This window comes from Streptomyces sp. NPDC094147, assembly GCF_044764265.1.
GTDB lineage: Bacteria > Actinomycetota > Actinomycetes > Streptomycetales > Streptomycetaceae > Streptomyces.
In genome coordinates, this window is the sequence record NZ_JBIWHT010000001.1 from 732,299 (window position 1) to 786,972 (window position 54,674).

The 54,674-nt window shown below is 71.4% G+C and carries 54 protein-coding genes and 1 pseudogene (1 of these 55 cut by a window edge); 19 read left to right on the plus strand and 36 right to left on the minus strand.

The window, feature by feature from the left end:
• Positions 1–2: 2 nt before the first annotated feature.
• Positions 3–1,463, plus strand: coding sequence for an MFS transporter (locus ACIQ8J_RS03355; RefSeq protein ID WP_403264259.1), 1,461 nt, complete (start codon positions 3–5; stop codon positions 1,461–1,463).
• On the opposite strand, the gene ACIQ8J_RS03360 is transcribed toward ACIQ8J_RS03355, so the two are convergent.
• Complete coding sequence (locus ACIQ8J_RS03360) at positions 1,436–2,311, minus strand: helix-turn-helix domain-containing protein (protein WP_403264260.1); 876 nt, start codon at positions 2,309–2,311, stop codon at positions 1,436–1,438. The two genes, ACIQ8J_RS03355 and ACIQ8J_RS03360, sit on opposite strands and share 28 nt — an antisense overlap.
• Before the next feature lie 111 nt (positions 2,312–2,422).
• On the opposite strand from ACIQ8J_RS03360, the gene ACIQ8J_RS03365 reads away from it, so the two are divergent.
• On the plus strand, positions 2,423–3,871 hold the full coding sequence (locus tag ACIQ8J_RS03365) for an MFS transporter (protein ID WP_403264262.1): 1,449 nt from the start codon (positions 2,423–2,425) through the stop codon (positions 3,869–3,871).
• 86 nt (positions 3,872–3,957) lie between these two features.
• Here ACIQ8J_RS03365 and ACIQ8J_RS03370 read toward each other — a convergent pair whose 3' ends face one another.
• A complete protein-coding gene (locus ACIQ8J_RS03370; RefSeq protein ID WP_403264264.1) occupies positions 3,958–4,140 on the minus strand; it encodes a DUF6243 family protein in 183 nt (60 codons plus the stop codon).
• A 151-nt stretch (positions 4,141–4,291) separates the two neighbouring features.
• Between ACIQ8J_RS03370 and ACIQ8J_RS03375 the strand changes: the two genes are divergently transcribed.
• Positions 4,292–5,293 (plus strand): aldo/keto reductase, encoded by a 1,002-nt coding sequence (locus tag ACIQ8J_RS03375; protein WP_403264266.1) that lies wholly within the window; start codon positions 4,292–4,294, stop codon positions 5,291–5,293.
• Positions 5,294–5,385: 92 nt separating this feature from the next.
• Positions 5,386–5,982, plus strand: coding sequence for a TetR/AcrR family transcriptional regulator (locus tag ACIQ8J_RS03380; RefSeq protein WP_403264268.1), 597 nt, complete (start codon positions 5,386–5,388; stop codon positions 5,980–5,982).
• Positions 5,983–6,015: 33 nt separating this feature from the next.
• Here ACIQ8J_RS03380 and ACIQ8J_RS03385 read toward each other — a convergent pair whose 3' ends face one another.
• From ACIQ8J_RS03385 to ACIQ8J_RS03395, 3 genes are read right to left on the minus strand one after another with little or no spacing between them, the layout of a single operon-like run.
• Positions 6,016–6,846 (minus strand): DUF4097 family beta strand repeat-containing protein, encoded by an 831-nt coding sequence (locus ACIQ8J_RS03385; RefSeq protein ID WP_403264270.1) that lies wholly within the window; start codon positions 6,844–6,846, stop codon positions 6,016–6,018.
• A complete protein-coding gene (locus ACIQ8J_RS03390) occupies positions 6,843–7,499 on the minus strand; it encodes a response regulator (RefSeq protein WP_403264272.1) in 657 nt (218 codons plus the stop codon). Before ACIQ8J_RS03390 ends, ACIQ8J_RS03385 begins: the two co-directional genes overlap by 4 nt.
• Entirely contained in the window at positions 7,487–8,734 is a 1,248-nt protein-coding gene (locus ACIQ8J_RS03395) for a histidine kinase (protein WP_403264273.1), read from the minus strand. The genes ACIQ8J_RS03390 and ACIQ8J_RS03395 overlap by 13 nt, the downstream gene beginning before the upstream one ends.
• Before the next feature lie 178 nt (positions 8,735–8,912).
• Here ACIQ8J_RS03395 and ACIQ8J_RS03400 point away from each other — a divergent pair, with 178 nt between their 5' ends.
• A complete protein-coding gene (locus ACIQ8J_RS03400; protein WP_403264275.1) occupies positions 8,913–9,344 on the plus strand; it encodes a hypothetical protein in 432 nt (143 codons plus the stop codon).
• 155 nt (positions 9,345–9,499) lie between these two features.
• On the opposite strand, the gene ACIQ8J_RS03405 is transcribed toward ACIQ8J_RS03400, so the two are convergent.
• Entirely contained in the window at positions 9,500–10,882 is a 1,383-nt protein-coding gene (locus ACIQ8J_RS03405) for a glycine--tRNA ligase (protein WP_403264277.1), read from the minus strand.
• 175 nt (positions 10,883–11,057) lie between these two features.
• Between ACIQ8J_RS03405 and ACIQ8J_RS03410 the strand changes: the two genes are divergently transcribed.
• From ACIQ8J_RS03410 to ACIQ8J_RS03425, 4 genes are read left to right on the plus strand one after another with little or no spacing between them, the layout of a single operon-like run.
• Positions 11,058–12,041, plus strand: coding sequence for a metal ABC transporter substrate-binding protein (locus tag ACIQ8J_RS03410; RefSeq protein ID WP_403264278.1), 984 nt, complete (start codon positions 11,058–11,060; stop codon positions 12,039–12,041).
• Positions 12,042–12,073: 32 nt separating this feature from the next.
• The gene (locus ACIQ8J_RS03415) at positions 12,074–12,871 is read left to right on the plus strand and encodes a metal ABC transporter ATP-binding protein (RefSeq protein ID WP_403264279.1); all 798 of its coding nucleotides are present in this window, start codon (positions 12,074–12,076) and stop codon (positions 12,869–12,871) included.
• A gap of 5 nt (positions 12,872–12,876) precedes the next feature.
• On the plus strand, positions 12,877–13,779 hold the full coding sequence (locus ACIQ8J_RS03420; RefSeq protein ID WP_403265210.1) for a metal ABC transporter permease: 903 nt from the start codon (positions 12,877–12,879) through the stop codon (positions 13,777–13,779).
• A 59-nt stretch (positions 13,780–13,838) separates the two neighbouring features.
• A complete protein-coding gene (locus ACIQ8J_RS03425) occupies positions 13,839–14,276 on the plus strand; it encodes a Fur family transcriptional regulator (protein WP_403264280.1) in 438 nt (145 codons plus the stop codon).
• A gap of 390 nt (positions 14,277–14,666) precedes the next feature.
• Here ACIQ8J_RS03425 and ACIQ8J_RS03430 read toward each other — a convergent pair whose 3' ends face one another.
• Both ACIQ8J_RS03430 and recO read right to left on the minus strand, forming a co-directional pair.
• The gene (locus ACIQ8J_RS03430) at positions 14,667–15,515 is read right to left on the minus strand and encodes an isoprenyl transferase (protein ID WP_403264282.1); all 849 of its coding nucleotides are present in this window, start codon (positions 15,513–15,515) and stop codon (positions 14,667–14,669) included.
• A gap of 22 nt (positions 15,516–15,537) precedes the next feature.
• On the minus strand, positions 15,538–16,287 hold the full coding sequence (gene recO / locus ACIQ8J_RS03435) for a DNA repair protein RecO (protein WP_403264284.1): 750 nt from the start codon (positions 16,285–16,287) through the stop codon (positions 15,538–15,540).
• A gap of 488 nt (positions 16,288–16,775) precedes the next feature.
• On the opposite strand from recO, the gene ACIQ8J_RS03440 reads away from it, so the two are divergent.
• Entirely contained in the window at positions 16,776–17,471 is a 696-nt protein-coding gene (locus ACIQ8J_RS03440) for a hypothetical protein (protein ID WP_403264285.1), read from the plus strand.
• 15 nt (positions 17,472–17,486) lie between these two features.
• On the opposite strand, the gene ACIQ8J_RS03445 is transcribed toward ACIQ8J_RS03440, so the two are convergent.
• Positions 17,487–17,708, minus strand: coding sequence for a hypothetical protein (locus ACIQ8J_RS03445; RefSeq protein WP_403264287.1), 222 nt, complete (start codon positions 17,706–17,708; stop codon positions 17,487–17,489).
• Positions 17,705–17,914 (minus strand): hypothetical protein, encoded by a 210-nt coding sequence (locus ACIQ8J_RS03450; RefSeq protein WP_403264289.1) that lies wholly within the window; start codon positions 17,912–17,914, stop codon positions 17,705–17,707. The genes ACIQ8J_RS03445 and ACIQ8J_RS03450 overlap by 4 nt, the downstream gene beginning before the upstream one ends.
• A gap of 107 nt (positions 17,915–18,021) precedes the next feature.
• Between ACIQ8J_RS03450 and ACIQ8J_RS03455 the strand changes: the two are divergent.
• A pseudogene (locus ACIQ8J_RS03455) lies at positions 18,022–18,249 on the plus strand (transcriptional regulator); the annotation flags it as partial.
• A 27-nt stretch (positions 18,250–18,276) separates the two neighbouring features.
• Here ACIQ8J_RS03455 and ACIQ8J_RS03460 read toward each other — a convergent pair.
• From ACIQ8J_RS03460 to ACIQ8J_RS03475, 4 genes are all read right to left on the minus strand, one after another.
• Positions 18,277–20,349, minus strand: coding sequence for an FG-GAP repeat domain-containing protein (locus tag ACIQ8J_RS03460; RefSeq protein WP_403264291.1), 2,073 nt, complete (start codon positions 20,347–20,349; stop codon positions 18,277–18,279).
• 146 nt (positions 20,350–20,495) lie between these two features.
• A complete protein-coding gene (locus tag ACIQ8J_RS03465; RefSeq protein ID WP_403264293.1) occupies positions 20,496–21,848 on the minus strand; it encodes an FG-GAP-like repeat-containing protein in 1,353 nt (450 codons plus the stop codon).
• Positions 21,849–21,977: 129 nt separating this feature from the next.
• The gene (locus ACIQ8J_RS03470; RefSeq protein WP_403264295.1) at positions 21,978–23,174 is read right to left on the minus strand and encodes an FG-GAP-like repeat-containing protein; all 1,197 of its coding nucleotides are present in this window, start codon (positions 23,172–23,174) and stop codon (positions 21,978–21,980) included.
• A 539-nt stretch (positions 23,175–23,713) separates the two neighbouring features.
• Positions 23,714–24,064, minus strand: coding sequence for a hypothetical protein (locus ACIQ8J_RS03475; protein ID WP_403264296.1), 351 nt, complete (start codon positions 24,062–24,064; stop codon positions 23,714–23,716).
• Between the two features lie 186 nt (positions 24,065–24,250).
• Here ACIQ8J_RS03475 and ACIQ8J_RS03480 point away from each other — a divergent pair, with 186 nt between their 5' ends.
• Entirely contained in the window at positions 24,251–25,249 is a 999-nt protein-coding gene (locus tag ACIQ8J_RS03480) for a LuxR C-terminal-related transcriptional regulator (RefSeq protein ID WP_403264297.1), read from the plus strand.
• A 29-nt stretch (positions 25,250–25,278) separates the two neighbouring features.
• On the opposite strand, the gene ACIQ8J_RS03485 is transcribed toward ACIQ8J_RS03480, so the two are convergent.
• Positions 25,279–25,992 carry a TerB family tellurite resistance protein gene (locus ACIQ8J_RS03485; RefSeq protein WP_403265213.1) on the minus strand — a complete coding sequence of 238 codons (714 nt, stop codon included), beginning with the start codon at positions 25,990–25,992 and terminating at the stop codon, positions 25,279–25,281.
• Positions 25,993–26,201: 209 nt separating this feature from the next.
• The gene (gene leuA, locus ACIQ8J_RS03490; RefSeq protein WP_403264298.1) at positions 26,202–27,962 is read right to left on the minus strand and encodes a 2-isopropylmalate synthase; all 1,761 of its coding nucleotides are present in this window, start codon (positions 27,960–27,962) and stop codon (positions 26,202–26,204) included.
• 313 nt (positions 27,963–28,275) lie between these two features.
• On the opposite strand from leuA, the gene ACIQ8J_RS03495 reads away from it, so the two are divergent.
• The 4 genes from ACIQ8J_RS03495 (at position 28,276) to ACIQ8J_RS03510 (ending at position 30,875) form a co-directional block, all read left to right on the plus strand.
• The gene (locus ACIQ8J_RS03495; RefSeq protein ID WP_403264300.1) at positions 28,276–29,331 is read left to right on the plus strand and encodes a M4 family metallopeptidase; all 1,056 of its coding nucleotides are present in this window, start codon (positions 28,276–28,278) and stop codon (positions 29,329–29,331) included.
• A gap of 72 nt (positions 29,332–29,403) precedes the next feature.
• A complete protein-coding gene (locus tag ACIQ8J_RS03500; RefSeq protein ID WP_403264302.1) occupies positions 29,404–29,670 on the plus strand; it encodes a protealysin inhibitor emfourin in 267 nt (88 codons plus the stop codon).
• A 62-nt stretch (positions 29,671–29,732) separates the two neighbouring features.
• Positions 29,733–30,551 carry a GNAT family N-acetyltransferase gene (locus tag ACIQ8J_RS03505; protein ID WP_403264304.1) on the plus strand — a complete coding sequence of 273 codons (819 nt, stop codon included), beginning with the start codon at positions 29,733–29,735 and terminating at the stop codon, positions 30,549–30,551.
• A gap of 21 nt (positions 30,552–30,572) precedes the next feature.
• The gene (locus tag ACIQ8J_RS03510) at positions 30,573–30,875 is read left to right on the plus strand and encodes a serine hydrolase (protein ID WP_403264306.1); all 303 of its coding nucleotides are present in this window, start codon (positions 30,573–30,575) and stop codon (positions 30,873–30,875) included.
• Here the strand turns inward: ACIQ8J_RS03510 and era are convergent.
• The 6 genes from era to ACIQ8J_RS03540 form a co-directional block, all read right to left on the minus strand.
• On the minus strand, positions 30,817–31,779 hold the full coding sequence (gene era, locus ACIQ8J_RS03515; protein ID WP_403264307.1) for a GTPase Era: 963 nt from the start codon (positions 31,777–31,779) through the stop codon (positions 30,817–30,819). The two genes, ACIQ8J_RS03510 and era, sit on opposite strands and share 59 nt — an antisense overlap.
• Before the next feature lie 69 nt (positions 31,780–31,848).
• Positions 31,849–32,859, minus strand: coding sequence for a WxL protein peptidoglycan domain-containing protein (locus ACIQ8J_RS03520; protein WP_403264308.1), 1,011 nt, complete (start codon positions 32,857–32,859; stop codon positions 31,849–31,851).
• A complete protein-coding gene (locus ACIQ8J_RS03525; protein ID WP_403264310.1) occupies positions 32,859–34,178 on the minus strand; it encodes a beta-xylosidase in 1,320 nt (439 codons plus the stop codon). Before ACIQ8J_RS03525 ends, ACIQ8J_RS03520 begins: the two co-directional genes overlap by 1 nt.
• Positions 34,179–34,417: 239 nt before the next feature.
• Positions 34,418–34,903: a hypothetical protein gene (locus ACIQ8J_RS03530; RefSeq protein ID WP_403264312.1), complete on the minus strand. Its 486-nt coding sequence runs from the start codon at positions 34,901–34,903 to the stop codon at positions 34,418–34,420.
• 364 nt (positions 34,904–35,267) lie between these two features.
• Positions 35,268–35,618 (minus strand): cytidine deaminase, encoded by a 351-nt coding sequence (locus ACIQ8J_RS03535; protein ID WP_403264313.1) that lies wholly within the window; start codon positions 35,616–35,618, stop codon positions 35,268–35,270.
• A 60-nt stretch (positions 35,619–35,678) separates the two neighbouring features.
• Positions 35,679–36,500: a helix-turn-helix transcriptional regulator gene (locus ACIQ8J_RS03540; RefSeq protein ID WP_403265216.1), complete on the minus strand. Its 822-nt coding sequence runs from the start codon at positions 36,498–36,500 to the stop codon at positions 35,679–35,681.
• 140 nt (positions 36,501–36,640) lie between these two features.
• On the opposite strand from ACIQ8J_RS03540, the gene ACIQ8J_RS03545 reads away from it, so the two are divergent.
• The gene (locus tag ACIQ8J_RS03545) at positions 36,641–38,071 is read left to right on the plus strand and encodes an MFS transporter (RefSeq protein WP_403264315.1); all 1,431 of its coding nucleotides are present in this window, start codon (positions 36,641–36,643) and stop codon (positions 38,069–38,071) included.
• Positions 38,072–38,079: 8 nt separating this feature from the next.
• Here the strand turns inward: ACIQ8J_RS03545 and ACIQ8J_RS03550 are convergent, their stop codons facing one another.
• The 6 genes from ACIQ8J_RS03550 to ACIQ8J_RS03575 form a co-directional block, all read right to left on the minus strand.
• Positions 38,080–38,433 carry an MmcQ/YjbR family DNA-binding protein gene (locus tag ACIQ8J_RS03550; protein ID WP_403264317.1) on the minus strand — a complete coding sequence of 118 codons (354 nt, stop codon included), beginning with the start codon at positions 38,431–38,433 and terminating at the stop codon, positions 38,080–38,082.
• Complete coding sequence (locus ACIQ8J_RS03555) at positions 38,430–39,725, minus strand: hemolysin family protein (RefSeq protein WP_403264319.1); 1,296 nt, start codon at positions 39,723–39,725, stop codon at positions 38,430–38,432. Before ACIQ8J_RS03555 ends, ACIQ8J_RS03550 begins: the two co-directional genes overlap by 4 nt.
• Positions 39,722–40,219 carry an rRNA maturation RNase YbeY gene (ybeY, locus tag ACIQ8J_RS03560; protein WP_403264321.1) on the minus strand — a complete coding sequence of 166 codons (498 nt, stop codon included), beginning with the start codon at positions 40,217–40,219 and terminating at the stop codon, positions 39,722–39,724. The genes ACIQ8J_RS03555 and ybeY overlap by 4 nt, the downstream gene beginning before the upstream one ends.
• Positions 40,220–40,231: 12 nt before the next feature.
• Positions 40,232–41,275 (minus strand): PhoH family protein, encoded by a 1,044-nt coding sequence (locus tag ACIQ8J_RS03565; RefSeq protein ID WP_403264323.1) that lies wholly within the window; start codon positions 41,273–41,275, stop codon positions 40,232–40,234.
• A gap of 256 nt (positions 41,276–41,531) precedes the next feature.
• A complete protein-coding gene (locus ACIQ8J_RS03570; protein ID WP_403265219.1) occupies positions 41,532–42,644 on the minus strand; it encodes a carbohydrate kinase family protein in 1,113 nt (370 codons plus the stop codon).
• Between the two features lie 172 nt (positions 42,645–42,816).
• The gene (locus ACIQ8J_RS03575; protein ID WP_403265222.1) at positions 42,817–44,097 is read right to left on the minus strand and encodes a glucarate dehydratase family protein; all 1,281 of its coding nucleotides are present in this window, start codon (positions 44,095–44,097) and stop codon (positions 42,817–42,819) included.
• A 338-nt stretch (positions 44,098–44,435) separates the two neighbouring features.
• Between ACIQ8J_RS03575 and ACIQ8J_RS03580 the strand changes: the two genes are divergently transcribed.
• Positions 44,436–45,734, plus strand: a complete 1,299-nt coding sequence (locus ACIQ8J_RS03580) for an MFS transporter (protein ID WP_403264325.1) — start codon at positions 44,436–44,438, stop codon at positions 45,732–45,734.
• 699 nt (positions 45,735–46,433) lie between these two features.
• Here the strand turns inward: ACIQ8J_RS03580 and ACIQ8J_RS03585 are convergent.
• The 8 genes from ACIQ8J_RS03585 to hrcA form a co-directional block, all read right to left on the minus strand.
• Complete coding sequence (locus tag ACIQ8J_RS03585; protein ID WP_403264327.1) at positions 46,434–47,438, minus strand: adenosine deaminase; 1,005 nt, start codon at positions 47,436–47,438, stop codon at positions 46,434–46,436.
• Between the two features lie 23 nt (positions 47,439–47,461).
• The gene (locus ACIQ8J_RS03590; protein ID WP_403264329.1) at positions 47,462–48,373 is read right to left on the minus strand and encodes a ribonuclease Z; all 912 of its coding nucleotides are present in this window, start codon (positions 48,371–48,373) and stop codon (positions 47,462–47,464) included.
• A 22-nt stretch (positions 48,374–48,395) separates the two neighbouring features.
• Complete coding sequence (locus ACIQ8J_RS03595) at positions 48,396–48,755, minus strand: histidine triad nucleotide-binding protein (RefSeq protein WP_403264331.1); 360 nt, start codon at positions 48,753–48,755, stop codon at positions 48,396–48,398.
• A gap of 272 nt (positions 48,756–49,027) precedes the next feature.
• Positions 49,028–49,546: a hypothetical protein gene (locus ACIQ8J_RS03600; protein WP_403264332.1), complete on the minus strand. Its 519-nt coding sequence runs from the start codon at positions 49,544–49,546 to the stop codon at positions 49,028–49,030.
• Between the two features lie 236 nt (positions 49,547–49,782).
• Positions 49,783–50,529 (minus strand): 16S rRNA (uracil(1498)-N(3))-methyltransferase, encoded by a 747-nt coding sequence (locus tag ACIQ8J_RS03605; protein ID WP_403264334.1) that lies wholly within the window; start codon positions 50,527–50,529, stop codon positions 49,783–49,785.
• Positions 50,526–51,617 (minus strand): nitronate monooxygenase, encoded by a 1,092-nt coding sequence (locus tag ACIQ8J_RS03610; protein WP_403264336.1) that lies wholly within the window; start codon positions 51,615–51,617, stop codon positions 50,526–50,528. The genes ACIQ8J_RS03605 and ACIQ8J_RS03610 overlap by 4 nt, the downstream gene beginning before the upstream one ends.
• A gap of 241 nt (positions 51,618–51,858) precedes the next feature.
• A complete protein-coding gene (gene dnaJ, locus ACIQ8J_RS03615; RefSeq protein ID WP_403264338.1) occupies positions 51,859–52,995 on the minus strand; it encodes a molecular chaperone DnaJ in 1,137 nt (378 codons plus the stop codon).
• The gene (gene hrcA / locus ACIQ8J_RS03620; RefSeq protein WP_403264340.1) at positions 52,996–54,015 is read right to left on the minus strand and encodes a heat-inducible transcriptional repressor HrcA; all 1,020 of its coding nucleotides are present in this window, start codon (positions 54,013–54,015) and stop codon (positions 52,996–52,998) included. It lies immediately after the preceding gene.
• 156 nt (positions 54,016–54,171) lie between these two features.
• On the opposite strand from hrcA, the gene ACIQ8J_RS03625 reads away from it, so the two are divergent.
• Positions 54,172–54,674: the 5' portion of an MBL fold metallo-hydrolase gene (locus ACIQ8J_RS03625; RefSeq protein ID WP_403264341.1), read on the plus strand. The gene runs 217 nt beyond the window's last position; 503 of the gene's 720 nt are visible here — the first part of the coding sequence; the start codon lies at positions 54,172–54,174; the stop codon falls past the right edge of the window.

The following is a 54,674-nucleotide window of genomic DNA, read 5'->3' on the forward strand; positions in this document are numbered from 1 at the left end:
CCATGTCCGATCCGACCCACCGCCGACGGATGCTCATCCTGGCGATCTGCTGCATGAGCCTGCTGATCGTCAGCCTCGACAACACCGTCCTCAACGTCGCCCTCCCCTCCATGCAGAGGGAGTTGCACGCCGGCGTCTCCGGCATGCAGTGGACGATCGACGCGTACACCCTCGTCCTCGCCTCGCTCCTCATGCTGTCGGGCTCGACCGCCGACCGGATCGGCCGCCGCAAGGTCTTCCAGGCCGGTCTCGTCCTGTTCACCATCGGCTCGGTGCTCTGCTCGCTGGCCCCCGATCTGGAGTCCCTGGTGGCCTTCCGGATGGTGCAGGCGGTCGGCGGCTCGATGCTCAACCCCGTCGCCATGTCGATCATCACCAACACCTTCACCGACCCGCGCGAACGCGCCCGCGCCATCGGCGTCTGGGGCGGTGTCGTCGGCATCTCGATGGCCGCGGGCCCGATCGTCGGCGGCGTCCTCGTCGAATCGGTGGGCTGGCGCTCGATCTTCTGGCTCAACCTGCCGGTCGGCCTGCTCGCCCTCTTCCTGACCTGGCGCTACGTTCCCGAGTCGCGCGCCCCCAAGCCGCGCCGCCCCGACCCGGTCGGCCAGCTCCTGGTCATCGCGCTGCTCGGCTCACTGACGTACGCGATCATCGAGGTGCCCAGCGCCGGATGGGACTCGCCGCTGATCCTGGCCTTCACCGCGATCGCGGCAGCCGCTCTCGCGGGCCTCCTGCTGTACGAGCCCCGGCGGGCCGAACCCCTCATCGATCTGCGCTTCTTCCGCAGCGCCCCGTTCAGCGGCGCCACCGTCATAGCGGTCTCGGCCTTCGCCGCGCTCAGCGGGTTCCTCTTCCTCAACACCCTCTACCTCCAGAACGCCCGCGGTCTGAGCGCCCTGAACGCCGGGCTCTACATGCTGCCGATGGCCGCCCTGACCTTCGTCTGCGCGCCGCTGTCGGGACGCCTGGTCGGCAGCCGGGGGCCGCGTCTGTCGCTGCTGATCGCAGGGATCGCGATGGCCGCCAGCGGGCTGCTGTTCGCGGCCCTCGACGCCCAGCACACCACGGCACTGCTCTTCACCGGGTACGTCCTGTTCGGCCTCGGCTTCGGCATGGTGAACGCGCCCATCACCAACACCGCGGTCTCCGGAATGCCCCGCTCCCAGGCGGGCGTGGCCGCCGCGGTCGCCTCCACCAGCCGCCAGATCGGCCAGACCCTGGGCGTCGCCGTGATCGGTGCGGTGCTCGCGGGCGGCATGGCGGGCGCGGCGTCCGGCGGGTACGCCGACGCCTTCACCGGGGCCGCCCGGCCCGCCTGGTGGATCATCACCGGCTGCGGTCTGAGCGTGCTGTGCGTGGGGCTCGCGACCAGCGGGCGGTGGGCGCGCGAGTCGGCGCGGCGGACCGCCGAACGCCTGGAGGCCCCGGCCGCTCAGACCCCGGCGGACGCCAACGCCTGACCGGATTGCGTCAACTCCTGGAGTTTCTCCAGGCGTTGGCGGCTCTCCTCGTCCAGCGGTACGTACGTCACCAGACGCGGACCCGCCGACGGGCCGAGCCACAGATTGCTGTGCTCCACGTACAGCAGGCCGACGTGCGCGTTGCGCAGGTACTTCAGCTTGCCGCTCTGGCCGACCACCTCGTGCCGGGCCCAGATCTCGCGGAACTCCGGCGAGGCGGACTCCAGCCGGGCCAGCAGCGCCTTCCAGGCCGGCTCGGCGAGGTGCTCGGCCATCGAGGCGCGGAACTTGGCCGCCATCACCCGGTTCGTCTCGGCGACGTCGACGACCGAGCCCCGCCACTCGGGGTTGGTGAAGGCCAGCCACATGCAGTTGCGGTCCTCGGGCGGCAGCGCGTCGAGATCGCAGAGCAGCCGTCCGTACGTCTTGTTGTACGCGAGGATGTCGTACCGGCTGTTCTGGACGCAGGCCGGGATCGGACCCAGTTGGTCGAGCATCGCGCGCAGCGCCGGGGTCACGCTCGGGCAGGCCGTGTTCGGCGCCGGGTCGAGGGCGGCGGCCAGCGCGAAGAGGTGGCTGCGCTCGCTGTGGTCGAGCAGCAGGGCTCGCGCCAGCGCGTCGAGGACCTGCGGGGAGACCTGGATGTCGCGGGCCTGCTCCAGCCAGGTGTACCAGGTCACACCGACCGCGGAGAGCTGCGCGACCTCCTCGCGGCGCAGCCCCGGGGTACGCCGGCGCCGGCCGCGCGGCAGGCCGACCTGCTCGGGGGTGATGCGCTCGCGGCGGCTGCGCAGGAATTCCGCCAGCTCATGGCGGCGGACGTCGCTCGCCGTGGCCACAGTGGTCATGACTTCAGAGTGCCCCACCCGCGAGCCGTTGTCAGCCGGTTGCCAGGTAGTGCTTCTACCAGGATAAGGAGACTCTGGTACCAGGCTGAGGAGTGGAGGATCGTCTTCTGCGTGAGCGAAACAACGGTACGGACGATCTCCAACCATTCCACAACTTCGGTCCCGGTCAACCGACATGGGGCAGTGATCGGCCCGCTCGGGCTGTTCACGGTGCTGCTCGGCGCGGCGCTGCCGCTGATCGACTTCTTCATCGTCAACGTCGCGCTGCCCTCCATGGACAGCGACCTCGCCGCGGGCCCGGCCATGCTGGAGCTGGTGGTCGCCGGATACGGCGTGGCCTACGCCGTCCTGCTCGTGCTCGGCGGGCGCCTCGGCGACATGGCGGGCCGGCGCAGGCTCTTCCTGATCGGCATGGCGGCCTTCGGCCTCACCTCGCTCGCCTGCGGCCTCGCGCCCAGCGCCTGGACGCTGGTCGGGGCGCGGGTGGCACAGGGTGCCGCGGCCGCGCTGATGATGCCGCAGGTCCTTGCCACCATCCAGGCCACCACCCAGGGCCCGCGCCGGGCCAGGGCGATGAGCCTGTACGGGGCGACCGCGGGGCTGTCCATGGTGGCCGGGCAGATACTCGGCGGTGTCCTGGTCGCGGCCGACGTGGCCGGGTCCGGATGGCGCGCGGTCTTCCTGGTGAACGTGCCGGTCGCCGTCCTCGGCCTGTTCCTCACGGTCCGCTCGGTGCCGGAGACCCGCTCGGACCGCCCGGCCACCATTGACGTACCCGGCACGCTGCTCCTCGCGGTGTCCCTGCTCTCGCTGCTGCTGCCGCTGACCGAGGGGCGGGCGGCGGGCTGGCCGCTGTGGACCTGGGTGTCACTGGGCGTCTTCCCCTTCGCGGCCATCGCGTTCTTCCTGGTGGAGCGGCGCGCCGACCGGCTCGGGCAGACTCCGCTGGTGCCGCCGAGCCTGCTCGAAATGGACTCGCTGCGGCGCGGTCTGGTGATGGTGCTGCCGTTCTCGGTCGGCTTCAGCGGCTTCATGTTCGTGATCGCGGTGGTGCTGCAGCAGGGCCTGCGGATGGGCCCGGTGGACGCCGGTCTCGCCCTCGTGCCGATGGCGCTCGCCTTCTTCGCCGCCTCGCTCGCCGGGCCCCGGCTCATCGGCCGGTTCGGCACCCGGATCGTGACCGCGGGCGGCGTCTTCCAGGCGGTGGGCGTGGCCCTGGTCGTGCTGACCGTGTGGCGCGACTGGTCGGGCCTGACGATCGCCGAACTCGCCCCCGGCGTCGCGATCGCCGGACTCGGCCAGGGCCTCCAACTGCCGGTCCTCATCCGGCTGATGCTCTCCGACGTACCGGCCGACCGGGCCGGGGTGGGCAGCGGAGTGGTGGTCACCACCCAGCAGTCGGCGCTCGCCCTCGGCGTCGCCACCCTGGGCAGCCTCTTCCTGGCACTCTCCCCCTCGGTGGGCATGCGCGACGCGCTCGTCGTCACGCTGCTCGTACAGCTCGGCATGATCGCCCTGACGGCGCTGCTGAGCCTGCGGCTGCCGCGCGTCATGCGGTGAGCCCGGGGAGGGGTGAGCGGCGGATACGGCGAAGGGCCCGGACCGGGTGCCAGATGGCACGGTCCGGGCCCTTCGGCGCATTCGGATCAGCTCTCGCTCGACTCCGCCGCGGGGTTGGCGCGCTCGCGCATCTTGCGCAGCAGCTCCTCCTTCTTGTCCACGGCCGCCTTGCGGTCGGCCGCACTCCCCTGGACCGAGCCCTGGTCTCCGTTGCGAGACACCTTCTTTCGCTGTCCACCGACACCGAGCAGGTTGTTCCTCTTAGCCATGAGGGCGACGGTACCCGGAGATCGGGGGGTGCTCGTACCAAATTTCCGGTGTGCCGGACAGGACCACCACGCATGACAGATGACAAATATTGAAATCTGTCAGCTGTCATGTCATGGTGGATGGGCCACACCCCACCACCAAGGAGCCCTCATGCGAACCCGCACCCTCGGCACCACCGGCCCCCGTACCTCCGCACTCGGCCTCGGCTGCATGGGCATGTCGGCCCTGTACGGCGAGGCGGACCGGGGCGAGTCCATCGCCACGATCCATGCTGCGCTCGACGCCGGCATCACGCTTCTCGACACCGGCGACTTCTACGCGATGGGCCACAACGAGATGCTGATCGGCGAGGCGCTGCGCACCGCCCCCGCGGCCCGGGAGCAGGCGCTGACCAGCGTGAAGTTCGGCGCCCTGCGCGACCCGCAGGGCGGCTGGTCCGGGTACGACGGCCGGCCTGCCGCGGTGAAGAACTTCGCCGCGTACTCCCTCCAGCGCCTCGGCGTCGACCACATCGACATCTACCGGATCGCCCGGATCGACCCGGATGTGCCGATCGAGGAGACCGTCGGCGCCATCGCCGAGCTCGTCGAGGCCGGACACGTACGGCACATCGGGCTCTCGGAGGTCGGCGCGGCCACGCTGCGCCGGGCCGCCGCCACGGCCCCGATCTCGGACCTCCAGATCGAGTACTCGCTGATCTCGCGCGGCATCGAGGACGAGATCCTGCCGGCCGCCCGCGAGCTGGGCATCGGCGTCACCGCGTACGGAGTGCTCTCGCGCGGTCTGATCAGCGGGCACTTCTCGCGGGACCGGCAGCTGGCCGCGGGCGACTTCCGCGGCATGAGCCCGCGCTTCCAGGGTGAGAACCTCCAGCACAACCTCGATCTGGTCGAGGCGCTGCGGAAGATCGCCGAGCGGAAGGGCGTCTCGGTGGCGCAGATCGCCATCGCCTGGGTGCTCGCGCGCGGCGAGGACATCGTGCCGCTGGTCGGCGCGCGCCGCCGGGACCGGCTGACCGAGGCGCTCGGCGCGCTGGACGTGGAGCTCGGCGCCGACGACCTCGCCGCGATCGAGGCCGCGGTCCCGCCCGGCGCGGCCGCCGGCGACCGCTACCCGCAGGCCCAGATGGCCCACCTGGACAGCGAGCACTGAGCCCGCGGGCACGGGCCGTTGACCGCTGCTCCCACCCCCGTCCGGGAGTTGTCCACAGGCTCGGCGGGCCGTCCTGAGGGGCAGGTAACGTCATGGTCATGAGTACGGAACCACTGACCGCCGAGCGCATCCTCGTCGCGACCGAGGAGGTGCTGCGCCGCCACGGCCCGGCGAAGGCCACGGTCGTCGACGTCGCGCGCCAGCTCGGGGTGAGCCACGGCAGTGTCTACCGCCACTTCCGTACCAAGGCCGCGTTGCGCGAGGCGGTCACCGAGCGCTGGCTGAACCGTTCGACGGACCTGCTGCGGGACATCGCGACCCGGCAGGACGTGGAGTCGGGCGTCGTGCTGCACCTCTGGCTGAGCGAGCTGTTCCAGGCCAAACTGCACAAGGCGGGCGACGACCCGGAGCTGTTCCAGACGTACGAGGTGCTGCTGCGGGAGAACAGCAGGGTCGTGGAGGAGCACATAGCGGAGCTGGTGGACCAGCTCCGCGTGATCATCCAACTCGGCGTCGCCCGGGGGGAGTTCTCCATCTCGCACGAGTCGCCCGCGGTCTCGGCGAGGGCGGTGTTCGACGCGACGGGCCGCTTCCACGACCCGGTGTACGCGGCGGAGTGGTCTCGCCCCTCCATCGGGGAGGAGTTCGGCGCGGTGGTGGACCTGCTGTTGCGGGGGCTGAAGAGCTAGCGGGTCCTTCCGAGCCGCGCCCCCGCCCGCAGATCACCAGCCCGGGTATCCGACGGTGACCGACCCGGAGCCGCTGCTGACGTCGAGGATCCGGTCCGAGTTCTCGTCGAGCAACTCCTTCTGGATGCTGCGGCCACCCGAGCCCTTCCCGCCCACCACCCGGTAGCGGTCGGGCTCCGGCACGGTGACCGAGACGGAGCCCGATCCGGCGGAGGCCTTCACCTGCCGTGGCGGGGCGGTGAAGTCGGCGTTCACGGTGCCGGATCCGGCCGACAGGACGGCCTCGGGGCCGGCGAGCTGCGTGGCTTCGAGTTCGCCGGAGCCGACCCGGGCCTTGACCGTGCCCTTCAGCCCGCGCAGTTTGATGCCGCCGGATCCGCCCTTGACGTCGACCGGGCCGGTCAGATCGCTGACCTTGATCTCGCCGGAGCCGCTGCTCACTTTGAGGTGGATGCCCGCGGGCACGGTCAGGTTGAGCTCGACCGAGCAGTTCTGGACGTACCGGTCCACGAAGCCGTCGCAGCGGGTGTGCACCTTGAGGGTGTCGCCGACCCACTGCTCCTCGACCTTCGGGCGCTTCACCGACCAGGTGAGCCGGCCGTCCATCTTCACCTCTCCGTCGGCGCCGGGCGTGACGGTGAGCTGGGCGGCCCCGGCATCCACCTCGACGGCCGAGACCGCGTGGCGCCGGCCGTTGCCGGGGCTCTCGTACGCGGCGGTCTCGCTGACCGCGTCGGCGAGCGCCAGGAAGGCGAACGGCGCCACGATGAACAGCGCGGAGAGGAACGCGGTGACGATCCAGGCCGTGCGGTGGCGCGGGCGCTCCGCGGCCCGGGGCTCCGCGCGCTGCTCGGTGGCGGTCACGAGGAGCCGCCGTCCAGGAACCGCAGGACGGCCAGGACCCGGCGGTGGTCGCCGTCGGCGACCGGCAGGTCCAGCTTGGCGAAGATGTTGTTGATGTGTTTGGCCACCGCGCTTTCGCTGACGACGAGTTCGGCGGCGATTCCGGCGTTGGAGCGGCCTTCCGCCATGAGCGCGAGGACCTCGCGTTCGCGCGGGGTGAGGCGTTCCAGCGGGTCGGGTCCGCCGCCGCGCCGGAGCAGCAGCTGGGCGACGACCTGCGGGTCGAGCGCGGTGCCGCCGGCCGCGACGCGCCGCAGGGCGTCCACGAACTCCTCGACATCGGCGACCCGTTGCTTGAGCAGATAGCCGATGCCGCCGGTCTGGGTGGCGAGCAGGTCGGCCGCGTACCGCTCCTCGACGTACTGCGAGAGCAGCAACACGGCGGTGCCCGGCCACTGCTGACGGATCATCAGGGCCGCCCGGACGCCCTCGTCGGTGAAGCCGGGCGGCATCCGGACATCGACCAGTGCCAGTTTCGGCCGGTGTTCCTCGACGGCCGTGAGCAGGCTCTCGGCGTCCCCGGCCTCGGCGGCGACCTCGAATCCGGCCATTTCCAGGACCTTGACGAGTCCTATCCGCAACAGCACCGAATCCTCGGCGATCACAGCCCGCACGGCAGCTCCACAGTGATGACGGTCGGGCCCCCGAGGGGGCTGTTGATCCTGATGGTCCCGTCGACCGACCCTACGCGTTTGCGCAGGCCCATCAGTCCGGTGCCGCCCGCCGGGTCGGCGCCGCCCACCCCGTTGTCGCTGACGGTGATCGTCAGGAACTCGGCGCGGCGGCGGACCTGGACGGAGCAGCGCGTCGCACGGGCGTGCTTGGCGACGTTGGCGAGGGCTTCGGAGACGACGAAGTAGGCGACGGCCTCGACGGTGGGCGAGGGCCGTTCGGCCATGTCCACGGTGAGTTCGACGGGGAACGGGGCGCGGGCCGCGATGCCGGAGATCGCGGCGTCCAGGCCGCGGTCCTCCAGGACGGCCGGGTGCAGTCCGCGTACCAGGTTGCTGAGTTCCTCGATGGCTTCCTTCGCCTCGCGGTGGGCCTCGTCGATGACTGCGCGGGCTTCGGGCGGCAGGTCGGTGAGGGTGGCGCGGGCGATGCCGAGGTTCATGGCGAGGGAGACGAGACGCTGCTGGGCGCCGTCGTGCAAGTCCCGCTCGATGCGCCGGCGTTCGAGGTCGGCGGCGTCCAGGATGCCGGCCCGGCTCTCGGCGAGGTCCTCGACCCGGCGCTCCAGCTCCTTGGCCCGGTTGGGGCCGAGCAGCACGGTGGCGGCACCGGAGTCGAGCCGGGCGACGAGGGCGGCGAACCAGGGCGTGGCGATCAGCAGCAGGACGCCGAGCACGGTCAGTACGTCATAGGCCTCGGTCCAGCCCGTGGGCCGGTACTTCACGGGCAGCGCCCACACCCAGGAGACGACGAGGGTGCAGGCGGCCCCCGAGGCCCAGCCGAGCACGACCAGGGCGCCGCCGATCGCGGCGAGCGGGGCGATGACCAGGTGGTAGCCGTACTGCCGCCAGGTCGACTCGGCTCGCAGCCGGGCGGCCAGTCCGCGCCAGCGGTACCAGCGGTCGGCCCAGTGGATCTCCGGGATGTCGAGGCCGACGAGCGACCAGAAGCGGCTGCGCTGGAGCACGGTGAGCAGCGGGCTCAGGACGAGCACGAACGCCATCGTGCGGAAGATGTGCTTGGGGCTGGAGAACGTGTACGCGAGGGCGACCGCGGCGGGCAGCGACAGGGGTACCGCCGCCACCACGAGGGCGGTGTTGCGCCAGGCCCACGCCGACCACGGTGCGTGCGCGGCGGTCCAGTCGTACGCGCGCCGCAGCGGGCCGGGAGTTGCCATGTCCACAGCGTAGTTGGCCTGGTCGGAGCGCTGCCATCACCCTGCTGCCCGGCCGGGGGTATAGCCAGCACCACCCCCGGTTCGGACAGCCGCGTTACTGACCGGAGCCGCTTGTGCGGCGAGTCTTGTTGCTGTGCTCGGACGGACGGACCGCCGGGCCGGAAGGAGACCCGCCGCCATGACTCTCGTCGCCCCGCAGATCCGTACGAGCCGTGTGACCCGTACCGTCGCGGGCGCTTCGGGAGTGCTGCGCCGCCGGCCGCGCCTCGCGACGGTCCTCACCGGCGCCGGGGTGGCGCTGGTGCCGTGGATGGTGGTGCTCGCCAAGACGCTGCCGCAGACCACCGAGGTCTCCAACTGGTCGACGGCGTGGATAGGTCTGGACGCGATGCTCGCGGTGGGCCTGACCGGTACGGGCGTGCTGCTCAAGCGGAACGACCCGCGGGTCGCGCAGCTGGCCGCGGCGACGGGGGCGCTCCTGGTGATGGACGCCTGGTTCGACGTGACGACGGCCGCGCCCGCCGAGCTCGCCACCGCCCTGACCCTGGCGCTGGCGGCCGAGCTGCCGCTGGCCGTGGCGTGCGCGGTCGTCGCGCTGCGCAAGCCGTAACTCCCGTACCGCACACGGCAGAAGCCCCGGATTCCTGGCGGAGGAACCCGGGGCTTCTCGGCGTGCGCCCTTGGGCGAGCGCCTCAGCGGCGCGGGGAACTGCGCGCCCGGCCACGGACGGCCCGCAGCCGATCACCGTACCTCCGGCGGAGCGCCTAGCAGCCCAGCAGCCTGCTGCCCAGGTACTGCTGGATCTGGTCCAGGGACACCCGCTCCTGGGCCATCGTGTCCCGCTCGCGCACGGTCACCGCGTTGTCGTCGAGCGTGTCGAAGTCCACGGTCACACAGAACGGCGTACCGATCTCGTCCTGGCGGCGGTAGCGGCGCCCGATCGCGCCGGCGTCGTCGAACTCGATGTTCCAGTTCTGCCGCAGGTCGGCGGCCAGGCCCTTGGCCTTCGGCGAGAGCTGCGGGTTGCGGGACAGCGGCAGGACGGCGACCTTGACCGGCGCCAGGCGCGGGTCGAGGCGCATCACGGCGCGCTTCTCCATGACGCCCTTGGCGTTCGGCGCCTCGTCCTCGCTGTACGCGTCGAGCAGGAACGCCAGCATCGCGCGGCCGACACCGGCCGCGGGCTCGATGACGTACGGCGTCCAGCGCTCGCCGGCCTCCTGGTCGAAGTAGGAGAGGTCGTGGCCGGAGGCCTTGGAGTGCGCGGAGAGGTCGTAGTCGGTGCGGTTGGCCACACCCTCCAGCTCGCCCCACTCGCTGCCGCCGAAGCTGAAGCGGTACTCGATGTCGGCGGTGCGCTTGGAGTAGTGCGAGAGCTTCTCCGCCGGGTGCTCGTACCAGCGCATGTTCTCTTCACGCAGGCCGAGACCGGTGTACCAGTTCCAGCGCTGCTCCATCCAGTATTCCTGCCACTGCTCGTCCTCGCCGGGCTTGACGAAGAACTCCATCTCCATCTGCTCGAACTCGCGGGTGCGGAAGATGAAGTTGCCCGGCGTGATCTCGTTGCGGAAGGACTTGCCCATCTGCGCGATGCCGAACGGCGGCTTCTTGCGGGAAGTCTGCTGCACCTGGCCGAAGTTGGTGAAGATGCCCTGCGCGGTCTCGGGACGCAGGTAGGCGACCGAGCCGGTGTCCTGGGTCGGGCCGAGGTGGGTGGAGAGCAGGCCCGAGAAGCTCTTGGGCTCGGTGAAGGTGCCCTTGTTGCCGCAGTTGGGGCAGTTCAGGTCGGCGAGGCCGTTCTCGGGGGCCTTGCCGTGCTTCTCCTCGTACGCCTCTTCGAGGTGGTCCGCGCGGAAGCGCTTGTGGCAGGAGGTGCACTCGGTGAGCGGGTCGGTGAAGGTGGCGACGTGGCCCGAGGCCTCCCAAACCTCGGAGGCCAGGATCACCGACGAGTCGATGCCGACGACGTCCTCGCGCGAGGTGACCATGTAGCGCCACCACTGGCGCTTCAGGTTCTCCTTCAGCTCGACACCCAGCGGCCCGTAGTCCCAGGCGGCCTTCTGGCCTCCGTAGATCTCGCTGCACGGGTAGACGAAGCCACGGCGCTTGCTCAGGTTGACGATGGTGTCGATCTTGTCGGCGGCCACGGTGCTCTCTTCATTACGACGACGACGAACAGGGGGACTAACCAGTAACGGCGAAGGCCTCAGATTAGCGGCGGCCGCACCCCCTCTATCAAATCGGTTCCCGCACGAGGCCCCTCGACGGGGCTCAGGCACCGATTATTGACAATCGTTTCCAGTTTTGTTGAAAATGGATGTCATGAACGTACGACGCCTCATACCCACGGCCGCCCTGTCCTCCGCCGTCCTCCTCGGCCTCACCGCCCTCACGGCCTGCGGATCGGGCTCGGCCGCCGCGGACAACAAGGACGGCAAGCTGAAGGTGGTGGCGTCGTTCTACCCGATGCAGTTCCTGACCCAGCAGATCGGCGGGAGCCACGTCTCGGTCTCCAACCTGACGAAGCCGGGCGTGGAGCCGCACGACCTGGAGATCAGCGCCAAGCAGACCGCGCAGCTCAACGACGCCGACGCGGTCGTCTACCTCAAGGGCCTCCAGCCCGCCGTGGACGCCGCGGTCAAGCAGGCCGAGGTCAAGACGAAGGTCGACGCCTCGGCGCTCACCAAGCTGGAGCAGCACGGCAACGAGGTGGGCGGGCACGCCGCCGAGCACGACCACGCCGCCGGCGAGCAGAGCCCCGACGGCCACAGCCACGCCGAGGCCGGCAGCGACCCGCACATCTGGCAGGACCCGGTGAAGTACGCCGAGGTCGCCCAGGGCATCGGCGCCGCCCTGGAGAAGGCCGACCCGGCCCACGCGGCGGACTACCGGAAGAACACCGACGACCTGGTGAAGAAGCTCGGCGACCTCGACAAGGAGTACGCGGCCGCGCTCAAGAACACCAGGACGAAGGTCTTCATCACCACCCACGCCGCCTTCGGCTACCTCGCCGAGCGCTACGGGCTGACCGAGGAGGCCATCAACGGCCTCGACCCCGAGTCCGAGCCGAGCCCGGCCCGGATCAAGGACCTCCAGAAGATGGCGAAGGCCGACGGCGTGACGACCGTCTTCTACGAGACGCTCGTCAGCGACAAGACCGCCAAGACGCTGGCTTCGGACGCCTCCCTCAAGACTGATGTACTCGACCCCATCGAAGGCATCACCGACAAGTCGAAGGGCACCGACTACTTCTCGGTGATGCGGTCCAACCTGACGGCCCTCACGACGGCGCTCGGCGCCAAGTGACCCCCCTTCCTTCCGCTTTGGAGGCCCCGGCCATGGAGCCCGTCATATCGCTCACCAAGGTGACGGCCGAGCTCGGCTCGCGCCCGGTCCTGCGCGGCATCGACCTGGCCGTGCAGCGCGGTGAGGTCGTCGCGCTGCTCGGCGCGAACGGCTCGGGCAAGTCCACCGCGATCCGGACGATCATCGGCCAGGTGCCGCTCAGCGGCGGCTCGGTCGAGATCTTCGGCACGCCGCGCCGGCGCTTCCGCGACTGGGGGCGGGTCGGCTACGTACCGCAGCGCACGACCGCGGCGGGCGGGGTGCCCGCCACGATCCGCGAGGTCGTCTCCTCCGGCCGCCTCTCGCGGACCCGCTTCGGGATCCTGCGCAGGGCGGACCGCGAGGCCGTCGACCGGGCGATCGCGGCGGTGGGCCTGGCCGACCGGGCGAAGGACTCCGTGGACGCCCTCTCGGGCGGCCAGCACCAGCGGGTCCTCATAGCCAGGGCCCTGGCGGCCGAACCGGAACTCCTGATCATGGACGAGCCCATGGCGGGCGTCGACATCGAGAGCCAGGAGATCCTCGCGGCGACGCTGCGGGAGCAGGTCGCCGCGGGCGCGTCCGTCCTGCTCGTACTGCACGAGCTGGGGCCCCTTGAGCCGCTGATCGACCGGGCGGTGGTGTTGCGCGACGGCTGCGTCGTGCACGACGGGCCGCCGCCGAGGGCCGTCGGCCAGCACGCTTCCCCAAGCTCTCAACAGAGTTCGAGCAGGGGATACCCCATTCCCGGCCACGACCACGTACATCCGCACACGGCCGCCGAGCCGGTACGCACGGGACTGCTGAGCTGACCATGATGGAACTCCTGAACTCCCCCTTCATGCAACGGGCGTTGATCGCCGCCGTCCTCGTCGGGATCACCGCGCCCGCCGTCGGGATCTACCTGGTCCAGCGCCGCCAGGCCCTGATGGGCGACGGCATCGGCCATGTGGCGATGACAGGCGTGGGCCTGGGCTTCCTGCTCTCGACCTCGCCGGTCTGGATGGCGACACTCGTCTCCGTCCTCGGCGCGGTCACGATGGAACTGATCCGCTGGTACGGCAAGACGCGCGGCGACATCGCGCTGGCGATGCTCTTCTACGGCGGCATGGCGGGCGGTGTCCTGTTCATCAACCTGGCGCCGGGCGGCTCGACGGCGAACCTCAACTCGTACCTCTTCGGCTCGCTGTCGACGGTGTCCCAGTCCGACGTCTGGGCCATCGGCTTCCTGGCGGCCTTCGTCCTGCTGGTGACCGTCGGCCTGCGGCGCCAGCTCTTCGCGGTGAGCCAGGACGAGGAGTTCGCGCGGGTGACGGGCCTGCCGGTGCGCGCCCTGAACCTCCTGACGGCGATCACGGCGGCGGTCACGGTGACCGTGGCCATGCGGGTGGTGGGCCTGCTCCTGGTGAGCGCGCTGATGGTGGTGCCGGTCGCGGCAGCCCAGCAGCTGTCCCGCAGCTTCGCGCTGACCTTCGCGATCGCGGTGGCGATCGGGGTGACGGTGACGCTGAGCGGCACGGTGGTGACGTACTACGAAGACGTGCCGCCCGGGGCCGTGATCGTTCTCTTCACCATCGCGATCTTCATCGTCCTGACGGCGCTCGCGACCCCGCTCGCCAAGCGGCGGGCGCGGGCCAGGGCGGCGGCTCAGGCCGAGGGCGAATGCGGCCTCGACGTGCCCGCACCGGCAAAGGCTCCGGTCGGCGAGGTCACGGCCTGAGCGGGAGCTGGCACAATGGCCCCAGGACAGTTTGTACGGGTCAAGGCTTGGAGGCACCTGTGACGACAGCGCCACTCGGCGGGTCGAATACCGCCCCCGTACGAGGCCGGTCGACCCGGCAGCGTGCCGCGGTGGCCGCGGCGCTGGACGAGGTGGACGAGTTCCGCAGCGCGCAGGAACTGCACGACATGCTCAAGCACCGGGGTGACTCGGTGGGCCTGACCACCGTCTACCGCACGCTCCAGTCCCTCGCGGACGCGGGCGAGGTGGATGTGCTGCGCACGAGCGACGGGGAGTCGGTGTACCGGCGCTGCTCGTCGGGCGACCACCACCATCACCTGGTGTGCCGGGTGTGCGGCAAGGCGGTGGAGGTCGAGGGGCCGGCGGTCGAGAAGTGGGCGGAGTCGATCGCTTCGCAGCACGGGTATGTGAACGTGGCCCACACGGTGGAGATCTTCGGCACGTGCGCGGAGTGCGCGAACCCCGCGGGGGCGTAGGGGGCCAACCCCGCACTGACCTGCGGCCCCCACCGGGGGCTCCGCCCCCGAACCCCCGCTCCTCAAACTCCCCCAAGGCCTTAAGGGCCAGGGGGGACCCCCACGAGGGGCTGATTTTCGCCCACCAGCCCGGAACCCACGAGCCAAGCCACCCACGCCGCAACCCCACGGGGGACGAGGAGCGCAGCCCCGGTGGGGGTTCGGGGGCGCAGCCCCCGTGGGGGTTCGGGGGCGCAGCCCCCGTGGGGGTTCGGGGGCGCAGCCCCCGTGGGGGTTCGGGGGCGCAGCCCCCGTGGGGGTTCGGGGGCGGAGCCCCCGAGCAAACCCCTCCCTCTTCCACCCCCACCCCCACCCCCGGAGGGTTTCGGGAAGGGGCGGGGTGGGGCCGCGTCACAGCCGGGGCAGGTCGCCGCTCTTGTCCAGCGCGGCCAGCGCCTCGTTCGGGATGGCACCGCCGAAGCGCCGGTCGCGGGAGGCGAACTCCAGGCAGGCCCGCCACAGGTCGCGCCGGTCGAAGTCGGGCCACAGCACGTCCTGGAACACCATCTCGGCGTAACTGCTCTGCCAGATCAGGTAGTTGGAGGTGCGCTGCTCGCCACTGGGGCGCAGGAACAGGTCGACGTCGGGCATGTCCGGGTAGTACAGGTACTTCGCGAAGGTCTTCTCGTTGACCTTCGACGGGTCGAGCTTTCCGGCCGCCACGTCGCGCGCGATGGCCTGCGCCGCGTCCGCGACCTCGGCTCGGCCGCCGTAGTTCACGCAGAAGTAGAGCGTCATGGCGTCGTTGCCGACGGTCTGCTCCTGGGCGATCTGGAGCTCCTGGACGACCGACTTCCACATCTTGGGCATCCGGCCGACCCAGCGGATCCGGATGCCGAGCTCGTCCATCTCGTCGCGGCGGCGCCGGATGACATCGCGGTTGAAGTTCATCAGGAAGCGGACCTCGTCGGGCGAGCGCTTCCAGTTCTCGGTCGAGAAGGCGTACAGGGAGAGGTTCTTGACGCCCATCTCGATACAGCCCTTGAGCACGTCGAGGACGACGCCCTCGCCGACCTTGTGGCCCTCGGTGCGGGGCAGGCCGCGCTCCTTGGCCCAGCGGCCGTTGCCGTCCATGACGCAGGCGACGTGGTTCGGCACCAGCTCGGCCGGGATCTTCGGCGGCACCGCGCCCGAGGGGTGCGGCTCGGGGGTCTTGTACTCGCGTCGGGACCGCCCGCCCAGGATTCCGCGTACTGCCATGTGGAGCTCTCTCCCTAGATGCTCAGGTTTTCTCTACGTACCTCAGGGAGCGCAGGCCGCGCTCCAAATGCCAGTGCAGATAGGCCGATACGAGCCCGCTCGCCTCCCGCACATGCCTCGGCTCGCTCGCGTCCGCGGTCTCCCAGTCCCCCGTGAGCAGCGCGCTGAGCAGTCCGACGGCCTCCGCAGAGGGTACGACGCTGCCGGGTACGCGGCAGTCACCGCACACCACACCGCCGCCGGCCACCGAGAAGAAGCGATTGGGACCGTGGATGCCGCATTTCGCGCAATCGTCGAAACTCGGGGCGTATCCGTTCACGGCGAGCGAGCGCAGCAGGAAGGCGTCCAGGATGAGGTGCGGGGCGTGCTCGCCGCGGGCGAGGGTGCGCAGGCCGCCCACCAGGAGCAGGTACTGCTGCACGGCCGGCTCGCCCTCGTTGTCGGTGAACCGTTCCGCCGTCTCCAGCATGGCCGTACCAGCGGTGTAGCGGGCGTAGTCGGTGACGATTCCACCACCGTACGGAGCGATGGTCTCACTCTGGGTGCACAACGGGAGCCCGCGGCCGACGAGTTCGCTGCCGCGCGCGAAGAACTGCACGTCGACGTGGGAGAACGGTTCGAGCCGCGCCCCGAACTTGGACTTGGTCCGCCGCACCCCCCGAGCCACCGCCCGCACCCGCCCGTGCCCCCGCGTGAGCAACGTGATGATGCGGTCGGCTTCGCCGAGCTTCTGCGTCCGCAGGACGATCCCGTCGTCCCGGAAGAGACTCATCGCACGCCCCCACGAGTGTCCGGCCGGGGGTCCGGGGGTTGCCCCCCGGGAGAGCACAGCATGATGCGGTCGGCCTCGCCGAGCTTCTGCCTGCGCAGGACGATCCCGTCGTCCCGGAAGAGACTCATCGCACGCCCCCACGGGTGTCCGGCCGGGCGCGTGGCGTGACGCGGTCGGCCGCACCCGGCTGCCGGGTGCGCGGCGCGATGCCGTCATCACGGAACAGACTCATGCGCCCATTGTCCTGCACGGGACACCCGACACGGCGTGCGGGCCCGGATCCGGGCAGGATCGGCGCCGGAGTGGCACGTATCACCCCGGACCGCGCCGCCCTTGCCGCTCAGGCACTCGCGGGGTGACGGTCGGGTCCGGGTGGTCCGGGGTCGGGGTGGTTCACGGGATTCGCATAGGGGGATGGGGCACCATTGCGCCAGCAGATCCCTCTTTCCCTGTGTACCGATGCCCGCACTCCACCTGGACGGACCGGAATGCCGCTGCCCACGACCGGCCGCCGCGCCCGCGCGACGGCCTGCGCGGTCGCCCTGCTGGCGCTCGCGGGGTGCTCGGCGGGCGAGGGCCTGCGGGACGACGGCCCGGCACCCACCCCCACCACGTCGGCGACCGCCTCGCCGCTCTGGCCCGACCACACCCCGGGCGTCGTGCCCGGCCGGCCCGGCCAGGGCTTCCACGCCCGCGAACCGGTGCCCGGGGTGACCGTGCCCGACGGGGACCTCACGAAGGTCGACGGGGTGCGGCTGCTGGCCGCCGACCCGGCCACCGACCGCGCGGTGGAGAGCGGCCTCAAGGAGTGCCCGGACGGCTCCTCGTGCCGGTTGCGTACGCCCGCGTACGCCGATCTCACGGGTGACGGAAAGCGCGAACTCGTCCTCGCCTACGACGACTTGGGCCGCACCATCCTCTGGGTCTACGCCGCCGCCGGCGAGCAGGCCCACGCCGTCCTCGAATACGCGGGCCGCCCCGGGCTCACCGCCGAGATCCTCGGCCGGGACCTGGTGATCACCGAGCCGACCGGCGGCCGGGACCGCCAGTCGACCACCACCCTGCGCTGGAACGGCACCGAGCTGGCCCCGCTGCCGCCCACCCCCGCCCCGTCCAAGGCCCCGCGCGGGCAGGAGACGGGGCCGGGCGGGGACTCCTTCATCCAGCCCACCGACAGCTCCTGAGGAACCGCGCGGCCCTCAGGGCACTTCGCCCCGGCTCCGCGCGTTGGCGTACGCCGTCGCCGCGCTCAGCCGTTCCGCCGTCGTCGCGGTGCGGGCCGCCTCCGGCGGGCAGTCCCACTCCCGCCCGCCCCCGAACGGCCGCAGCTGGAGGTACGGCCCCTCCCTCCCCATCACCTGACCCAGTCTCCCGTTCCCGGTGTCTACGACGTACGAACCCACGGCCGGGAGTGCGGTCATGGCTTTCCCTCCGGAAGTACGGAACACAGGCGACGGGCAGTATCCGGTGTGCGGCGCCCCAAGTCGATCAATGGCCCCAGTTTTTCGTTCGTGTACGAGATCGGATCGAGCCCGAGCGAGGGCAGCGTAATTCCGGACCGGGCCGGCGCATTCCTTAATTCCCCTGCGATCGACTGCGCTTCCGCGATTTCCTGGTCAACGGCCATGGCCAAAGCCTCCTGTTCCCTTGCCGTCCCCGCGGCTCTACATTGACCAGTCGGACGGGGAGCCAACAAGAGGGCGCGGACCACAACGACCGTGCTGAGCAAGGGGGTTGAACCATGGCCGACACGGGCAGCGGCCGACGGGCCGGCTCCCGCGGGCGGGCCTGGGGACGCAGGTCTTCGTATCCGGCGGCCACATCGGCCCATTCGAACACGCAATTCGCAAGCCGCGGTTGGGCGTCGCCCAGCGGATCGACGAGACGCCGCAAACCGATGGCGTTTTCGAGCGGATGTGCCGGAAGCCCATCAATGCGTCCCGCCCTGCGGATTACTTCGCGCCGCGAGGGCTCTGGGGCGGGGCGGGGTTACCAGCCCACTCCGATCTGCACCCTGTTGCCGAGGGCCGGGCCGCCCGTGCCGGGGTAGAGGTAGAGCGAACCCGTCGCCCCGGGCGGCGCCTCGACCGCGGCCACGTCGCCCTTGCCGTCGCCGGTGAAGTCCGCGCCGACCAGCTGGCGCATCGCGTCCCAGCCCGTACCGATCCGGGTGCGGGCGCCCAGCGTGCCCGTGCCGTTGATCGTGCCCGTGCCCGGGTACGACCAGAGCGTGCCGGAGCGGTCGACCGCGACCAGATCGCCCCTGACGGGGCTGGTCAGCTCGGTCATGGTGTCCCAGCCGGAGCCGATCCGGGTACGGGAGCCGAGCGTGCCGGTGCCGTTGAGCGAGCCGGTGCCGGGGTACACCCACAGCGCGCCGGAACGGTCGATGGCGGCCAGGTCGGCGCGGCCGTCGGCGTTCGCGTCCAGCGCGGTCAGCTCGCGCATGTCGTTCCAGCCGGTGCCGATCCGGGTGCGGGCACCCAGGGTGCTCATGCCGTTGGCAGTGCCGGTGCCCGTATAGACGTACAGGATCCCGGAGTTGGAGTCGACGGCCAGCAGGTCTGCCTTGCCGTCGCCGGTGAAGTCGGCCGCGGCGAGCTTGTCCATGGCGCCCCAGCCGGAGCCGATCTGAACGCGGGCGCCGAGGGTGCCGTCGCCCTTGCCCGGGTAGAGCCACAGCTTTCCGGTGGCGGCCTCGATGCCCACGAGGTCCTTCTTGCCGTCCCCGGTGAAGTCGGCGGCGGTGAGGTCGACCATGCCCGCCGGGGCCGGGTCGTCGGGCCACGGCGTGTTGACGACGATCCGCCCGGACGCGGCCTCGTTGACCATCCACAGCTGGTCGCTGCCCGGCCAGTACGAGAGGTTCTCCAGGTTGACCGCGGTGCGCGTGACCAGGCGTACGGGCTCGTTGAGGCGGGCGTGGTACAGGCAACTCGCGATGTTCGTACCGCCGTTGGCGGACGAGACCCACTCGGGGCAGGCGCCGCCGAGGACGAAGCGGCCGTTGTTCATGGCGACGCCCTGGATGCCGCCCATCGGTGAGGCGAAGGCCTCGGACGCCGTGACGTGACCGGACGCGTCGGCCTTGAGCCTGCCGGTGGCCGGGTCGATGGGCCAGCGCACGACCGGCGCGGTGGCCCGGCCGAAGTTGCCCTCGGTGGCGTTCTCGTCGCCTTCCGAGGTGACCAGCGCGGGTGCGGCGCCGGTCAGATCGAGCGAGGCCGAGGTGAGGCAGGGCCGGTCGGGGACCCCGGCGGAGCTGCCGCAGCCCGATCCCGCACCCGTGTAGGCGTAACTGCCGGTCCGCGGAAGGACGTAGGTGAATCCCCCGCCGTGCGTCCTGCCACCGGCGTCCAGGCCGACCGTCGTGTCGGAGGCCGTGTCCATCTGCCAGATGTCGTTGAGGTCGAAGACGTCGAAGCCGCTGCCGATCGCCGCGACGTACAGCCGGCTGCCGGACCAGACCACGCTGTTGGCGTGCCCGGTGAGCTGCGCGAAGTTCTTGCTGTCGGCGGAGAGACCGACCAACAGGGCGTGTTTGTACGTGACATGGGCCGGGTCGGTGACATCGGCGAAGGTGAGCCGCTCCCCCGCGTCGCCGGGTGCGTGCGCGCTGGTGATGAGGACCTTGCGGCCGTTGACCAGCGTCGCGGCCTGCGGCGACTCGCCGGATCCGGTGATGCCCTGCGGCACCCAGCTGTCGGTGTCGTCGTCCTCGGTGGAGGGACAGAAGCCCTGTGCGCCGGTGATGTCGGAGGGGTGGCACAGCGGGCGGGCCGCGATGGCGCCCGCCGAACCGCTCAGGAGGCCGTTGACGGTGGTGCGGGTGAGCTTCGGGTTGGCGGACTCGAAGGTGGCGACCCGGCCGGCATCGCGGCCGTTGTCCCACTGGAAGCCTATGCCGGAGGCGTCGATCCGGGTGATCGCGTTGTAGGTGGCGATGCCGCCGTTGGGGACGGCGGTGGCGGCGGAGGCCTGGCCGCTGCCCAGGGCCCCCACGGCGAGCGAGGCGAGCACGGCCGCGGCGGCGCCTCCCGCTCGGCGGAGTGTGGTCTTCATGGCGGTGCTGGTCCTTCCGGACTCGTGACTCGTGACTCGTACGGGACGCCGGCTCGGGACGCCGGCTCGGGACGGGGAAGGGCCGTCCCCGGATCGCGGTGATGCGAGGACGGCCCTTGGGCGGTACGGGAGTTGAGCCGGGCGGCCTACCAGCCGGTGCCGATCTGGGCGCGGGCGCCCAGCGTGTTGTTGCCGTTGATCGAGCCGGTGCCCGGGTAGGTGTAGAAGGTGCCGGTGTCGCCGACCTTGGCCTGGACCGCGTCCACGTCGCCGACGCCGTCGCCGTTGAAGTCGCCGCTGACCAGGTCGGTCATGGCGCCCCAGCCGGTGCCGATCTGGACGCGGGCGCCCAGCGTGTTGTTGCCGTTGATCGAGCCGGTGCCGGGGTAGGCGTACAGGTTGCCGGTGGCGACGTCGCGGGCGACGATGTCGTCCTTGCCGTCCTTGTTCAGGTCACCGGGGCTGACGATCTGGTCCATGCCGTTCCAGCCGGTGCCGATCTGGACGCGCGCCCCGAACTGGCCGTTGCCGGTGCCCGGGTAGGCGTACAGGTTGCCCGTGGCGGAGTCGACGGCCAGCAGGTCGGACTTGCCGTCCTTGTTGAGGTCGGCGCCGGCGAGGTCGTGCATCGAGCCCCAGCCCGTGCCCGCCTTGATGCGGGTGCCGAAGGTGCCGTCGCCGTTGCCCGGGTAGATCCAGAGCACGCCGTCGCCGTCCACGGCCGCCAGGTCGACCTTGCCGGAGCCGGTGAACTTGCCGGAGGTCAGCTCGCTCATCGCGTTCCAGCCGGTGCCCACCTGGACGCGGGCGCCGAGGCTGCCGCCGCCGCTGCCCGGGTAGTAGAACAGCTTGCCGCTGGACGCCTCGACCCCGATGACGTCGGCCTTGCCGTCGCCGTTGAAGTCGCCGCCCGCCAGGTTGGTCATGCCCGCGTCGGTCGGGGTCGGCCTGGACTCCGAGATGTTGTCGTAGCGGTAGGCGCGGTAGCCGTTGGCCTTCAGGTAGGACCGGGTGTAGTAGGAGGAGTCGATCCGGGCGTTCGTGCCGGGGTGGGCCTCCTCGTAGATCCGGGCGGTGGTGTGGCCGGCGTCGGCCCAGCCGCCGAAGAGGACCACGTGCGCGTCTATGTTGTCGAGCATGTCGCCGGGCTGGAGCTCGTCGAAGCTGCTCAGCTGGACCGAGACGCTCGGCAGCGACCAGGTGGTGAGGCTCGTGTTCAGGTGCCAGGCCATCGAGATGAAGCCGGAGCAGTCCTGGCGGTAGGTGCGGCCCTGCGGGTCGGTGGCGTAGGACGACTGGCTGTACGGGATGCCGCGGTCGACCCAGTTCTGCGCTCTGGACATGACCTCGGAGGTGGTGATGGAACCGCCGACCGTGGAGGTGCCGGCCGCATGGGCCGGGGCGGCGGCGGGTCCTGCGATGTTCACGCCGGAGATGACGGCGGCGGCGACCAGGGCGGCGACGGCGGACTTCTTCAGCTTGCCGGTGAGCTTCGACATGATGCGTGATCTCCAGGTTCAAGGGCGCGGTGAACCGCGCTGCGGGGTAAGCGAGTTGGGGCCGTACGAGGTCGTGCTCGTACGAAGTCGTGCTGGTGCGAAGGCGCTTGAGCGCGGCCGGGCGGTGGGCTACCAGCCGGTGCCGATCTGGGCGCGGGCGCCGAGGCCGCCGCTGCCGTTGCCGGGGTAGAAGTAGAAGGTCCCGGTGGAGCCGGTCGGGGCCTGGACCGCGTCGAGGTCGCCCTTGCCGTCGCCGTTGAAGTCGCCGCCGACGAGCTGGTGCATGGTGTCCCAGCCGGTACCGATCTGGACGCGGCTGCCGAACGTGTTCATGCCGTTGATCGAGCCGGTGCCCGGGTAGTTCCAGAGCTTCCCGGCCGGGTCCACCGCCACGAGGTCGGCCTTGCCGTCGCCGTTCAGGTCGCCGGGGCTGGTGAGTTCGGCCATGCTGCCCCAGCCGGAGCCGATCTGGGTGCGGTTGCCCAGGGTGCCGTCACCCCTGCCCGGGTACGCCCACAGCGCGCCGTTGTTGTCGACGGCGACCAGGTCCGGCTTGTCGTCCTTGTTGACGTCCATGGCGGTCAGGTCACGCATCGAGTTCCAGCCGGTGCCGATCCGGACGCGGGCGCCGAGGGTGTTCATGCCGCTCGCGCTGCCGGTGCCCGGGTAGCGGTACAGGTTCCCGGTGGAGTTCTCGACGGCGACGAGGTCCGCTTTGCCGTCGCCGGTGAAGTCGGCGGCGGCCAGCTTGCTCATGGCGCCCCAGCCGGACCCGATCTGGACGCGGGAGCCCAGGGTCCCGTTGCCGTTGCCGGGGTAGAGCCACAGCTTTCCGGTGGCGGCCTCGACGCCGACGATGTCCTTCTTGCCGTCGCCGGTGAAGTCGGCCGCGGTCAGCTGGACCAGACCGACCGGGGCGGGCGGGGTGTCCGGGTACGGGTCGGCGGTGTCGGTGCCGAGACCGTTGACCCGGCCGCAGTTGGGCCAGGTGTCGGGGCCCGCGGCCGCGAGGGCCTTCTCGCCGATGAGGATCTGCTGCTGCTTGGTGGCCTGGTTCGGGTACGTGGCGTACTGGCGGCCGCCGTACGCGTTCCAGGTCTGGAGGTCGAACTGGAGGCCCCCGTAGTACTGGTGGGTGCTGTCGACGATCGTCCAGTCGCCGGACGCCTCGCACTGGGCGACCTTGTCCCACGTACTGACGGACGCGGCACTGGCGGGGCCCGCGGCGACGAGCGGGAGCGCGCCTGCGGTGAGGCCGGCGAGGGCCAGACCGGCGAGGGCGGCCTTTCTCTTGGCGGCGCGAGGCTTCTTTTCTGTTATGGGCATGACAGATCCTCGATTTGGTGGTGCTGTGGAAGTTCTTCAGAGCTGGGGGGGGCGGCCGCAGAGGGGCCTGAAAGGGGCCGGCCGGGGCCTCTGGCTGCTACAGCTGCCCTGCAGGAGCAGCTGGTGCGAAGGGGCGGGCCCTGGGCCGGGGTTTCACTCAAGTGCGCTGCTGTCCGGACTTGGTGTGCCCCGGTGGGTGCACGGCTCGGCTAGGGAGCCGGCCGGGGTCAGCCCCAGATGTAGTCGGCCGGGGCGGAGACGGCGGCGACGGGGGCGAGGGTGGCGACCGCGGCGGCCTGGGTGAGACGGATGCGCAGCATGACGGTTCCTTTCGTGCCGGACGGCCGCTGGGCGACCGGTGCCGGCTTCTGACGGCGAGTCGGGTGTCCCGAACCGGTCTGCGTCCCGCGGTGACGCCTTCCGGTTCCTGCCTGCCGGGTGGTGTTCCCTGCCGGCGAGAACTACTTTCCTCGCTGGTCAGACGGGGCGGAAGAGTTTTCCGGTGGCCCGAAAGGGCCTTGGCCCCTTCCGTCCGGGCCTCACTTCTGGTGGCCCGTTCCGTCCGCGTCCGACGCCTCGGTGCCGGAAGCGGACAGCATCGCCTCGTAGAAGGAGTCGACCATGGGGACTCGGGCGGTCAGCAGCGACCAGCCGCCGAACACCCCGTCGTTCAGCACCCGTCGGCAGACCCCGAACGCGCGCGTCTCCGCGGCATCGAGGTTCTCCGCCCGTACGTACAGGCCGATCACGGGGTACGGCTGGGCGTCCGGATGGACGGCGACATGCTCAAGACCGTCCTGCGGGCGCGCTTCGGCGTTCACCAGCTCCACGGCACAGGAGGGCAGGCGGACGCCGGGGGGACCGAGCAGTCGGGCGTGCACGAGATACATGAAATCGACTCTCCCAAGCGGACATCCCCCCTTGCCAGGAAAGCGAGATGGCCCCTTCGGTCCATGGCCGCTTCCGTCCAACACAGTACGGAGGGCGCCCTGCGCATGCCTGACGTGGAGCAGCCGTGGCATGATCGGAAATCGGGGGGTCGGGGGATCTTTCAGAGGATTTGTGGGGGTTGGAGAATGCTTACCGCGTTGGGACTCGATGCAGTCGCGGAATCCGTCTACCGGGCCATGCTGGCCGATCCGCAGGGCGGAGTGGCCGAACTCGTCGCGGCACTGGGGGTGCCCGAACAGGACGTGCGAAGAGCCTTGGAAACGCTGAGCGAACTCGCGCTGATCCGGTCGTCGGCCGAGCAGCACGGCCGGCTCAGAGCGGTCTCGCCGGACATCGGGATGGAGATCCTGATGGCTCGTCAGCAGGCCGAACTGGCCGCCCAGCAGCAGAAGCTGGAGGCCTCGCGGGCGGTCGCCGCGCAGTTGATCGCCGAGTACGCCGATCTGCGTCCGGCGGCCACGAGCCCGGGGGTGGAGCACCTCATCGGCCTCGACCAGATCCGGGACCGGCTGGCCAGACTGGCCCGTGAGACCCGTACCGAGGTCGCCACCTTCGCACCCAACGGCGCGCAGTCCGAGGAGAACATCGCGGCCGCGCGGCCGCTGAACGAGGCGCAGTTGCGGCGCGGGATCCGGATGCGCACGGTCTATCTGGACAGCGTCCGCAACAGCCAGATCACCGTCGACTACGTCAACTGGATCGCCGGTCTCGGCGGCCAGGTCCGTACGGTGCCGTCACTGCCCACCCGGATGATCATCGTGGACCGCTCCACCGCGGTGATCCCGGTCAGCAGCGACGACACGGCCGCCGGTGCCGTCGTGCTCAACGGGCAGGGCACGCTCACCGCGCTGTGCGCGCTGTTCGACAGCGTGTGGGAAGGGGCCCAGCCGCTCGGGAGCGCCGCGCCGCGGGACGAGCAGGGGCTGAGCCCGCAGGAGTCCACCACGGTCACGCTGCTCGCGCGGGGCCACACCGACGAGGCGATCGCGAAGCGGCTCGGGGTGTCGCAGCGCACCGCGCGGCGGATCGCCACGGACCTGATGGAGCGGCTCGGCGCGCGCAGCCGGTTCGAGGCGGGCGTACGGGCCGTGCAGCACGGCTGGCTGCCGCCCCAACTCTCCTGATTCTCGCGGGAGTTGGCGAGCTCTGGAGTTCAGGACGGCGTGCGGGCCGCCGCGAGGAGGCGGGCGGTGTCGTCCGCGCAGAGCGACAGCGCGCCGCCGACCGTGGCGAGCACCTCGCGTTCGGCCGGGCTGTAGGGGCCGTCCGCGAGGGCGATGCGGGCGCCCTGGAGCAGGATGGACTCGCGGCCGGCGGGGGCGAGGTGCGGGGCGAGCGGTTCGAGGGCCTCGTGGAGTTCGATGGCGAGGGCGGCGCCGCAGGGGTCGGCCTCGTCGGCCGGGGCGGCCAGGAAGCGGCCGGTGTCGGCGGCCAGCGCCTCGATGAGGGCGACGAGCTGTTCCTCGGTGCAGTCCTCGAAACCGGCGGCCCGCACGGTGGCCACGGCGGCGCCGGTGGCCGTACGGGACGAGGTGCCGCCCGCGGCGAGGACGGCGAGGGCGACGGTGTGCACGGCGTCGCGGAGCATGGCCGAGAAGCGGGTCGTGGTGGGGTGGTCCAGGGTTTCCGTACCGAACTGCCCCTGGCAGGCCGCGCATTCGACCATCGGGCCCGCGCTGCCGCGGGTGACGAGCGGGACGCCGAGGACGGTCAGGCGCCTGCGGCCGGTGCGGCGCTGGTAGTTCCGGTCGCCGCCGCAGTCGGGGCAGAAGAACTCGCCGTCTCCCACGGTGCGCCACACGGTGCGGACGGACCAGAGGCCGGCTCCGATGCGGGACGTGAGCCCGGACTGCGCCCCGGCGCTCAGGTTCGTACCGTTCTGTCCCTGTGCTGGCCGCACCGCGCACCTCCGTAACGCTCCGGCAACATTGCCGCGTTGACGTGATGTTAGCCACATCCATGATGTGGCGTCAGCACCCTGGGAGGGGGAGAGGGGGGTGGATGGCGCGATTGTGACAGTGCGGCGCGGAGCCCCCGCTGGTTCCGGGGACTCCGCGGACTGTGGGTGGCAGAGACTCAGCGCGCGGCGCGGTTCACCGCTGAGATGACTGCCTTCAGGGACGCTCGCGTCGTGTTCGCGTCGATGCCGATGCCCCACAGCACCGCACCGTCGATCGCGCACTCGATGTACGACGCGGCCTGCGCGGACGCGCCCTCGCTCATCGTGTGCTCCTGGTAGTCCAGCAGTCGCGCGTCCACCCCGGTCGCGGCCAGCGCCTCGAAGAAGGCCGAGATCGGACCGTTGCCCGTGCCGGTCAGCACCGTGTCGGCGCCGTCCACGACCGCCTCCACCGTCAGGGTGTCGCGGCCGTCCTGGTCCGTCGTCGTCTGGCCGGAACGCAGCTGGATGCGGCCCCACGGGTTCTCGGGGTTGGGCAGGTACTCGTCCTGGAAGGCCGACCAGATCGCGGTCGGGGTGACCTCGCCGCCCTCGGAGTCCGTCTTCTGCTGGATGATCTTCGAGAACTCGATCTGCATCCGGCGCGGCAGGTCCAGCTTGTGGTCGTTCTTCAGGACGTAGGCGATACCGCCCTTGCCGGACTGCGAGTTGACCCGGATCACGGCCTCGTAGGAGCGGCCGACGTCCTTCGGGTCGATGGGCAGGTACGGCACCGCCCACTCGATCTCGTCCACCGTCTTGCCCGCGGCGGCGGCATCCGCCTCCATCGCGTCGAAGCCCTTCTTGATGGCGTCCTGGTGGGAGCCGGAGAAGGCGGTGTAGACCAGGTCGCCCGCGTAGGGGTGGCGCGGGTGGACCTCCATCTGGTTGCAGTACTCGGAGGTGCGGCGGATCTCGTCGATCTGGGAGAAGTCGATCTGCGGGTCCACGCCCTGGCTGAACAGGTTCATGCCCAGGGTCACCAGGTCCACGTTGCCCGTCCGCTCGCCCTGGCCGAACAGGCAGCCCTCGATGCGGTCCGCCCCGGCCATGATCGCCAGCTCGGCCGCCGCCACCGCCGTACCGCGGTCGTTGTGCGGGTGCACCGACAGGCACACGTACTGGCGGCGCGACAGGTTGCGGCTCATCCACTCGAAGCGGTCCGCGTGCGTGCTCGGGGTCGAACGCTCCACCGTGGCAGGCAGGTTGAGGATGATCTCGCGGCCCTCCTCGGGCTGCCAGACGTCGCACACCGCCTCGCAGACCTCCAGCGCGAAGTCCAGCTCGGTGTCGGTGAAGATCTCCGGGCTGTACTGGTAGCCGAAGATCGTCTCCTCGCCCAGGATCTTGTCCGCGTACTCCATGACCAGCCGCGTGCCGTCCACCGCGATCTGCTTGACCTGGTCCTTCGTGCCGCGGAAGACGACCCGGCGGAAGGTGGGGGCGGTCGCGTTGTACAGGTGGACCGTGGCGCGCCTGGCGCCGCGCAGGGACTCCACGGTGCGCTCGATCAGCTCTTCGCGGGCCTGGGTCAGGACGGAGATCGTCACGTCCTCGGGGATCGCGCCCTCTTCGATGATGGAGCGTACGAAGTTGAAGTCGGTCTCGCCGGACGACGGGAAGCCGACCTCGATCTCCTTGTAGCCCATGCGCACCAGCAGGTCGAACATCTCGCGCTTGCGGGCCGGGCTCATCGGGTCGATCAGGGCCTGGTTGCCGTCGCGCAGATCGGTGGACAGCCAGCGCGGGGCCTTGGTGATGCGGCCCTCGGGCCAGGTGCGGTCGGGGATGTCCACGGCGTCGTAGCGGCCGTACTTGTGGATCGGCATCCCGGACGGCTGCTGCATCTGGGTGGCGTTGGTGACCGGAGTGGGGCGGCCGAAAGTCGTCTCAGACATTGCGTAGGGCTCCTCGGGTCCAGCAAGGGGGACAGCCGACTGTCGCGCAACACCAGATCCCGCGGGGAGGGGGTCGGCCTACGACTACAGGCCCTCGCCGCGGCAGCTAAGGAGAAGCAGCCCGAAACGCATGATGCCGCAGCCTAGCCGAGAGGCGCCGGGAGCGCTGGTCCCGTATCAGTATGCGGGACACCGCCGTCGATACGGACAAAACGTGACGTATACCTCGGGCGGGAGGGCGTAGGGAAAACACGCCTCACCATCATGGCGGCGGGTAGTGACAGCGGGATGACCCAGTGCCACATTGCCCGGCATGGACGCCACCCATCCCGTGTTCTGCACTATCGTCCCGCCCCACGTCCTCGACCGGCTCGTCCACGCCGAGGACCCCGCGCTCGCACGGATCGCCCGCCGGACCTTCGTCGCGGACGCCGCCCAGCGCACCGGACGCCGGCTGACCACCGTCCTCGGCGCCGAGCCGCTCGCCGCGCCCGCGGCCGCCGACCAGCCGCACCGCACCGTCTACGACGCCCAGCACGGCACCGCGCTGCCCGGCGGCCAGGTGCGCGGCGAGGGCGACCAGCCCTGCCAGGACGCCACCGCGAACCGCGCGTACGCGGGGCTCGGGGCGACCTTCGAGCTGTATCTGAAGGCGTACTCCCGCCAGTCGATCGACGGCAGCGGCATGCCGCTGAACGCGTCGGTCCACTTCGACAGCAACTACGACAACGCCTTCTGGAACGGCACCCAGATGGTGTTCGGCGACGGGGACGGCCAGATCTTCCTGGACTTCACCATCCCGGTGGACGTGATCGGCCACGAGCTGACGCACGGAGTCACCCAGCACACCGCGAACCTCACCTACTTCGGCCAGCCGGGCGCCCTGAACGAGTCCATGTCGGACGTCTTCGGTTCACTCGTCAAGCAGTACGCCCTCGGCCAGGACGCCCACCAGGCCGACTGGCTCATCGGCGCGGGGCTGCTCGCGCCGGGTGTCAGCGGGGTCGCGCTGCGCTCGATGAAGGCGCCGGGCACGGCGTACGACGACCACGTGCTCGGCAAGGACCCGCAGCCCGCCACGATGGACCACTATGTGACCACGGGCCGCGACAACGGCGGTGTGCACATCAACTCCGGGATCCCCAACCACGCCTTCTACCTGCTGGCCGACGCGCTCGGCGGCAAGGCCTGGGAGCGCGCCGGGCAGATCTGGTACGACGTGCTCACCGGCGGGCAGCTCGGCAAGCAGGCGATGTTCAAGGACTTCGCCACGCTGACGGCCGCCGCGGCCCGGACGCGGTACGGGGACGGCGAGGAGTACCAGTCGGTGCTGAAAGCCTGGACGCAGGTGGGCGTCCCCACCTCCTGACGCGCCCCCTGACACCGCCCTGGCCCGATGTGCGGTCCTGACGTACCGGGCCGGGGCTGCTAGACAGAGGCCATGCGTATCCAGGTGTGCCGCACAGGAGGATTCGCCGGCATCGGGCGCCGGGCCGGGATCGACACCTCGGGCCGGCCCGATGCCGCCGAATGGGAGGCCCTGGCCGAGGCGGCCCTGGCCACGGGCCGCACCGAGCCGTCACCCGGCGTACCGGACGGCTTCCACTACGAGATCACCGTGGACGGCCGCACGGTCCACTGCGCCGACCCGCACCTGAGCGAGCCCCAACGCGAGCTGATCTCAAGGGTGTTGAAGGAGGGCGCGTAACGGCGCCGAGGGGCGCCGAAACTCGGGTGCGCCCTCGTTGACCTCCTGGTTTGATGCGCATCATGACGACGCCCCGCCCCGCCCGGCTCGATGAGATCGAGCGCTACTACGATGCCGTGCCCAGGAGTTCGGCGCGCGTCGAGGACTTCGGTCCGCTGAGTCTCTTCGTGCGGGAGGGGGCCTCCTGGCCCTTCTACGCCCGGCCCGCACTGGGCCGCTCCGGGCCGGTGACGGCCGCCGATGTGGACGCGGTGCGGGCCCGCCAGCGCGAACTCGGCGCGCCCGAGGCCTTCGAGTGGGTCGCCGAGGTGAGCCCCGGGCTGCGCGCGGCGGTCGAGGAGTCGGGCCTCGCGGTGCACGAGCATCCGCTGATGGTCCTGGACCCGGACGCGCCCGCCGCCGAGCCCCATCCCCTGGTACGCGTCCTGGACGCGGCCGACCCGCTGCTGCACGCGGCGCTGGTCGTACCCCATCTCGCGTTCGCCGCACCGGGCACGGACGTCGGCCCGGCGGGCCCGGCCGAGCTGGCCGCCGAGATCACCGCCCGCGCCGGTGACGGCCGGGCCGAGCAGGTCGCCGGGCGCATCCGCGCGGGCCGGACGGCCGTGGTGGCGGCCTTCGAGGACGGACTGCCGCTGTGCGCGGGCATGCACAACCCGGTCGCCCCGGTCACCGAGATCGCCGGGCTCGGCACGCTGCCGTCCGCGCGCCGCAGGGGCCTGGGCCGCGCGGTCACGGCGGCCCTGATCGCGGACGCCCGCGCCCACGGTGCGGAGACGGTGTTCCTGTCGGCGGGCGACGACGACGTGGCCCGTATGTACACCACCCTCGGTTTCCGCCCGGTCGGCACCGCCCTCATCGCCGAACTCCCCGAGAACTGACGGGAGTTGGACTGCCCGGCGGTGAACCACGTCGAGGCCGCCAAGGGCGTCGCCCTCGACTGCCCGTCCGGCCGCGCCTGCTCCTACAGCAGCCTCGGCCACAACATGCTCGGCCGCATCGTCGAGGTGCTCACCGGCACGACCTGGGACCAGACGCTCAAGGACCTGCTGCTCACCCCGCTCGGCGGGCGCCCGTACGGCCGGATGCTCGCCACGGCCGGCGATGTCGCATGGCGCGAGTTCGCGCAGGACACGGCCGGGAGCGTCAGAAGCCGAGCTTGCGCAGCTGCTTCGGGTCGCGCTGCCAGTCCTTGGCCACCTTGACGTGGAGGTCGAGGAAGACCGGCGTGCCGAGCAGCGCCTCGATGTGCTTGCGGGACTTCATGCCGACCTCCTTCAGGCGCTTGCCCTTGGGGCCGATGATGATGCCCTTCTGGCTGGGGCGCTCGATGTAGACGTTGGCGTGGATGTCGAGGAGGGGCTTGTCCGCCGGGCGGTCCTCGCGCGGGATCATCTCCTCCACGACGACCGCGATCGAGTGCGGAAGCTCGTCCCGTACGCCTTCGAGGGCGGCCTCGCGGATCAGCTCGGCGACCATCACCTGCTCGGGCTCGTCCGTGAGGTCGCCCTCCGGGTAGAGCGGCGGGCTCTCCGGCAGCATCGGGATGAGCAGGTCGGCCACCAGCTGCACCTGCTTGTCGCCGACCGCCGAGACCGGCACGATCTGCGCCCACTCGAAGCCCAGCTCCTTGCCGAGCTGGTCCACGGCGATGAGCTGCTCGGCGAGAGTCTTGGAGTCGACCAGGTCGGTCTTGGTGATGATGGCGATCTTGGGGGTCTTCTTGATCCCCGCGAGCTCCTTGGCGATGAACTTGTCGCCGGGGCCGAGCTTCTGGTCGGCGGGCAGGCAGAAGCCGATCACGTCGACCTCGGCCCAGGTGGTGCGGACGACGTCGTTGAGACGCTCGCCGAGCAGGGTGCGCGGCTTGTGCAGGCCGGGGGTGTCGACCAGGATCAGCTGGGCGTCCGGGCGGTGCACGATGCCGCGCACGGTGTGCCGGGTGGTCTGCGGGCGGTTGGAGGTGATGGCCACCTTCTGCCCGACCAGAGCGTTCGTGAGGGTGGACTTGCCCGCGTTGGGGCGACCGACGAAGCAGGCGAAGCCGGCCCGGTGGGTGGTCTCGGCGGCAGTGTCAGCGGCAGGGGTACGAGCGCTCATGCCAGCCATTCTCCCCGATCCCAGCACCCCCGCCGCCCAGCCGCCCTGGGGCTCCGCTCCCCAAAGCTCCGGAGAGGCCTATTTCGACTGGCCCGCGACGCGTCGCCGCACGATCCACCGGGCGATCAGCGCGAGCGCCGCGGCCGGCAGGATCCCCGCGGCCAGCCACGGCAGCGCGAAGAAGGAGGCGGCCGCGGACCCGCGGGCGTCCTTCGCGCTCGCCGTCAGCCTCACGTCGCCCCAGTCGAGCTGGGGCGAGCCGCGCCAGGCCTCGGTGAGCCTGACCTTCTGGCCCGGCAGCAGCTCGGCGGGGATCCGGGTCAGGCCACGGCTGAGCAGCGTACGGCCGAACAGGCCCGTCGCCTTCAGCTCGACCTTCGGGTCGAGGGTGACGTTGCCGCGGTTGTGCAGGGTGTACGTGATGTCGGTGCGGCTCTCCCCCGCGCCGGGGACCAGCGGACGGTGCTGGGAGAGCGCGACGTCCTCGACGGCGAGCGCGGGGACGGTCGGGCCGCCGACCCGCAGATAGACCCGGGCGCCCACGGCCTGCTGGACGCCGACGGCGACCTTGCCGTCCGCGGCCGGACCCGGCGCCACCCGGTCGTCGAGCGCGACCAGGGCGCCCACGTGGTCCCCGGGCTCGGCGTCCGGCGGCACGGCGAGCGTGAACGGCACCGTGACCGAGGACCGGGCGGGGACGGTGACCTTGTTCTGTGCCGGTTTCACCCAGGCGCCCACCCCGCTCTGCCGCTCCTGTTCGGTGCGCACGGCGAACCCGCCGTCGCGCTCGGTGTTGTACGCGTCGGCCCCGTACAGCCGAAAGCTCAGCGGCGCCGCCGTCTTGTTGGTGACGGTCACCTTGTCGGCGAGGGCGGTGCCGGGGTCGGCGGAGAGGTAGAAGTACGGCCGCTGGGCGGTGCCGGATGTGGTGGGGAAGACGGACCAGTTGCCGTTGTCGGCGGCGTGGGCGGCGGGCGCGGCGAGAACGGCGAGCACGCCGGCCAGGAGGAGTGCGGACAGCTTGCGCACGGTGCGGACCCCCGGGAACGGGTGGGCGGGGCGGGTGCGCGCCCGGCCCACGGTGGACATCAGGTGAGGGTGAGGGTCAGTACGCCGCTGTAGGCGCCGGGGGCGGTGAAGGCCGGGACGTCGAGCGAGAGCTTCGCGCCGACGGTGAACTCGCCGCCGGTGAGCGCCGCGTTCGGGGTCGAGGCGAGGGTCGCGCCCGCACTGCCCACGCTGCCGGCCGAGCCCGCGGCGCACACGGACGGGGAGCCGGGCTTGGTGGCGCAGGCCGGGGTCCAGCTGAGCCTGCCCGCGTCGATGGAGCCGCCGGGCCCGGTGAAGTCGGTGACCTTGCCGGTCAGGGACCAGCCCGCGGGGCCGCCGCGGAAGTCCTGGACCGTCACCGTCTTCAGATCGCCGGTGGAGGCGCCGCCCTTGCCGAAGTCGACGGCCGTGAGGCCGACGGTGTCACCGGCCTGGGACATCGCCAACGTACCCGCGTTCACCGAGGAGTTGAGCTTCTGGCTCGGTCCGGTCGGCGGCGGTCCGCTGTTGACCTTGTACGCCACCGGGCCCGCGCCGTTGGCCGGGTCCCAGGCCGCTCCCTCGTAGGCCACGATCCCGGTGGTCGCCGGGTCGGTGATCTTCGGCCGGGCGGTGAAGCCGCCGTTGGCGTCCGACTTGAAGGTCATCTTGTCGCCGGTGGTCGCGGTGCCGTTCCAGCCCGCCACGGTGACGTCCGCGTTCGCGGTGAACTTGGACCCGGTGACGGTCGTGCGGTCACCGGCGTTGCCGGCTGCCGGGCTGGCCGTGATCGCGCGCTGGTTGACCTGGCCGCCGCCGTCGGTGGCGTTGACCGTCCCGGAGACGGGGGCGGGCGGGTTGGTGACCGTGCAGGGCGTGTCCAGCTCCATGACGTAGCTGGTGTGGATGTTGTAGTCGCCGGGCGACAGGGTGATCGCACCGGCCTTGGTGGCGGTGAAGCTGCCGCTCATGGAGAACGCCGGGAACGATCCCTTGCCGGGCACCGGGTCGTTCTTCTTGGGTCCCGCGACGTCCACGGTGCCGGTCTGGGCGCCCGCGAGGACGACCTTTCCGGTCGGGGTCATGATGTCGGCGGGGAGGTTGATGTCGACCGGGTTGCTCGCGGCCGGCTTGTTCACCGTGTAGGTGACGGTGACCTTGTCGCCGACCTTCGGCGCCGCGTTGTCGACGGTGATGGTCGCGTTCGTGGTGCCGTCGATCGGCGGGATTCCGGCGATGGCCGGCGGGATGCAGTGCGTGGCGAAGTCGACGGGCGTCGCGGCCAGGGCACTCGCGGGTGCGGCGAGCGCGCCGGTCCCCGCGGCGAGCGCGACCGCCCCCAATACGGCGGCCAGACGCCGTCTTCGACGTTCGGACATGGGCTTGCCCCCCTTCCTGAAGTGGCACAGCGCGGCTCGGCTGCGCCGACAGGGGGCCATTGACGGCCGAGGCCGAAAAGAAGTCAATGGAATCCGGACGCAATAACTGATGACCCATCAGATCCTGTCAAGGTCCCGGCATTTCACGCCACACCGCCCACGCCGCGGCGCCCGGACCACCGCAGCACGAAAGCCGGCGCCGCCCGGGACGGCACCGGCTCCTCGCGCACGGTGCGGGATCAGTCGAAGACGAACGGGCCGGGCGCCTGCGAGGTCGTCGCGTCGCAGTTCACCGAGACCCCGAAGATCGTCATCGACAGGGCGGTGCCGGAGAGGTACGAATCGAGGCTGTCACCCGAGGCGACGGTCCCGTTCAGCGGGCCGATCGTGACCGGATCGCCCGCGTTCAGGGCCGGGTTGGCCTGGCCGCTGAACACGGTGGTGCCCCCGGCGCCGCCCGCGAGGGTCAGATTCGCGTTGATCTGGTTGGCGCCGACGGCGACCGGCGTGGTGACGGCCGAGGTCAGCGTGATGGTCGCGGCCGTGCCGCTCTGGGTCGCGGTGAGCGTGGCACTGCCACCGCCCCAGCTCCCGCAGTCGTACGTGGCGGTCGCCGAGCCCGGTGAGACGGCGGCGGCGCTCGGCGCGAACGCGAGGCCCACCACGGCCACCGCCCCCGCGGCGAGTGCGGCCCGCGCGAGGGGCCTGCTGGTGCTCTTACGCATGATTCCCCTTCCCGTTACAGGGAGTTGATCGTCTGCCGCGTCATCGACACACGACCGCGCAGCTGACCCCCGGCGGCCCACGTGCACGGGTGCGCGGGCGTGCGGGCATGGCGATGCAGAGGCTGCGGAACTGCGCGGAGGGAGCGCATCCGACTCCGGCCCGGGGCTGCGGCTCCGCACCCCGCGCCGGTCCGCCCGCGAATCTGACGGACCGTCGGATCGACTGTCGTCCATTGATGCGCGGGCAGCCGGGGATTACAAGGGCCAACGCCTTGATTCTTACGGGGTGCGGGGGTGAAGCGGGGGAAGCGGGATGCCGCGGGGGAGGAAGGGCGTTACCGGCCCCGGCCCCGCCCGGCGCGCGTCACTTCCCGGCGGTCGGCCGCAGCTCTCCGTCGGGTCCGGCCAGCAGCACCGGGGTGCCCGGCCCGCCCAGGTCCCGTACCGCCGCGAGGTCCGCGTCCGCGGGGTGCTCGGCCTCGGTCACCACGGCCGCCGCCTCCAGGGACTTCGCGCCGCTGGCCACGGCCATCGCGACGGCGGTCTGGAGCGCGGAGAGCTTCAGCGAGGCGAGCTCGACCGTGCCCGCGACGTAGGTGCGCCCGGTCTCGTCGCGTACGGCGGCGCCCTCGGCCACACCGTTGCGGGCCCGGACGCTGCGCGCGAGCGTGATGATCTTGCGGTCCTCGGGGTCGAGTTCGGTGCTCTGTGTCATGCCCCGAGCATAGGGAGTGGGACGGGGACACCGGCGCACCGGCCGGTCAGCGGACACTCCCTAGCCCGCGATCGGGTACATGGAACCGCGCCGGCCCTCCGGCGAGGCCAGCCACTCCAGCTTCTCGGCGGTGTCGGTGTTCGGCAGCGGGGTGTGCAGCGCGATCACCAGGTCCGGGCGGGCCGGGACGCGCAGCTGGGTCGACTCGACGTAGAGCGTGCCGACGAGCGGGTGCTCCATCTCCTTCTGGAGCTGCCCGCCGGGCTGGATGTCACGCCGCTCCCACAGCTCCACGAACTCCGGGCTGAGCTCCCTCGCCTCCTCAACGACGGCGCGGAACCCCTCGTCGTCGGGCCGCTCCGAGCAGGCCGCGCGGAACTGGGCGACGACGTTGCAGGCGATCTCCTCCCAGCGCTTGGAGCGGGCCCGGTAGATGGGGTCGGTGAAGAACGCGATCAGGCAGTTCTGCACGATCTCCGGACGCATCCCGAACACCAGGGAGGCCGCGTCGTTGTACATCACCGTGTTCCAGTACGCGTCCATGATGTGCGCGGGGAACGGCATCCACGCGTCGATCAGGCGCTGCAGCCCGTGGCACATGTTGGTGTTGGCCGGGTCGACCTCGGGCGCCGGCGGGTTGAGCCCGGCGAGCACGTACAGGTGGCGGCGCTCGGCGCTGGTCAGCTGGAGCACCCGGCCGACCGCCTCCAGGACCTGCGGCGACACCGTGATGTCACGGCCCTGCTCCAGCCACTGGTACCAGGAGACCCCGACCCCCGCGAGCACGGCCACCTCCTCGCGGCGCAGCCCCGGGGTGCGGCGGCGGGCCCCGCCGTCGGGCAGTCCGGCCTGGGCCGGGGTGATCCTGGCCCGCCTGCTCATCAGGAACTCGCGCAGTTCGCTCCGGCGGTGCTTGTCGATCGGTGTAGCCACGAACTCCCCCTGTCGGCTGCCTGGTGGTGCCACCAACAGGATAAGTTCCCACTCTCCACGGGCATTCCCGGGCCACGAAGGTAGTGGCCATGGCGATCGATACTCAGACGACAGTCACCGCATCCGACGCGGTGGCCCCCTCCCCCGGGAACTCTCCCGTGGACACCCGGCTCAGCGGCCGGGCCAGGCTGGTCCTTCTCGTGCTCTGCGCCGCCCAGTTCATGGTGGCGCTCGACTTCTCCGTACTGAACGTGGCGCTGCCGGCGCTCGGCAAGGACCTGGGCCTGAGCCAGTCCGCGCTCCAGTGGGCGGTGACCGCGTTCGCCCTGCCGTCGGGCGGCTTCCTGCTGCTCTTCGGCCGCGTCGCCGACCTCTTCGGCCGCAAGAAGCTGTTCCTGACCGGCCTCGCGCTGTTCGGCGCGGCCTCGCTGCTCGCCACCCTCGCCTGGGACCCGGCGTCCTTCCTGACCGGCCGCGCCCTCCAGGGGCTCGGCGCGGCCGTCATCGTGCCGACCGGCATGGCCCTGCTGACCACGACCTTCCCCGAGGGCCCGCAGCGCGACAAGGCGCTCGGCATCTCCGGCACCCTGATGTCCCTCGGCTTCACCGTGGGCATGGTCCTCGGCGGGGTCATGACCGACACCCTGGGCTGGCGCTCGACGATGGGTCTGCTCACCGCGGCCGCCGTGATCGTCCTCGTCCTGGCGCCGATGCTGCTGCCCGAGTCGCGCACCCCCGAGCGGCCGCGCCTGGACGTGCCGGGCGCCGTCACCGTCACCGGCGGTCTGCTCGCCGTTATCTACGCCCTGTCGACGGCGGCGCAGCGCGGCTTCGGCGGCGTGGACGTCTGGGGCACCCTGCTCGTGGGCCTCGCGCTGCTGGCCGCCTTCGTGGTCATCGAGTCGAAGGCCTCGGCCCCGCTGGTCTCCCTGCCGATGCTGAAGCGCCGCACGGTCGCCTGGGGCAATGTGGGCGGTCTGGTCACCTTCTCGATGATGTCGACGGTCGTCTTCGTCCTGACCCTCTACCTCCAGGAGACCCTGGAGCTGTCGTCCTTCCGGACCGGTCTGGTCTTCGGTGTCCAGGGCATCGCCTCGGCCGTCGCCGGTACCTTCGCCGCGAAGATCATCGGCCGCTTCGGCGCCCGGCGCGTGCTCGTCGGCTCGCTGCTCGGCCAGGGCCTGTTCGTCGGCGCCCTGCTCGGCCTCGGCGCCGAATCGGGCGCCCTGCTCGCGACCGTCGCCGTCTCGCTGGCCAGCATGTGCCACCTCGGCGCGATCATCTCGTACGGCGTGACCGTGACCAGCGGTGTCCCGAACGAGGAGCAGGGCCTCGCGACCGGTCTTGTCACCACCACCCAGCAGGTCGGCCTCACCATCGGCATCCCGCTGCTGGGCGTGCTCGCCACCACGCAGGGCTCGCTCTTCGACGGGGTGCGCACGGTCCTCGGGGTCGACGCGCTGATCGTGATCGCGGCCGCCGGCCTGGTGGCGGTCGGTCTCGGCCGCAAGAAGGCCTAGACGGTGGCTCAGGCCCGGTCGAGCCGGAGCCGCTCGGCCTTGGGCAGACCAGCGACCACCAGGTCGTACGAGTCCTCGATGAGCTCCCGGACCAGCCGGTCCGGGAGCTCGGCCACGCTCACGGTGTTCCAGTGCCGCTTGTTCATGTGATAGCCCGGCACGATCGCGGCATGCTCCTCGCGCAGCCTGACCGCGTCGTCCGGGTCGCACTTGAGGTTGACGGTGAGCGGCTTCCCGTCAAGCGCGGCGAGCGCGAACACCTTCCCCAGCACCTTGAAGACCGAGGTCTCCGGGTTGAACGGGAACTCCTCCGTCACGGCGTTGAACTCCAGGCAGAACGCCCTCAGTTGCTGCGGTGTCACTCCATGCCCTCCTTCTCTGCGCGCTTCGACGGCTCCACGAGGACGGTGACGATCTTGTTGCGGCGGCCGGCCGGGGACTCGGCGGTCAGCCGCAGCTCCCGCCCGTCCGGCAGCGCCACGACGGCGGAAGCGCCCGCGATCGGCACCCGGCCGAGCGCCTTGGCGAGCAGCCCGCCGACCGTCTCCACGTCCTCGTCGTCGTACTCGTCGAATCCGAACAGCTCACCCAGGTCACCGATGTCGAGCCGGGCGGTCACCCGGAAGCAGCCGTCCGCCAGCTCGGTCACCGGCGGCAGCTCGCGGTCGTACTCGTCGGTGATCTCGCCGACGATCTCCTCCAGGATGTCCTCGATGGTGACGATGCCCGCGGTGCCGCCGTACTCGTCGATCACGACGGCGACGTGGCTGCGCTGCTGCTGCATCTCGCGCAGCAGGTCACCGGCGTTCTTGGTGTCGGGCACGAAGGCGGCGGGCCGCATCGCGGTCGAGACCGGATCGGCCTCGGAGTCCCGGTTGATGTGCGTCTTGCGGACCAGGTCCTTCAGGTAAACGATCCCGACGATGTCGTCCTCGTTCTCGCCGGTCACCGGGATCCGCGAGAATCCGGACCGCAGCGCGAGCGTGAGCGCCTGGCGGATCGTCTTGTACCGCTCGATGCAGACGAGGTCGGTGCGCGGCACCATGACCTCGCGCACCAGGGTGTCGCCCAGCTCGAAGACCGAGTGCACCATCCGGCGCTCGTCGTCCTCGATCAGCGACTCCTGCTCGGCGAGGTCGACCATCGCCCGCAGCTCGGCCTCGGAGGCGAACGGCCCCTTGCGGAAGCCCTTTCCGGGGGTGAGCGCGTTGCCGAGGAGGATCAGGAGCTGCGGGACCGGCCCCATGATCCTGGCCAGCGGCAGCAGCACGTACGCCGCCGCGGTGGCCGTGTTGAGGGGGTGCTGGCGCCCGATGGTGCGGGGCGAGACGCCGACGGCTACGTACGAGACGAGGACCATCACCGCGATGGCGACGAGCAGGGCGGTCCAGGTCTCGCCGAACTCGTTCAGGCAGACGTAGGTGACCAGGACCCCGGCCGCCGTCTCGCAGGCGACCCTGACGAGCAGCGCCACATTGAGGTAGCGGGTCGGGTCGGCGGCGATCTGGGCGAGCTTGGCGCTGCCGCGCCGCCCCGACCGCAGCGCCTCCTCCGCGCGGAAGGAGGAGGTACGGGCGATTCCGGCCTCGGCGCAGGCCGCCAGCCAGGCGACGACGACCAGCGCGACGGCCCCCGCGATCAGCTGCCCGGTCATGAAACGGTCGGCGCCGGGGAGGGGCCGGTCATCCCCTTCTCCGCGCGCCAGCCGTCGACGATCGCCGCCTGGAGACCGAACATCTCGGCCTTCTCGTCCGGCTCCTCGTGGTCGTAGCCCAGCAGGTGCAACACCCCGTGGATGGTGAGGAGTTGGAGCTCCTCGTCCATGGAGTGCCGCGTCTCGGCGTCCTCGCCCTGCTTCTTGGCGACCTCGGGGCAGAGCACGATGTCACCGAGGAGCCCCTGCGGGGGCTCCTCGTCGTCCTTCGTCGGCGGGCGCAGCTCGTCCATCGGGAAGGACATGACATCGGTCGGACCCGGCAGGTCCATCCATTGGATGTGCAGCTGCTCCATGGCCTCGCCGTCCACGACGATCACCGAAAGCTCGGAGAGCGGGTGGATCCGCATCCGCGTGAGCGCGTAGCGGGCGATGTCGAGGATCGCCTGCTCGTCGACCTCGGTTCCGGACTCGTTGTTGACGTCGATCGACATGGTGCGCTTGCTCTACTTCCCGTTTCGGCCGCTCTGACCGTTCTGGTCTTGCCGGCTGTCGTACTTCTCGTACGCGTCGACGATACGGCCGACGAGCTTGTGCCGGACGACATCCTGCGAGGTGAGCCGGGAGAAGTGCACGTCGTCCACGCCGTCCAGGATGTCCTGGACCTGACGCAGACCGCTCTTCGTGCCGTTCGGGAGGTCGACCTGGGTGACGTCACCCGTGACGACGATCTTCGAGTCGAAGCCGAGCCTGGTCAGGAACATCTTCATCTGCTCGGCGCTGGTGTTCTGCGCCTCGTCGAGGATGATGAACGCGTCGTTGAGGGTGCGGCCCCGCATATAGGCCAGCGGCGCGACCTCGATCGTTCCGGCGGCCATCAGCCGGGGGATGGAATCCGGGTCGATCATGTCGTGCAGGGCGTCGTAGAGCGGGCGCAGATACGGGTCGATCTTCTCGTAGAGCGTGCCGGGCAGGAAGCCCAGGCGCTCGCCGGCCTCGACGGCCGGCCGGGTCAGGATGATCCGGGTGACCTGCTTGGACTGCAGGGCCTGGACCGCCTTGGCCATGGCGAGATAGGTCTTGCCGGTACCGGCGGGGCCGATGCCGAAGACGATCGTGTGCTTGTCGATCGCGTCGACGTACCGCTTCTGGTTGAGGGTCTTGGGGCGGATGGTGCGGCCGCGGCTGGAGAGGATGTTCTGCGTGAGCACCTCGGCGGGCGTCTCGCGGTGGCCGTCCCCGTCGCTGCCGTTTGCACTGCCGTTCGCCCGGAGCATGGCGATCGAGCGTTCCACTGCGTCCTCCGTCATCGGCTGCCCGGTGCGGAGCACCAGCATCATCTCGTCGAACAGGCGCTGGATGAGGGCGACTTCCGTCGCGTCCCCCACGGCGCTGATCAGATTGCCCCGTACGTGGATGTCGGCCGACGGGAAGGCCGTTTCGATCACGCGCAGCAAGGAGTCGCTCGAACCCAGGATGGTCACCATGGGGTGCTTGGCCGGGATGGTGATCTGGGCGTGCGCCTGCGGGTGTGTGGGTGTCTGAGTCATGGGCCGGCTCTGTGGCCTGCGCATACCTCCCGTTGCAGGGTTCTCGCTGCTCGACAACCTCTGGATAACCAAGCGTACGACTTGCTACGCCCGGCGCCGAGAGGTTTTCCACCCCGGTCTGGGGGGCTCTGGCTCCCCGGGGCTGAGCCCCGACCCTGCCGCCTCTCGCCCGCGGACCGTGGCCGGGGGCTCTGCCCCCGGACCCCCACGAGGGGCTGATTTTTGCCGGCCAGAGCTGATTTCTCGCTGGCCAGTGTCAGGCCGGGCTCCGGAAGCCGATGGTCGGGACCGCTCGGCGCAGGGGCCAGGTTCGGGCGGCGCCGGGCAGGAGGTCGGTCAGGAAGGCGTAGCGGCGCAGGGCCGAGGGGTTCTGGGGCTCGTACGTGCGGATCCGCTCCCACCACCCCGCGATCTCCGCCCACCCCGGCGCCGACAGCGAGCCGCCGAACTCCTGGACGGACAGCGCCGCCGTGAGCCCCGCGAAGGCGAGCCGGTCCGCGAGCGGCCAGCCGGCCAGGGTGCCGGTGACGAACCCCGCGACGAACACGTCACCCGCCCCGGTCGGATCCAGCGCCTCGACGGCGATCGCGGGCACGTCCGCGGTCTCACCGGTCGAGCCGTCCACGGCGTACGCGCCCTCGGGCCCCAGCGTGACCACCGCGAGCGGCACCTTGTCGGCCAGGGCGCGGGCCGCCGCGCGCGGGCAGTCGGTACGGGTGTAGCGCATCGCCTCGGCCGCGTTCGGCAGGAACGCCTCGCAGTGTTCGAGCTCCGCGAGCGCCGCCAGGTCCCAGCGCCCGGTTTCGTCCCAGCCCACGTCCGCGAAGACCCGCGAACCGGCCCGCGCGGCATCCTCGATCCATCCCTCGCCGCGCCCCGGTACGAGGGAGGCGACGGCGGCCCTCGCGCGGGGCGGGCAGGTGGGCGCGGAGAGCTCGGGAGGGGCCTCGTGGCCGTGCGAGACCATCGTGCGTTCGCCCTCGTACGCCATGGAGACGGTGACCGGCGAGTGCCAGCCGGGCACGGTGCGCGACAGCGACAGGTCGATGCCCTCGCCCTGTTCGAGCGCGTCCCAGCAGTATTCGCCGTAGTGGTCGTCGCCGAAGGCCGCGGCCAGTGAGGTGCGCAGGCCGAGGCGGGCGAGCGCGGTGGCCATGTTGGCGATGCCGCCGGGGCTCGAACCCATGCCGCGCGCCCAGGACTCGGTGCCGCGCACCGGGGCCGAGTCGAGCCCGGTGAAGATGATGTCGAGGAAGACCGTGCCGGTGAGGAACACGTCGCAGGGCGGGTCGCGCGGGTCGCGCAGCCCGTCGAGCGGGTCGAGCCGGGAGGACCGCCGCCGCTCGGCGGGCGTGTCGGAGCCCTCCAGGTGCTGGCGTTCGTCCGCGGAACCGGCCGGGGAGTACGTGTGGTGCGAGTGGCGGGGCGGCTGCTCTCTGCGGGGTGGTGTCGTCACGGCGGGCTCTCCGTTCGCGTACAGATCTGGCAAGTCTGCCCGATGTACGCGAGCGGCGGCCCATCAGCCGCCCGGTGCCCGGCCCCTACCAGCGCGGCAGTACCGGAGTCGTCCAGTCCGTATGGCCCGGCGCCCTGCGCATCGCCGCCGCGTCGTCGCGGTCCCGCAGCGTGCCGTCGTCGTCCAGCCAGCGCCGGTGCAGTCGGGCGAGGGCCTCGCGGTCGAGGTCCACGCCGAGGCCGGGGGCGTCGGAGACGGGCAGACGGCCGTCGTGGAAGGTGTGCCGCGTGGTGATCACGTCCTCGGTCTGCCAGGGGTAGTGGCTGTCGCAGGCGTGGTCGAGGTTGGGGACGGTCGCCGCGACGTGGGTCATCGCGGCGAGGCTGATCCCCAGGTGGGTGTTGGAGTGCATGGCCAGGCCCACCCCGAACACCCGGCAGATCGCGGCGAGTTCACGGGTGTTGCGCAGCCCGCCCCAGTAGTGGTGGTCGGACAGGACCACCTGGACGGCGTCGGTCAGGAACGCCTCCCTGATCTCGGGGAAGGTCGTCACGCACATGTTGGTGGCGAGCGGGACCGCCGTGCCCCGGGACACCTCGGCCATCGCGGGCGTGCCCGGCGCCGGATCCTCCAGGTATTCGAGTACGTCCGCGAGTTCGGCGGCGACCTCCAGGGAGGTCGCCGGCGTCCACCCGCCGTTGGGGTCGAGCCGGAGCGGGTGCCCGGGGAAGGCCTCGGCCAGCGCGCGGATCGCGGCGACCTCCTGCTCGGGCGGGAAGACGCCGCCCTTGAGCTTGAAGGAGCGGAAGCCGTGGTCGCGTACGAAGCGGCGGGCCTGCTCGACGATCCCGGCCGGGTCGAGGGCAGCGCCCCAGCCGTCCTTCTCCCCGGCGCCGCCCGGATGTTCGGCCCAGCGGTAGAAGAGGTAGGCGCTGTACTCCACGCTGTCGCGCACCTTGCCGCCGAGCAGCGTGTGGACGGGCACGCCCTGGATCCTGCCGAGCGCGTCCAGGCAGGCCACCTCGAAGGCGGAGACGACGGACAGGCGCAGTTTGTCGACGGTCTGGACACCGCGCAGTCCGCCCACGGCGACCGACTCGTCCACCCGGGAGTCTTCGACCCCGATCATGTTCACCAGTGTGAACAGCCCGTTGAGGTCGGCGATGTCGTGCCCGATCAGTGCATCGGCGTACGGGCGGGCCAGTTCGAGGTATTGGGTGTCGCCGTACGTCTCGCCGACGCCGGTCACCCCGTCGGCCGTGACGACCTCGACCACCAGGCGGGGCGTGTAGGGCTGGTGCACGCCCTGGACATTGAGGAGCGGGGGGTCGGCGATGAGGACGGGGGTGAGCCGCACCTCGGCGATTCGGCGCGCTTCACCCCCTCGCACGCTCTCCGCACCGACCTGCTCCACGCCACGCACGCCATGTCCACCCATAAGAATGGAGACTAGGTATGTGAACATACGGCGTCAAGGGTGAGGCGGCCTCGCCGGGTCGCCCCAACTCCCCTCCCCCCGCATGAAATTCGCGCGTTTACCCGACCCGAATCCACCCCAAACGAAACGTGACCCAGATCACGCCATCCCGGCTTTTCGCGCGCTCCGGACGCTTGATACAAATTGGGCCGCGTTCCCGCACAACACCGGGCGCATCCCCCCTCTTTGGCCTCCCTGCCCCACGGGCACTGTTCCTTGGAACGCCCATGTCCGCACGCCCTCGTGCCGCCTGGCCCCTGGTCGCCGTCTTCACCGCCGGTTACCTCGCCGCGTACCTCCTTCCCACCGTCGTCGGCCGCCTCTCGGCGGGCCTCGGGCTCTCCTCCGCGCAGTCCGGACTGGTCGGCTCCACCCTGCTGTTGAGCTCGGCGACGGCCGGCTTCACGCTGGCCTCGCGGGTCGAGCGGCACGGCCCGCGCCGCCTCGCCAGGCTCGGCCTGCTCCTCGCGATCACCGGGTACGGCGCCGCCGCGCTGACCACCCTGGTCCCGCTCGTCGTGGCGGGCGCGGTGGTCGGCGGCCTCGGCTCCGGCACGGCGACGGCGGTGGCCGCGGCCGGCATCGCCGCCCAGCGCGACCCGCACCGCGCCTCCACGCTGGGCCTGCTCTCGGTCTCGGCGACCGCGGGCACCCTCTATCTGACGATCCCTCACCTCGGCGGCGGCCATGCGACCCCGCTCGCCGCGATCGCCGTGGTGGCGGCGCTGGTGTGGCCCGCGACGGGCCGGCTCTCGGACACGTACAGCGCGAGCCGTCCGGTGGAGACCTCCGGCATCCGCCTGCCGCGCCGCCGCTCCGGCACGGTGCTCGCCGCGACGATGCTCTGCTGGTCGCTCGCGCAGAACGCGCTGTGGGGGGTGAGCGGGCGGATCGGGCTCACCCAGGCCGGGCTGACCGAGGTCACCGTCGGCATGGTCTTCGCGGTGGCGCTGGGGGCGGGGCTGCTCGGCGTGCTCGGCGCGGGTGCGCTCGGCGCGCGGCTCGGGCGGGCGGTGCCGATCGGGGCGGGTACGGCGGTCATCGCGTGCTGCGTCGTGGCGAGTTCGTCGGCGCACGGGCTCGCGTCCTTCGCGACCGGCGAGATCCTTTGGAACGTCTTCTACCCGGTCGTCCTGTCCTACCTGATCGGCCTGTCCGCCTCGCTCGACCCGCGCGGGCGCTGGGCGGTGCTCGCCGGTTCGGCCTCCTCGCTCGGGGTGGCCTGCGGGCCGCTCACGGGGAGCCTGCTGTCGGAGTACGCGGGGTACCGGGGCATGGGGCTCGTCCTGTGCGGCCTGCTGCTCCTGATCGCGGCGCCGATGACCGCGGTCGCGCTGCACACGTCCGGGCGGCCTCTGGTGCCGGGGTCCATCCGGCGGCGGGGCGGTGCGCCGGCGGCGGTGGTCGCGGGGACGGTGGGGGCGGCGGGCGCGCTGCTCCCCCAGATCGGCGTCCCCGAGCAGGAGGTCGCGGAAATCCCGATCCGCTCCCGAGCGAGGCGGCGCCGCAAGGTCCTGGCATCCTGACTTCCCCCACCCCGCCCCTTCCCGAAACCCTCCGGGGTGGGGGCGGGAAGGAAGCTTCCTCCGGGGGCTGCGCCCCCGAACCCCCCTTCGGGGCTCCGCCCCGGACCCCGGTCCTCAATCGCCGGACGGGCTGGATTTTCGCCCCTGCCGGGTGAAAGCTGCCGGAGGGCTGGGACAGCCCCACAGGGGGTCCGGGGGGGGGTGGAACCCCCGAGGGCTGCGGGGGCTCCACCCCGCAAGAGACCCGGGAGCGCCGGCCCCCGCAGGGGGCGCAGGAGCGCAGGGGCGCAGCCCCGTAAAGGGGGTTCGGGGGCGTAGCCCCGCAAAGGGGGTCCGAGGGCGCAGCAGCCCCGCAAGGGGTGCAGGGGCGCAACCCCGCAAGGGATGCACGGGCGCAACCCCGCAAGGGATGCACGGGCGCAACCCCGCAAGGGATGCACGGGCGCAGCCCCGCAAGAGGGGTCCGGGAGCGTCAACCCTGCAAGGGGTGCAGGGGCGCAGCCCCGCAAAGGGGGTCCGGGAGCGCAGCCTCCGGGAGGGGTGCAAAGGCGCAGCCCCGCAAGAGGGGTCCGGGAGCGCACCCCCGCAGGGGGCGCAGGGGCGCAGCCCCGCAGGGGGCGCAGGGGCGTAGCCCCCGGGAGAAAGCCTCTTCCCACCCCGCCCCCGGAGGGTTTCGGGGAGGGGCGGGGTGGGGGGGGATTACTCCGCGTCGAAGTCGTGCGCCTCGACCTCTGCCAAGTACCGCGCGCGCAGTTCCTCGTCGTCGTCCAGGAAGGACGCCACGAAGGAGTTGCGCGCCAGCTCCCTCAGGCGCTCCCGGTCGAGCCCCAGCGCCTCGCGCACCGCGTGGAACGTGTCGTCCACATAGCCCCCGAAGTACGCGGGGTCGTCGGAGTTGACCGTGCACAGCAGGCCCGCCGCCATCATCGCGGGCAGCGGGTGCTCCTCCAGGGTGTCGATGGTCCGGAGGCGGACGTTGGACAGCGGGCACAGCGTGAGCGGGATCCGCTCGCGGACCAGCCGGGCGACCAGCGCCGGGTCCTCCAGCGCGCGCAGCCCGTGGTCGACGCGCTCGACGCCGAGGATGTCGAGCGCCTCGGTGATGTACGCGGGCGGCCCCTCCTCCCCCGCGTGCGCGACCCGGCGCAGCCCGAGCGCGGCGGCCGCCTCGTACACCTCGCGGAACTTGGCCGGCGGATGGCCGACCTCGGCCGAGTCGAGCCCCACGGCCGTGATGCGGTCCAGGTACGGCCGCGCCGCCTCCAGCGTGAGCAGCGCCGACTCCGCCGGCTGGTCCCGCAGGAAGCAGAGGATGAGCCGGGTGGAGATGCCGTGGCGTTCCTCGCTGACCGACAGGGCCCGCCACAGGCCCTCCACCACCGTGCCGATCGGGATGCCGCGAGCGGTGTGCGCCTGCGGGTCGAAGAAGATCTCGGCGTGCCGCACGCCCTGCGCGGCGGCCCGGGTCAGATACGCGTCGGCGAGCGCCGCGAAGTCGTCCTCTGTCCGCAGCACCGTCATCAGCGAGTAGTACAGGTTGAGGAAGGACTGGAGGTCCGCGAAGAGGTACGCCTTGCGCAGCGTCTCGGTGTCGGCGTACGGCAGCTCGATTCCGTTGCGCGCGGCGAGCTCGAAGGCCAGCTCGGGTTCGAGGGTGCCCTCGATGTGGAGGTGGAGTTCGGCCTTGGGGAGGGGAAGGGGCATGGGGGGTCTTTCCAGGGGTGGGGCTAGGAGATGCGTTTGGGGAGTGGGACCCGTACCAGGTCGGCGGCGATGGTCAGTTCGCCCTCGAACCCCGCGGCCCGTGCCTGCCGCTCGAATTCCTCCGGGTCGGAGTACCGCTGCGAGAAGTGGGTGAGGACGAGATGGCGTACGCCTGCGTCCCGGGCCGCCGATGCCGCCTGACCTGCCGTCAAGTGACCGTGGTCAGCGGCCAGTTGGGCGTCCCCGTCCAGGAAGGTCGACTCGATGACCAGCATGTCGCAGCCGTCCGCGAGCGCGTGCACGCCCGCGCACAGCCGGGTGTCCATCACGAACGCGAACCGCTGCCCGCGCCGGACCTCGCTCACCTCGTCGAGGGTGACGCCGTTCAGCTCGCCCTCGCGCTGGAGGCGCCCCACGTCGGGGCCCTTGATGCCGCGCTCGGCGAGCAGCGCGGGCAGTATCCGCCGCCCGTCGGGCTCGATGATCTTGTAGCCGTACGACTCGACGGGGTGCGAGAGCCGATGGGCCTCCAGGACGTACGCGCCCGTGTCGGCCAGCACCGCGCCCTGCCCCGCGACCGGCTGCTGCACGAGCGCCACCGACTCGCGGTAGGCGGTGGCGTACCGCAGCCGCTCGAAGAAGTGCTCGCCGCTGAGCGGGTAGTGCGCGGTGACCGGGTGTGGGACCCGGTCGAGGTTGATCCGCTGGATCACCCCGGCCAGGCCCAGCGAGTGGTCGCCGTGGAAGTGCGTGACACAGATCCGGTTGATGTCGTGGGCGGCGACCCCGGCCCGCAGCATCTGCCGCTGAGTGCCCTCGCCGGGGTCGAAGAGGATGCCCTCGCCGTCCCAGCGCAGCAGATAGCCGTTGTGGTTGCGGTGCCGGGTGGGAACCTGGCTGGCGGTGCCGAGCACCACCAATTCACGTACGGACACGGTTGGTTGCCTGTTCGCCCTGCTATCCGGGCGGCCACTGGAGGCCGCGTCCGCCCAGCACGTGCGCATGGGCGTGGAACACGGTCTGCCCGGCGCCGCTGCCGGTGTTGAAGACGATCCGGTAGCCGCTCTGGTCGACCTTCTCCTCGCGGGCGACCTCCCCGGCCTCGCGCACCACGTCGGCCAGGATCGCCGGTTCGGCGGCGGCGAGCGAGGCGGCGTCCGGGTGGTGAACCTTGGGGATGACCAGGACGTGGCTCGGCGCCTGGGGGTTTATGTCGCGGAAGGCGACGGTCGTCGCGGTCTCCCGGACGACGGTCGCCGGGACATCGCCCGAGACGATCTTGCAGAACAGGCAGTCGGCCTGCGGCTCTCCGGCCACGGTCCGGTCCTCCTTGGTCGCGTTGATCAGGTAACCGCATGCTACTCAACGCGTTCTAGCGGAGGCGCGGAGCGCTGCCACCGGGGTGGAGCGTGGCTTGGCGTGTATCGCTGCTTGCCCGAGGGGTGCTGCTTGTCGTGGATCGCTGGGTGCCCGAGGGGTGCGCTACGTACGTGGATCGCCACTTGCCCGAGGGGCGCTGCTCGTCGCGGACCGCTGCTTGCCCGAAGGGCGCGCTACGTACGTGGATCGCCACTTGCCCGAAGGGCGCGCTACTTGCCGTGGAAGGACTCCGTCACCGTGACGGTCACCGTGACCGTGGGGTTGCCGCGCGGGCCGGGTGACGCGGGGCCGGCGGTCGGGGCGGGGGCGTCGCAGTTGCCCAGGACACTGCTGCGGAAGACGGTCCTGCCGGCGACCTTGGCGGTCAGGTCGCCTTTCACGCAACGGCCTTGGAGCTCCTGCGTGACCTTTCCGTCGACGGTGATCTTCTTGCCGTCCTTGGTCTCGCCCTGGCAGCTCACGTCGGCGACCTGCTTCGTGGTGCTGCCCGCCGAAGGGGTCGGGCCGGCGCCCCCGTTGAGGTTCGCGTTGCAGGTCAGCCACTTCACGTCGACGTGGTCGTGGCCCAGCGCGGTGGTCGCGGTCTGCTGCGTGGTGATCGCCACGGCGGCGGAGTTGAGCCCGCCGACGGGGTCGCAGGCGACGGCCCCGCCGATCGCCAGCGCGGCCGCGGTCGCGGCGAGCAGGGTGCGGTGTGCGGTGCGGCGGTACGACCTCTTGGCCCCCATGAGCGCCAGGGTGCCACCGTCGCACCCGGGTGCGGTAGACCCCTTGTGGCCATCCCGGCCCCTTCCGGCTGCCGCCCGGTGGGCACGGGGCTCCGCCCCGGACCCCGCTCCTCAAGCTCCCCCAAGGCCTTAAGGGCCAGGGAGGGACCCCCACGAGGGGCTGACTTTTGCCCGCCAGGGCCCTGTTCGCCACGCAGGCCGTTTCGCCCGCCCAGGGCGTCACATGCGGGGGGGGGTTACGACCAGCGGCCCGTGCGGCCCATCAGGAGGGCCGCTGCCACCGTGCCCGCTGTCGAGGTGCGCAGGACGCTGCGGCCCAGGCGGTACGGCTTGGCTCCGGCCTGGGCGAAGGTGGCCAGTTCGTCCGGGGAGACGCCGCCCTCGGGGCCCACCACCAGGACGATCTCGCCGTGCTCGGGCAGTGCGGCCGTGGCCAGCGCGTCGGAGGCGCAATCGCGGTCCTCGTGCAGGACCACCGCCAGGTCGGCCCCGGCGAGCAGCGCCGCCACCTGCTTGGTGGTCATCGCCTCGGACACCTCGGGGAACCGCACCCGGCGCGACTGCTTGCCCGCCTCGCGGGCCGTACTGCGCCATTTGGCAAGGGACTTGAGGCCGCGCTCACCCTTCCACTGGGTGATGCAGCGCGCGGCCTGCCACGGCACGATCGCGTCGACGCCCGTCTCGGTCATCGTCTCGACGGCGACCTCGCCCCGGTCGCCCTTGGGCAGCGCCTGGACCACGGTGATCCGTACCGCGGGCTCGTCCTCGGTCGCGCACCCGCCGGTGATCCGTACCACCAGGCGGTCCTTGCCCTCGGCGGCGACGACCACGGCGTCCGCCCAGGTCCCGCGGCCGTCGGTCAGGGTGACCTCCTCATCCGCGCGCAGCCGCTTGACGGAGACGGCGTGCCGCCCCTCCGCCCCGTCCAGGACGAACTCGCCGCCGCCCGGCACCTTGTCGACGACGAAGACCGGGGCGGTCATGACGCACTCCTCATGTTCCTCAGATTCTGCAGTGTCGCGGTCAACTCGGCGCCCGCGGCGTCGAGTTCGTCGGCCAGCACCTCGACGAGGCGGCCGGCCGGAAGGTCCCGGGCGAGCCGGTGGCCCTGCCCGGCCCAGAGCGCCATCCCCTGGGCGTCACCGGCCCCGGCCGCCGCCTTGCGCAGGTCCGCGGTGAGCTGGTGCACCTGGGGATAGGCGGCGGGGGCGTACGGTCCGTGCTCCCGCATGAACCGGTTCACCAGTCCGCGCGCGGGTCGCCCGGAGAACGCCCTCGTCAACTCCGTACGGACGAAAAGGGGGTTGGTCAGCGCCTGCTTGTGCAGCACGTTCGCGCCGGACTCCGGGCAGACCAGGAACGCCGTGCCGAGCTGCGCCGCGTCCGCGCCGGCCGCGAGCACCGCCGCGATCTGCGCGCCGCGCATCAGGCCGCCCGCCGCGACGATCGGCAGCCGGACCGTCTCCTTGACGAGCGCGATCAGCGTGAGCAGTCCGATACCGGCCCCGCCGGTCTGCGGATCGTCCCGGTAGGTGCCCTGGTGGCCGCCCGCCTCGACGCCCTGCACACACACCGCGTCCGCCCCGGCCCGCTGCGCGGTCTGCGCTTCCTGGGGGGTGGTCACGGTGACGATCGTGTACGTGCCGACCTTCGCGAAGGCGTCGAGCACCGCGCGCTCGGGGCAGCCGAAGGTGAACGAAACCACCGGTACCGGGTCTTCGCGCAGGATCGCCAGCTTGGCCTCGTAGTTGTCGTCGCCCCCGGCGTCGGCGTCGCCCAGCGGTGTCTCGTACCAGGAGGCCTCGCCCGCGAGCTGGTGCCGGTAGACCTCGATGGCGGCGGGGTCGGTGTGCGGGTCCTGGGGCATGAACAGGTTGACTCCGAAGGGCTGGTTCGTCAGCCCGCGCATCTGCTTGATCTCCTGGTACATGCCGTCGGCGGTCTTGTACCCGGCGGCGAGGAATCCGAGCCCGCCGGCCTCGGAGACGGCTGCGGCCAGTGCCGGACCGGAGGCGCCGCCCGCCATGGGCGCCTGCACGATCGGATACCGGCAGAGATCGGTCAAAGCCATGTCCGCATCGTGCCATGTGGTTGCTCTCGCGCCGAATCGCCTCTTCCGCCCGGGGTGGTGGGGCCGACCACCCTGCTCGGGGGCTCCGCCCCCGAACCCCCGCTCCGCAAACTCCCCCAAGGCCTTAAGGGCCAGGGAGGGACCCCCACGAGGGGCTGACTTTTGCCGCCCGGCATCGCGAGGAGGGGCCGGCTTTCCCGGTACTGCCCGGGAAAGCCGGCCCCTCCTCGTTTCTTTCGGCTCAGCGGCCGTTGAACGCGTCCTTCAGGCGGGAGAACAGGCCCTGCTGGCCCGGCTGGAACTGGCCCGTGGGGCGTTCCTCGCCGCGGAGTTTGGCCAGTTGGCGCAGGAGCTCCTCCTGCTGGGGGTCCAGCTTGCTCGGGGTCAGGACCTCGACGTGCACGATGAGGTCGCCCCGGCCGCCGCCGCGCAGATGCGTGATGCCCCGGCCGTGCAGCGGGATGGACTGGCCGGACTGGGTGCCCGGACGGATGTCCACCTCCTCCATGCCGTCGAGCGTCTGGAGCGGCACCTTCGTGCCGAGCGACGCCGCCGTCATCGGGATGGTGACCGTGCAGTGCAGGTCGTCGCCGCGGCGCTGGAACACGTCGTGCGGGAGTTCGTGGATCTCCACGTACAGGTCGCCGGCGGGGCCGCCGCCGGGGCCGACCTCGCCCTCGCCCGCGAGCTGGATCCGGGTGCCGTTGTCGACACCGGCCGGGATCTTCACGGTGAGCGTGCGGCGCGAGCGGATGCGGCCGTCGCCCGCGCACTCCGGGCACGGGGTGGGGACCACGGTGCCGAAGCCCTGGCACTGGGGGCAGGGGCGCGAGGTCATGACCTGGCCCAGGAAGGACCGGGTGACCTGGGACACCTCGCCGCGGCCGCGGCACATGTCACAGGTCTGCGCGGAGGTGCCGGGAGCGGCGCCCTCGCCCGAGCAGGTCGTGCACACCACGGCGGTGTCGACCTGGATCTCCTTGGTGGTGCCGAAGGCCGCCTCGTTGAGGTCGATCTCCAGGCGGATCATGGCGTCCTGGCCGCGGCGGGTCCGCGAGCGAGGGCCGCGCTGCGAGGCCGTGCCGAAGAAGGCGTCCATGATGTCCGAGAAGTTGCCGAAGCCACCGGCTCCGAAGCCCCCGGCACCGCCGCCGCCCGACGACGACAGCGGGTCGCCGCCGAGGTCGTACACCTGCTTCTTCTGCGGGTCGGAGAGCACCTCGTAAGCGGCGTTGATCTCCTTGAACCGCTCCTGGGTCTTGGGGTCGGGGTTCACATCGGGGTGAAGTTCCCTCGCCAGCCTCCGGAAGGCCTTCTTGATCTCGTCCTGAGATGCGTCGCGGCGCACGCCGAGTACGGCGTAGTAGTCCGTGGCCACTTACGACTCCGCCAGGATCTGTCCGACGTAACGTGCCACTGCGCGTACCGCTCCCATCGTTCCGGGGTAATCCATGCGGGTCGGTCCGACCACGCCGAGTTTGGCGACCGCCTCGCCGCCGGAACCGTAGCCGACCGATACGACGGACGTGGAGTTCAGTCCCTCGTGGGCGTTGTTCTCGTGCCCGATGCGTACGGTCATGCCCGATTCCTTGGCCTCGCCGAGCAGCTTGAGGAGCACGACCTGCTCCTCCAGCGCCTCCAGCACCGGCCTGATGGTCAGCGGGAAGTCGTGTCCGAAGCGGGTGAGATTGGCGGTGCCGCCGATCATCAGCCGCTCCTCGGTCTCTTCGACCAGGGTTTCGAGGAGGGTGGCGAGGACCGTCGAAACGGTTCCTCGGTCCTCCGGTTCAAAGGACTCCGACAAGTCCTGCACGAGCTGCGGCACGTCCGCGAAGCGGCGCCCCACCACCCGTGCGTTGAGCCGGGCCCGCAGGTCCGCGAGCGAGGCGTCGCCGAACGGCGCCGGGCAGTCGACCATGCGCTGCTCGACCCGCCCGGTGTCGGTGATCAGCACCAGCATCAGCCGGGCCGGGGCGAGCGAGAGGAGCTCCACGTGCCGCACCGTCGAGCGGGTCAGCGACGGGTACTGCACGACGGCCACCTGCCGGGTCAGCTGCGCGAGCAGCCGCACCGTACGGGCGACGACGTCGTCCAGGTCGACGGCGCTGTCCAGGAAGTTCTGGATCGCGCGGCGCTCGGGCGACGACAGGGGCTTGACACCGGCGAGCCGGTCGACGAAGAGCCGGTAGCCCTTGTCGGTCGGGATCCGGCCGGCGCTGGTGTGGGGCTGGGCGATGAAGCCCTCCTCCTCCAGTACCGCCATGTCGTTGCGCACGGTCGCCGGCGAGACGCCCAGGGCGTGCCGCTCGGTCAGGGCCTTGGACCCCACCGGCTCCTCGGTGCCGACATAGTCCTGGACGATGGCGCGCAGCACTTCGAGCCTGCGTTCACTGAGCATCGCGCACACCTCCAGTTGCCATCCGTTTGGCACTCGCTGTGTTCGAGTGCCAGCAATCCCCCCGGTCAGTGTACGGCCGACCGGTACGCCCCTAGCAAGGGCGGCCGACCACGCTACCGTGCGACGTCACCGGGGGATTGCGGATAGCGTCGCGTCATGGACGTCAATTGGGAAGAGTTCGGCTGGGAGCGCCTGGGTGACGGGGTGGGCCGCAGGCGCCTGCCCGGCTGGGACGCCACGGCCGGGCTGGTCTCCGGGGAGCACGGACTCCTCCTGTACGACACCGGCTCGACCCTCCAGGAGGGCGCCGAGCTGCGGGCGCAGGCCGAGGCCCTGTTCGGCCGCCGGGTGACCCATATCGCACTCAGCCACCCGCACTTCGACCACGTCCTCGGCACGGCGGCCTTCGCCGCCGCCGAGGTGTTCGGGGCGGTCGGGATCGAGCGCGCCCTGGACCGCGACGAGCTGCGCGCCGACGCGGCGCGCCAGGGCGTGCCGGACGACGCCGCCGCCGAGGCCGCCGACCTGCTGGTCAGACCGCATCACATGGTGTGCGGCGAGTGGACCCTTGACCTGGGCGGCCGCCAGGTCCTGCTCGCCAACGTGGGCCCCGGCCACTCCGGTCACGACCTGGCGCTCCTGGTCCCGGCGAGCGGCGG

Excerpts from the sequence above, each read along its gene's own strand:
- ACIQ8J_RS03355 (WP_403264259.1), top strand. The coding sequence starts at position 3 with ATGTCCGATCCGACCCACCGCCGACGGATGCTCATCCTGGCGATCTGC.
- ACIQ8J_RS03360 (WP_403264260.1), bottom strand. The coding sequence starts at position 2,311 with ATGACCACTGTGGCCACGGCGAGCGACGTCCGCCGCCATGAGCTGGCG.
- ACIQ8J_RS03370 (WP_403264264.1), bottom strand. The coding sequence starts at position 4,140 with ATGGCTAAGAGGAACAACCTGCTCGGTGTCGGTGGACAGCGAAAGAAG.
- ACIQ8J_RS03375 (WP_403264266.1), top strand. The coding sequence starts at position 4,292 with ATGCGAACCCGCACCCTCGGCACCACCGGCCCCCGTACCTCCGCACTC.
- ACIQ8J_RS03380 (WP_403264268.1), top strand. The coding sequence starts at position 5,386 with ATGGTCATGAGTACGGAACCACTGACCGCCGAGCGCATCCTCGTCGCG.
- ACIQ8J_RS03395 (WP_403264273.1), bottom strand. The coding sequence starts at position 8,734 with ATGGCAACTCCCGGCCCGCTGCGGCGCGCGTACGACTGGACCGCCGCG.
- ACIQ8J_RS03400 (WP_403264275.1), top strand. The coding sequence starts at position 8,913 with ATGACTCTCGTCGCCCCGCAGATCCGTACGAGCCGTGTGACCCGTACC.
- ACIQ8J_RS03410 (WP_403264278.1), top strand. The coding sequence starts at position 11,058 with ATGAACGTACGACGCCTCATACCCACGGCCGCCCTGTCCTCCGCCGTC.
- ACIQ8J_RS03415 (WP_403264279.1), top strand. The coding sequence starts at position 12,074 with ATGGAGCCCGTCATATCGCTCACCAAGGTGACGGCCGAGCTCGGCTCG.
- ACIQ8J_RS03420 (WP_403265210.1), top strand. The coding sequence starts at position 12,877 with ATGGAACTCCTGAACTCCCCCTTCATGCAACGGGCGTTGATCGCCGCC.
- ACIQ8J_RS03430 (WP_403264282.1), bottom strand. The coding sequence starts at position 15,515 with ATGGCAGTACGCGGAATCCTGGGCGGGCGGTCCCGACGCGAGTACAAG.
- recO (WP_403264284.1), bottom strand. The coding sequence starts at position 16,287 with ATGAGTCTCTTCCGGGACGACGGGATCGTCCTGCGGACGCAGAAGCTC.
- ACIQ8J_RS03440 (WP_403264285.1), top strand. The coding sequence starts at position 16,776 with ATGCCGCTGCCCACGACCGGCCGCCGCGCCCGCGCGACGGCCTGCGCG.
- ACIQ8J_RS03445 (WP_403264287.1), bottom strand. The coding sequence starts at position 17,708 with ATGACCGCACTCCCGGCCGTGGGTTCGTACGTCGTAGACACCGGGAAC.
- ACIQ8J_RS03450 (WP_403264289.1), bottom strand. The coding sequence starts at position 17,914 with ATGGCCGTTGACCAGGAAATCGCGGAAGCGCAGTCGATCGCAGGGGAA.
- ACIQ8J_RS03460 (WP_403264291.1), bottom strand. The coding sequence starts at position 20,349 with ATGAAGACCACACTCCGCCGAGCGGGAGGCGCCGCCGCGGCCGTGCTC.
- ACIQ8J_RS03465 (WP_403264293.1), bottom strand. The coding sequence starts at position 21,848 with ATGTCGAAGCTCACCGGCAAGCTGAAGAAGTCCGCCGTCGCCGCCCTG.
- ACIQ8J_RS03470 (WP_403264295.1), bottom strand. The coding sequence starts at position 23,174 with ATGCCCATAACAGAAAAGAAGCCTCGCGCCGCCAAGAGAAAGGCCGCC.
- ACIQ8J_RS03475 (WP_403264296.1), bottom strand. The coding sequence starts at position 24,064 with ATGTATCTCGTGCACGCCCGACTGCTCGGTCCCCCCGGCGTCCGCCTG.
- ACIQ8J_RS03480 (WP_403264297.1), top strand. The coding sequence starts at position 24,251 with ATGCTTACCGCGTTGGGACTCGATGCAGTCGCGGAATCCGTCTACCGG.
- leuA (WP_403264298.1), bottom strand. The coding sequence starts at position 27,962 with ATGTCTGAGACGACTTTCGGCCGCCCCACTCCGGTCACCAACGCCACC.
- ACIQ8J_RS03495 (WP_403264300.1), top strand. The coding sequence starts at position 28,276 with ATGGACGCCACCCATCCCGTGTTCTGCACTATCGTCCCGCCCCACGTC.
- ACIQ8J_RS03500 (WP_403264302.1), top strand. The coding sequence starts at position 29,404 with ATGCGTATCCAGGTGTGCCGCACAGGAGGATTCGCCGGCATCGGGCGC.
- ACIQ8J_RS03505 (WP_403264304.1), top strand. The coding sequence starts at position 29,733 with ATGACGACGCCCCGCCCCGCCCGGCTCGATGAGATCGAGCGCTACTAC.
- era (WP_403264307.1), bottom strand. The coding sequence starts at position 31,779 with ATGGCTGGCATGAGCGCTCGTACCCCTGCCGCTGACACTGCCGCCGAG.
- ACIQ8J_RS03520 (WP_403264308.1), bottom strand. The coding sequence starts at position 32,859 with ATGTCCACCGTGGGCCGGGCGCGCACCCGCCCCGCCCACCCGTTCCCG.
- ACIQ8J_RS03525 (WP_403264310.1), bottom strand. The coding sequence starts at position 34,178 with ATGTCCGAACGTCGAAGACGGCGTCTGGCCGCCGTATTGGGGGCGGTC.
- ACIQ8J_RS03530 (WP_403264312.1), bottom strand. The coding sequence starts at position 34,903 with ATGCGTAAGAGCACCAGCAGGCCCCTCGCGCGGGCCGCACTCGCCGCG.
- ACIQ8J_RS03535 (WP_403264313.1), bottom strand. The coding sequence starts at position 35,618 with ATGACACAGAGCACCGAACTCGACCCCGAGGACCGCAAGATCATCACG.
- ACIQ8J_RS03540 (WP_403265216.1), bottom strand. The coding sequence starts at position 36,500 with ATGAGCAGGCGGGCCAGGATCACCCCGGCCCAGGCCGGACTGCCCGAC.
- ACIQ8J_RS03545 (WP_403264315.1), top strand. The coding sequence starts at position 36,641 with ATGGCGATCGATACTCAGACGACAGTCACCGCATCCGACGCGGTGGCC.
- ACIQ8J_RS03555 (WP_403264319.1), bottom strand. The coding sequence starts at position 39,725 with ATGACCGGGCAGCTGATCGCGGGGGCCGTCGCGCTGGTCGTCGTCGCC.
- ybeY (WP_403264321.1), bottom strand. The coding sequence starts at position 40,219 with ATGTCGATCGACGTCAACAACGAGTCCGGAACCGAGGTCGACGAGCAG.
- ACIQ8J_RS03565 (WP_403264323.1), bottom strand. The coding sequence starts at position 41,275 with ATGACTCAGACACCCACACACCCGCAGGCGCACGCCCAGATCACCATC.
- ACIQ8J_RS03580 (WP_403264325.1), top strand. The coding sequence starts at position 44,436 with ATGTCCGCACGCCCTCGTGCCGCCTGGCCCCTGGTCGCCGTCTTCACC.
- ACIQ8J_RS03585 (WP_403264327.1), bottom strand. The coding sequence starts at position 47,438 with ATGCCCCTTCCCCTCCCCAAGGCCGAACTCCACCTCCACATCGAGGGC.
- ACIQ8J_RS03600 (WP_403264332.1), bottom strand. The coding sequence starts at position 49,546 with ATGGGGGCCAAGAGGTCGTACCGCCGCACCGCACACCGCACCCTGCTC.
- ACIQ8J_RS03605 (WP_403264334.1), bottom strand. The coding sequence starts at position 50,529 with ATGACCGCCCCGGTCTTCGTCGTCGACAAGGTGCCGGGCGGCGGCGAG.
- ACIQ8J_RS03610 (WP_403264336.1), bottom strand. The coding sequence starts at position 51,617 with ATGGCTTTGACCGATCTCTGCCGGTATCCGATCGTGCAGGCGCCCATG.
- hrcA (WP_403264340.1), bottom strand. The coding sequence starts at position 54,015 with ATGCTCAGTGAACGCAGGCTCGAAGTGCTGCGCGCCATCGTCCAGGAC.